The 55,565-nt window shown below is 70.2% G+C and carries 52 protein-coding genes and 1 riboswitch (2 of these 53 running past the window's edge); of the genes, 32 read left to right on the forward strand and 20 right to left on the reverse strand.

Going from position 1 to position 55,565, the window contains the following annotated elements:
• From Q9G87_RS44755 to cydB, 8 genes are all read left to right on the forward strand, one after another.
• On the forward strand, nucleotides 1–307 hold the final stretch of the coding sequence (locus Q9G87_RS44755; protein WP_305922723.1) for a PucR family transcriptional regulator. It extends 1,301 nt beyond the left edge of the window; the window shows 307 of its 1,608 coding nt (coding positions 1,302–1,608); its start codon lies off the left edge, out of view; its stop codon occupies nucleotides 305–307.
• Nucleotides 308–318: 11 nt separating this feature from the next.
• Nucleotides 319–528, forward strand: a complete 210-nt coding sequence (locus Q9G87_RS44760; protein WP_305922724.1) for an RNA-binding S4 domain-containing protein — start codon at nucleotides 319–321, stop codon at nucleotides 526–528.
• A 144-nt stretch (nucleotides 529–672) separates the two neighbouring features.
• Nucleotides 673–2,085 (forward strand): uracil-xanthine permease family protein, encoded by a 1,413-nt coding sequence (locus Q9G87_RS44765; protein WP_305922725.1) that lies wholly within the window; start codon nucleotides 673–675, stop codon nucleotides 2,083–2,085.
• Nucleotides 2,082–2,948: an FAD binding domain-containing protein gene (locus Q9G87_RS44770; protein ID WP_305922726.1), complete on the forward strand. Its 867-nt coding sequence runs from the start codon at nucleotides 2,082–2,084 to the stop codon at nucleotides 2,946–2,948. Before Q9G87_RS44765 ends, Q9G87_RS44770 begins: the two co-directional genes overlap by 4 nt.
• The gene (locus tag Q9G87_RS44775; RefSeq protein ID WP_305922727.1) at nucleotides 2,938–3,414 is read left to right on the forward strand and encodes a (2Fe-2S)-binding protein; all 477 of its coding nucleotides are present in this window, start codon (nucleotides 2,938–2,940) and stop codon (nucleotides 3,412–3,414) included. The genes Q9G87_RS44770 and Q9G87_RS44775 overlap by 11 nt, the downstream gene beginning before the upstream one ends.
• Nucleotides 3,411–5,765: an aerobic carbon-monoxide dehydrogenase large subunit gene (cutA, locus tag Q9G87_RS44780; protein ID WP_305922728.1), complete on the forward strand. Its 2,355-nt coding sequence runs from the start codon at nucleotides 3,411–3,413 to the stop codon at nucleotides 5,763–5,765. The genes Q9G87_RS44775 and cutA overlap by 4 nt, the downstream gene beginning before the upstream one ends.
• A 212-nt stretch (nucleotides 5,766–5,977) precedes the next feature.
• On the forward strand, nucleotides 5,978–7,324 hold the full coding sequence (locus tag Q9G87_RS44785) for a cytochrome ubiquinol oxidase subunit I (protein ID WP_305922820.1): 1,347 nt from the start codon (nucleotides 5,978–5,980) through the stop codon (nucleotides 7,322–7,324).
• 15 nt (nucleotides 7,325–7,339) lie between these two features.
• Complete coding sequence (gene cydB / locus Q9G87_RS44790) at nucleotides 7,340–8,221, forward strand: cytochrome d ubiquinol oxidase subunit II (protein WP_305922729.1); 882 nt, start codon at nucleotides 7,340–7,342, stop codon at nucleotides 8,219–8,221.
• On the opposite strand, the gene Q9G87_RS44795 is transcribed toward cydB, so the two are convergent.
• The 5 genes from Q9G87_RS44795 to Q9G87_RS44815 are packed head-to-tail and all read right to left on the reverse strand — an operon-like array spanning nucleotide 8,218 to nucleotide 12,747.
• Entirely contained in the window at nucleotides 8,218–8,949 is a 732-nt protein-coding gene (locus tag Q9G87_RS44795; protein WP_305922730.1) for an ABC transporter ATP-binding protein, read from the reverse strand. The two genes, cydB and Q9G87_RS44795, sit on opposite strands and share 4 nt — an antisense overlap.
• Nucleotides 8,942–9,673 carry an ABC transporter ATP-binding protein gene (locus Q9G87_RS44800; protein ID WP_305922731.1) on the reverse strand — a complete coding sequence of 244 codons (732 nt, stop codon included), beginning with the start codon at nucleotides 9,671–9,673 and terminating at the stop codon, nucleotides 8,942–8,944. The genes Q9G87_RS44795 and Q9G87_RS44800 overlap by 8 nt, the downstream gene beginning before the upstream one ends.
• Nucleotides 9,670–10,659: a branched-chain amino acid ABC transporter permease gene (locus Q9G87_RS44805; protein WP_305922732.1), complete on the reverse strand. Its 990-nt coding sequence runs from the start codon at nucleotides 10,657–10,659 to the stop codon at nucleotides 9,670–9,672. The genes Q9G87_RS44800 and Q9G87_RS44805 overlap by 4 nt, the downstream gene beginning before the upstream one ends.
• Nucleotides 10,643–11,524 (reverse strand): branched-chain amino acid ABC transporter permease, encoded by an 882-nt coding sequence (locus Q9G87_RS44810; RefSeq protein ID WP_305922733.1) that lies wholly within the window; start codon nucleotides 11,522–11,524, stop codon nucleotides 10,643–10,645. The genes Q9G87_RS44805 and Q9G87_RS44810 overlap by 17 nt, the downstream gene beginning before the upstream one ends.
• Nucleotides 11,518–12,747, reverse strand: coding sequence for an amino acid ABC transporter substrate-binding protein (locus Q9G87_RS44815; RefSeq protein ID WP_305922734.1), 1,230 nt, complete (start codon nucleotides 12,745–12,747; stop codon nucleotides 11,518–11,520). Before Q9G87_RS44815 ends, Q9G87_RS44810 begins: the two co-directional genes overlap by 7 nt.
• 97 nt (nucleotides 12,748–12,844) lie before the next feature.
• Here Q9G87_RS44815 and Q9G87_RS44820 point away from each other — a divergent pair, with 97 nt between their 5' ends.
• The 3 genes from Q9G87_RS44820 to Q9G87_RS44830 all read left to right on the forward strand — a co-directional run bounded on the left by Q9G87_RS44820 (nucleotide 12,845) and on the right by Q9G87_RS44830 (nucleotide 17,030).
• Nucleotides 12,845–13,870 (forward strand): LacI family DNA-binding transcriptional regulator, encoded by a 1,026-nt coding sequence (locus tag Q9G87_RS44820; RefSeq protein ID WP_305922735.1) that lies wholly within the window; start codon nucleotides 12,845–12,847, stop codon nucleotides 13,868–13,870.
• Between the two features lie 99 nt (nucleotides 13,871–13,969).
• Complete coding sequence (locus Q9G87_RS44825; RefSeq protein ID WP_305922736.1) at nucleotides 13,970–14,689, forward strand: LamG domain-containing protein; 720 nt, start codon at nucleotides 13,970–13,972, stop codon at nucleotides 14,687–14,689.
• Nucleotides 14,690–14,720: 31 nt separating this feature from the next.
• Nucleotides 14,721–17,030: a PQQ-dependent sugar dehydrogenase gene (locus tag Q9G87_RS44830; RefSeq protein ID WP_305922737.1), complete on the forward strand. Its 2,310-nt coding sequence runs from the start codon at nucleotides 14,721–14,723 to the stop codon at nucleotides 17,028–17,030.
• Nucleotides 17,031–17,063: 33 nt separating this feature from the next.
• Here Q9G87_RS44830 and Q9G87_RS44835 read toward each other — a convergent pair whose 3' ends face one another.
• Entirely contained in the window at nucleotides 17,064–17,489 is a 426-nt protein-coding gene (locus Q9G87_RS44835) for a hypothetical protein (RefSeq protein WP_305922738.1), read from the reverse strand.
• A gap of 702 nt (nucleotides 17,490–18,191) precedes the next feature.
• On the opposite strand from Q9G87_RS44835, the gene Q9G87_RS44840 reads away from it, so the two are divergent.
• The 3 genes from Q9G87_RS44840 to Q9G87_RS44850 all read left to right on the forward strand — a co-directional run bounded on the left by Q9G87_RS44840 (nucleotide 18,192) and on the right by Q9G87_RS44850 (nucleotide 22,551).
• Nucleotides 18,192–20,231, forward strand: coding sequence for a hypothetical protein (locus tag Q9G87_RS44840; RefSeq protein ID WP_305922739.1), 2,040 nt, complete (start codon nucleotides 18,192–18,194; stop codon nucleotides 20,229–20,231).
• On the forward strand, nucleotides 20,228–21,799 hold the full coding sequence (locus tag Q9G87_RS44845; protein ID WP_305922740.1) for an ABC transporter substrate-binding protein: 1,572 nt from the start codon (nucleotides 20,228–20,230) through the stop codon (nucleotides 21,797–21,799). The genes Q9G87_RS44840 and Q9G87_RS44845 overlap by 4 nt, the downstream gene beginning before the upstream one ends.
• A 152-nt stretch (nucleotides 21,800–21,951) precedes the next feature.
• Complete coding sequence (locus tag Q9G87_RS44850) at nucleotides 21,952–22,551, forward strand: dihydrofolate reductase family protein (RefSeq protein WP_305922741.1); 600 nt, start codon at nucleotides 21,952–21,954, stop codon at nucleotides 22,549–22,551.
• A gap of 15 nt (nucleotides 22,552–22,566) precedes the next feature.
• On the opposite strand, the gene Q9G87_RS44855 is transcribed toward Q9G87_RS44850, so the two are convergent.
• Nucleotides 22,567–23,583 carry a leucine-rich repeat domain-containing protein gene (locus tag Q9G87_RS44855; RefSeq protein WP_305922742.1) on the reverse strand — a complete coding sequence of 339 codons (1,017 nt, stop codon included), beginning with the start codon at nucleotides 23,581–23,583 and terminating at the stop codon, nucleotides 22,567–22,569.
• Nucleotides 23,584–23,717: 134 nt separating this feature from the next.
• Here Q9G87_RS44855 and Q9G87_RS44860 point away from each other — a divergent pair, with 134 nt between their 5' ends.
• The gene (locus tag Q9G87_RS44860) at nucleotides 23,718–24,440 is read left to right on the forward strand and encodes an SRPBCC family protein (RefSeq protein ID WP_305922743.1); all 723 of its coding nucleotides are present in this window, start codon (nucleotides 23,718–23,720) and stop codon (nucleotides 24,438–24,440) included.
• A 51-nt stretch (nucleotides 24,441–24,491) separates the two neighbouring features.
• Nucleotides 24,492–25,388: a hypothetical protein gene (locus tag Q9G87_RS44865; RefSeq protein ID WP_305922744.1), complete on the forward strand. Its 897-nt coding sequence runs from the start codon at nucleotides 24,492–24,494 to the stop codon at nucleotides 25,386–25,388.
• Here Q9G87_RS44865 and Q9G87_RS44870 read toward each other — a convergent pair.
• Entirely contained in the window at nucleotides 25,385–26,074 is a 690-nt protein-coding gene (locus Q9G87_RS44870; protein WP_371825922.1) for a thymidine kinase, read from the reverse strand. The genes Q9G87_RS44865 and Q9G87_RS44870 overlap by 4 nt on opposite strands.
• 27 nt (nucleotides 26,075–26,101) lie before the next feature.
• Between Q9G87_RS44870 and Q9G87_RS44875 the strand changes: the two genes are divergently transcribed.
• Genes Q9G87_RS44875 through Q9G87_RS44890 form a run of 4 tightly spaced genes read left to right on the forward strand, consistent with a single transcriptional unit; the run spans nucleotide 26,102 to nucleotide 30,896 of the window.
• Nucleotides 26,102–26,473 carry a hypothetical protein gene (locus Q9G87_RS44875; RefSeq protein ID WP_305922745.1) on the forward strand — a complete coding sequence of 124 codons (372 nt, stop codon included), beginning with the start codon at nucleotides 26,102–26,104 and terminating at the stop codon, nucleotides 26,471–26,473.
• Between the two features lie 6 nt (nucleotides 26,474–26,479).
• Nucleotides 26,480–28,480, forward strand: coding sequence for a hydantoinase/oxoprolinase family protein (locus tag Q9G87_RS44880; protein ID WP_305922746.1), 2,001 nt, complete (start codon nucleotides 26,480–26,482; stop codon nucleotides 28,478–28,480).
• Complete coding sequence (locus tag Q9G87_RS44885) at nucleotides 28,473–30,281, forward strand: hydantoinase B/oxoprolinase family protein (protein WP_305922747.1); 1,809 nt, start codon at nucleotides 28,473–28,475, stop codon at nucleotides 30,279–30,281. Before Q9G87_RS44880 ends, Q9G87_RS44885 begins: the two co-directional genes overlap by 8 nt.
• 45 nt (nucleotides 30,282–30,326) lie before the next feature.
• Complete coding sequence (locus Q9G87_RS44890) at nucleotides 30,327–30,896, forward strand: hypothetical protein (protein ID WP_305922748.1); 570 nt, start codon at nucleotides 30,327–30,329, stop codon at nucleotides 30,894–30,896.
• Nucleotides 30,897–31,109: 213 nt separating this feature from the next.
• Here Q9G87_RS44890 and Q9G87_RS44895 read toward each other — a convergent pair whose 3' ends face one another.
• A complete protein-coding gene (locus Q9G87_RS44895) occupies nucleotides 31,110–31,979 on the reverse strand; it encodes an NAD(P)-dependent oxidoreductase (RefSeq protein WP_305922749.1) in 870 nt (289 codons plus the stop codon).
• 122 nt (nucleotides 31,980–32,101) lie between these two features.
• Nucleotides 32,102–32,201, forward strand: a riboswitch (guanidine-I (ykkC/yxkD leader).
• Between the two features lie 51 nt (nucleotides 32,202–32,252).
• On the opposite strand from Q9G87_RS44895, the gene Q9G87_RS44900 reads away from it, so the two are divergent.
• Genes Q9G87_RS44900 through Q9G87_RS44920 form a run of 5 tightly spaced genes read left to right on the forward strand, consistent with a single transcriptional unit; the run spans nucleotide 32,253 to nucleotide 38,168 of the window.
• A complete protein-coding gene (locus Q9G87_RS44900; RefSeq protein WP_305922750.1) occupies nucleotides 32,253–33,392 on the forward strand; it encodes an agmatinase family protein in 1,140 nt (379 codons plus the stop codon).
• Nucleotides 33,389–34,369: an ABC transporter substrate-binding protein gene (locus Q9G87_RS44905; RefSeq protein WP_305922751.1), complete on the forward strand. Its 981-nt coding sequence runs from the start codon at nucleotides 33,389–33,391 to the stop codon at nucleotides 34,367–34,369. Before Q9G87_RS44900 ends, Q9G87_RS44905 begins: the two co-directional genes overlap by 4 nt.
• A gap of 53 nt (nucleotides 34,370–34,422) precedes the next feature.
• Nucleotides 34,423–35,352 (forward strand): ABC transporter permease, encoded by a 930-nt coding sequence (locus Q9G87_RS44910; RefSeq protein WP_305922752.1) that lies wholly within the window; start codon nucleotides 34,423–34,425, stop codon nucleotides 35,350–35,352.
• Nucleotides 35,349–36,104, forward strand: coding sequence for an ABC transporter ATP-binding protein (locus Q9G87_RS44915; protein WP_305922753.1), 756 nt, complete (start codon nucleotides 35,349–35,351; stop codon nucleotides 36,102–36,104). Before Q9G87_RS44910 ends, Q9G87_RS44915 begins: the two co-directional genes overlap by 4 nt.
• 57 nt (nucleotides 36,105–36,161) lie before the next feature.
• Nucleotides 36,162–38,168, forward strand: coding sequence for a PQQ-binding-like beta-propeller repeat protein (locus tag Q9G87_RS44920; RefSeq protein WP_305922754.1), 2,007 nt, complete (start codon nucleotides 36,162–36,164; stop codon nucleotides 38,166–38,168).
• Here the strand turns inward: Q9G87_RS44920 and Q9G87_RS44925 are convergent.
• Nucleotides 38,165–40,009, reverse strand: coding sequence for a ligand-binding sensor domain-containing protein (locus tag Q9G87_RS44925; protein WP_305922755.1), 1,845 nt, complete (start codon nucleotides 40,007–40,009; stop codon nucleotides 38,165–38,167). The genes Q9G87_RS44920 and Q9G87_RS44925 overlap by 4 nt on opposite strands.
• Before the next feature lie 184 nt (nucleotides 40,010–40,193).
• Between Q9G87_RS44925 and Q9G87_RS44930 the strand changes: the two genes are divergently transcribed.
• The gene (locus Q9G87_RS44930; protein WP_305922756.1) at nucleotides 40,194–40,862 is read left to right on the forward strand and encodes a histidine phosphatase family protein; all 669 of its coding nucleotides are present in this window, start codon (nucleotides 40,194–40,196) and stop codon (nucleotides 40,860–40,862) included.
• Here Q9G87_RS44930 and Q9G87_RS44935 read toward each other — a convergent pair.
• Nucleotides 40,849–41,379: a uridine kinase family protein gene (locus Q9G87_RS44935; RefSeq protein ID WP_305922757.1), complete on the reverse strand. Its 531-nt coding sequence runs from the start codon at nucleotides 41,377–41,379 to the stop codon at nucleotides 40,849–40,851. The genes Q9G87_RS44930 and Q9G87_RS44935 overlap by 14 nt on opposite strands.
• A 106-nt stretch (nucleotides 41,380–41,485) precedes the next feature.
• On the opposite strand from Q9G87_RS44935, the gene Q9G87_RS44940 reads away from it, so the two are divergent.
• Entirely contained in the window at nucleotides 41,486–42,643 is a 1,158-nt protein-coding gene (locus Q9G87_RS44940; RefSeq protein ID WP_305922758.1) for a CaiB/BaiF CoA transferase family protein, read from the forward strand.
• A 73-nt stretch (nucleotides 42,644–42,716) separates the two neighbouring features.
• A complete protein-coding gene (locus Q9G87_RS44945; RefSeq protein ID WP_305922759.1) occupies nucleotides 42,717–44,204 on the forward strand; it encodes a carboxyl transferase domain-containing protein in 1,488 nt (495 codons plus the stop codon).
• On the opposite strand, the gene Q9G87_RS44950 is transcribed toward Q9G87_RS44945, so the two are convergent.
• The 7 genes from Q9G87_RS44950 to Q9G87_RS44980 form a co-directional block, all read right to left on the reverse strand.
• A complete protein-coding gene (locus Q9G87_RS44950; RefSeq protein WP_305922760.1) occupies nucleotides 44,201–46,180 on the reverse strand; it encodes a hypothetical protein in 1,980 nt (659 codons plus the stop codon). The two genes, Q9G87_RS44945 and Q9G87_RS44950, sit on opposite strands and share 4 nt — an antisense overlap.
• Nucleotides 46,177–46,677 carry a sigma-70 family RNA polymerase sigma factor gene (locus tag Q9G87_RS44955; RefSeq protein WP_305922761.1) on the reverse strand — a complete coding sequence of 167 codons (501 nt, stop codon included), beginning with the start codon at nucleotides 46,675–46,677 and terminating at the stop codon, nucleotides 46,177–46,179. Before Q9G87_RS44955 ends, Q9G87_RS44950 begins: the two co-directional genes overlap by 4 nt.
• 33 nt (nucleotides 46,678–46,710) lie before the next feature.
• Nucleotides 46,711–47,106, reverse strand: a complete 396-nt coding sequence (locus tag Q9G87_RS44960; RefSeq protein WP_305922762.1) for a hypothetical protein — start codon at nucleotides 47,104–47,106, stop codon at nucleotides 46,711–46,713.
• A 67-nt stretch (nucleotides 47,107–47,173) separates the two neighbouring features.
• Entirely contained in the window at nucleotides 47,174–47,620 is a 447-nt protein-coding gene (locus Q9G87_RS44965; protein WP_305922763.1) for a hypothetical protein, read from the reverse strand.
• A gap of 26 nt (nucleotides 47,621–47,646) precedes the next feature.
• On the reverse strand, nucleotides 47,647–48,423 hold the full coding sequence (locus Q9G87_RS44970) for a carbon-nitrogen hydrolase family protein (RefSeq protein ID WP_305922764.1): 777 nt from the start codon (nucleotides 48,421–48,423) through the stop codon (nucleotides 47,647–47,649).
• Complete coding sequence (locus Q9G87_RS44975) at nucleotides 48,383–49,303, reverse strand: DUF418 domain-containing protein (RefSeq protein WP_305922765.1); 921 nt, start codon at nucleotides 49,301–49,303, stop codon at nucleotides 48,383–48,385. Before Q9G87_RS44975 ends, Q9G87_RS44970 begins: the two co-directional genes overlap by 41 nt.
• Nucleotides 49,300–51,012 carry an alpha/beta hydrolase gene (locus Q9G87_RS44980; RefSeq protein ID WP_305922766.1) on the reverse strand — a complete coding sequence of 571 codons (1,713 nt, stop codon included), beginning with the start codon at nucleotides 51,010–51,012 and terminating at the stop codon, nucleotides 49,300–49,302. Before Q9G87_RS44980 ends, Q9G87_RS44975 begins: the two co-directional genes overlap by 4 nt.
• Nucleotides 51,013–51,038: 26 nt before the next feature.
• Here Q9G87_RS44980 and Q9G87_RS44985 point away from each other — a divergent pair, with 26 nt between their 5' ends.
• A complete protein-coding gene (locus tag Q9G87_RS44985; RefSeq protein WP_305922767.1) occupies nucleotides 51,039–52,208 on the forward strand; it encodes a pyridoxal phosphate-dependent aminotransferase in 1,170 nt (389 codons plus the stop codon).
• Here the strand turns inward: Q9G87_RS44985 and Q9G87_RS44990 are convergent.
• Nucleotides 52,186–52,731, reverse strand: coding sequence for a TetR/AcrR family transcriptional regulator (locus Q9G87_RS44990; RefSeq protein ID WP_305922768.1), 546 nt, complete (start codon nucleotides 52,729–52,731; stop codon nucleotides 52,186–52,188). The genes Q9G87_RS44985 and Q9G87_RS44990 overlap by 23 nt on opposite strands.
• Before the next feature lie 89 nt (nucleotides 52,732–52,820).
• Here Q9G87_RS44990 and Q9G87_RS44995 point away from each other — a divergent pair, with 89 nt between their 5' ends.
• The 3 genes from Q9G87_RS44995 (at nucleotide 52,821) to Q9G87_RS45005 (ending at nucleotide 54,492) form a co-directional block, all read left to right on the forward strand.
• Nucleotides 52,821–53,831: an aldo/keto reductase gene (locus Q9G87_RS44995; protein WP_305922769.1), complete on the forward strand. Its 1,011-nt coding sequence runs from the start codon at nucleotides 52,821–52,823 to the stop codon at nucleotides 53,829–53,831.
• 77 nt (nucleotides 53,832–53,908) lie between these two features.
• Complete coding sequence (locus Q9G87_RS45000; protein ID WP_305922770.1) at nucleotides 53,909–54,112, forward strand: type II toxin-antitoxin system TacA family antitoxin; 204 nt, start codon at nucleotides 53,909–53,911, stop codon at nucleotides 54,110–54,112.
• The gene (locus Q9G87_RS45005; RefSeq protein ID WP_305922771.1) at nucleotides 54,109–54,492 is read left to right on the forward strand and encodes a type II toxin-antitoxin system death-on-curing family toxin; all 384 of its coding nucleotides are present in this window, start codon (nucleotides 54,109–54,111) and stop codon (nucleotides 54,490–54,492) included. Before Q9G87_RS45000 ends, Q9G87_RS45005 begins: the two co-directional genes overlap by 4 nt.
• A 5-nt stretch (nucleotides 54,493–54,497) precedes the next feature.
• Here Q9G87_RS45005 and Q9G87_RS45010 read toward each other — a convergent pair whose 3' ends face one another.
• Nucleotides 54,498–55,565 carry the 3' portion of an FUSC family protein gene (locus tag Q9G87_RS45010; RefSeq protein WP_305922772.1) on the reverse strand. Its footprint extends 18 nt past the window's final position, so the window shows 1,068 of its 1,086 coding nt (coding positions 19–1,086); its start codon lies beyond the right edge, outside the window; the stop codon is at nucleotides 54,498–54,500.

Consider the following 55,565-nt stretch of genomic DNA (forward strand, 5'->3'; position numbering starts at 1 on the left):
GGGCGTCTACCGGCTGCTGTCTCTGGTCAACGACACCGACGAGCTGCACGCGTTCGTCCGCGAGACGCTCGGGCCCCTGGCCTCCGACGACGACGCCGAGAACGCCGACCTGCGGCGCACCCTGCAGGTGCTGCTGGAGACGAACCTCAACGTGGCCGAGACGGCCAGGCGCCTGCACTTCCACTACAACACGCTGCGCTACCGGATCGGCAAGCTGGAGCGGCTGCTCGGCAACTTCACCGACGACCCGCACCTGCGGCTCAACCTGACCCTGGCCCTGCACGTGCTGCGGATGCGGGGCATCTAGGCTTGAGTCTCGTGGACCTGGACTTCGAACTGCAATCCGACTACATCCCGCTGTGCGACCTGCTGAAGTACTGCGGGATCACCGAGACCGGCGGCCTGGCCAAGCAGCTGATCGCCGAGGGCATGGTGCTCGTGGACGGAGAGGTTGAACTCCGCAAAACCGCCAAAATCAGGGCAGGTCAGGTCGTGAGTGGGGACGGATTCTCGATTCACGTCGCGTAGTTCTGGCATGTGCGCGAGGGTTTCACTGGTAGTCGGCGCAGATTTGGCAGATCATGCCCGTGTAGGAGCGTCCGGACGGGCCTAATGTGCCCGCAACGGAACGTGGCGCCGGCTCAGCGGAAACCAGCACAAAGGGGCCCTCTCATGGTGTGGGGTTGGACCAGACACGGTGACGGCAAACACCTGACGCCTGGAGAGGTGGTCAGACCCGACGAGCGCTTGAGCTGGCCCAGAATGGTGGGCTTCGGCGCGCAGCACGTGATCGCGATGTTCGGCGCGACCTTCGTCTTCCCGATCGTCATGGGTCTGGACCCCAACGTCGCCGTGATGATGTCGGGCGTCGCGACGATCCTGTTCCTGCTGATCGTGAAGGGGAAGGTGCCCAGCTACCTGGGCACCAGCGCGTCCTTCGTCGGCGGCGTGTTCGCCATCAGGGCGGCCGCGGGCGGCGACACCGCCGGCGCCGACGCGATCGTGACCGGCGCGATCCTGGTCGCCGGGCTCGTGCTGGCGCTGGCCGGGCTCGCCATCCACTTCCTCGGCGTGGAGATCATCCACAAGGTCTTCCCTCCCGTGGTCACCGGCGCGGTGGTGATGCTGATCGGGTTCGGGCTGGCGTTCGTGGTGGCGGACGTCTACTGGCCGCAGGACCATTGGATCGCGCTCATCACCATGATGATCACGTTCCTGGTGATCGTGGTGTTCAAGGGGTTCATCGGGCGGATCGGCGTGCTGATCGGGCTGGTCACCGGGTTCCTGCTGTCGTGGCTGCTGGACCGGGCGGCCGGGCCGGTCATCTCCGTGCTGCCCGGCCAGAACCTGCGGGACGCGGCCGACAACCCCTGCCCGGTCGAGGGCACGTACTGTGTGGCCACGGCCTTCCCGCACGACAGGGTGAACTTCGACCAGGTGGCCCAGGCCGAGTGGTTCGGGCTGCCGAACTTCCACGGCCCCGACTTCCGCTTCTCGGCCGTGCTGCTGGTGCTGCCCGCCGTCATCGCGCTCATCGCGGAGAACATCGGGCACGTCAAGGCCGTGGGTGAGATGACGGGCGCGGACGTGGACCCGTACGTCGGGCGGGCGGTGGTCGCCGACGGCGTGGCCACGGTGGTCACCAGCGCGGTCGGCGGCTCGCCGACGACGACGTACGCCGAGAACATCGGCGTCATGGCCGCCACGAGGGTCTACTCGACGGCCGCCTACTACATCGCCGGTGTCATCGCGATCTTCTTCGGGCTGGTCCCCAAGTTCGGCGCGCTGGTCGCGGCCACGCCGGGCGGCGTGCTCGGCGGCGTCACCGTCATCCTGTACGGGATGATCGGGCTGCTCGGCGCGAAGATCTGGATCGAGAACCGGGTGGACTTCGCCGACCCGGTCAACATGGTCCCCATCGGCGCGGGCATCATCCTGGCCATCGGGCCCGTCAGCCACTTCATCGCCGGGGAGTTCATCTTGGAGGGCATCGCCCTCGGCACCATCGTGGTGCTGGGCGGCTACCACCTGCTGCGGGCCATCGCCGGGCGGTCGCTCAAGCCGGCCGGGAGCGAGGCCGGGTGAAGCCGCCGCCGTTCGAGTACCACGCCCCGCGCGACCTCGGCACGGCATTGCGGACCCTCGCCGAGGTCCGGGGCAAGGTGCTGGCCGGAGGGCAGAGCCTGATCCCGATGCTCAACATGCGGCTGACCGCGCCCGAGCATCTCGTCGACATCAACCAGGTGGCGTCGCTGGGCGGCATCGAGCGCACGGAGGCGGGTGTGCGGGTCGGCGCGCTGGCCCGGCACTCGGAGGTGGAGCGGGCCGGCGCGCATCCGCTGCTCACGCGGGCGCTGAAGCTGGTCGCCCATCCGGTGATCCGGAACCGGGGGACCGTGGTCGGGAGCCTGGTGCACGCCGACCCGGCCGCGGAGTTGCCCGCCGTACTGGCGGTGCTGGGCGGCTCCGTACGGGTGGCTCGCTGGAACGGAGACACGCGGGCCGAGCGGGACGTGCCCGCCGAGGACTTCTTCGTCGGTCCCATGGAGTCGGCCGTCCAGCCGGGCGAGCTGGCCGTATCGGCATATTTCCCGGCATTGGGTCCGCGGACCGGGGTTGCTTTCGAGGAGGTGACCCGCAGGCACGGCGACTACGCCCTCGCCGGGGTCTGCGCCGTGGTCACGCTGGACGAGGACGCGTTCGTCACGGCAGCCAAGGTCGCGTGCATCGGAGTCGGGCCGGTGCCGACGGTCGTGGACGTGACAGAGCTGAGTGGGCCGTCTCCCGTCCAGGGGATCGACTGGGTCGTGGCCCAGCTCGTGCATGACGCGATCGAGCCCGAGAACGACATCCACGCATCGGCCGCCTACCGCAGGCATCTGGTGACGGTGCTCGCCCAGCGGGCGCTGCGCAACGCGGCCAGGGAGGCGGAGACCCGTGGAGCATGAGATCACGCTCGTCGTGAACGGCGCCCCCAGGCGGGTGAGCGTCCCCGCCCGCCGCCTGCTGTCCGACTGCCTGCGCCACGACCTCGGCCTGACCGGCACCCACGTGGGGTGCGAGCACGGCGTCTGCGGCTGCTGCACCGTGCTGCTCGACGGGCAGCCGGTGCGCTCGTGCCTGACGTTCGCCGTCACCGTGGACGGCCGCGAGATCACCACCGTCGAGGGGCTCGCCGGACCGGACGGGCTCTCACCCGTGCAGCGGGCCTTCGCCGAGTGCCACGGCCTGCAGTGCGGCTTCTGCACGCCGGGTTTCCTGTGTACGGTGACTGCCCTGCTCAAGGAGAACCCGGCACCGACGGAGGAGGAGGTGCTGGAGGGCGTCTCCGGCAACCTGTGCCGCTGCACCGGCTACCAGAACATCGTCAAGGCCGTCCACCGGGCCGCCGAGCTGCTGGCGGAGGAAGCATGACGACGAGGTTGTTCGGGGAGTCCGTAGCGCGCAGGGAGGACCCCAGGCTGCTCACCGGGCAGGGCCGCTACCTCGACGACCTGGGGCGTGACGCGCTCGCCGCGGCGTTCGTGCGCTCGCCGCACGCGCACGCCCGCATCCGCGACATCGACGTCGGGCCCGCGCTGGACGTGCCGGGGCTCGTCGCCGTCTACACCTGGGAGGACCTGCCCGAACGGGTGGGCCGGGCGCTGCCCCTCCTCATTCCGCATCCGGCGCTCACGCACGGGCGCACCGCGTACCCGCTGGCCAGGGAGGTCGTCAGGCACGTCGGCGAGCCGGTGGTGATGGTCGTGGCCGCCGACAGGTACGCCGCCGAGGACGCCTGCGCGCTCATCGAGGTCGACTACGAGCCCCTCAAACCGGTCGTCGGCCTGGAGGAGGCCGTCCAGGGCGCCCAGCTCGTGCACGAGGACGTGCCCGGCAACATCGGCGCCCACCTCGTCCAGGAGGTCGCCGCCGACGACGGGCGCGGCGCGCGGGAGGCCATCGAGACCGCGCCGCACACCCTGGCCTTCCGGCTCGACATCGAGCGCAGCGCCAGCATGCCGCTGGAAGGACGCGGCGTGTACGCCCGCTGGGACGGCGAGGACCTGCGCGTCTACTCCAGCACCCAGACCTCCACCAGCGTCCGCATGGCCGTCGCCGCCACGCTCGGCCTGCCCCTGCCGAAGGTCGAGGTGATCGCCCCCGACGTCGGCGGCGGGTTCGGCGTGAAGATCGTGCACCCGTGGCCCGAGGAGATCCTCGTGCCGTGGGCGGCCATGACGCTTGGCCGCGAGCTCAAATGGACCGAGGACCGCAGGGAGCACTTCATCTCCTCCGCGCACGAGCGCGGGCAGGTGCAGTACGTCCGCGTCGGGTTCGACGACGACGGCCGGGTGCTCGGGCTGGACGTGACGATCCTGCACGACCACGGCGCCTACACCCCTTACGGGATCATCGTGCCGATCGTCACCTCGACCCAGCTGCTCGGCCCTTACAAGCTCGGGGCGTACCGGGTCGAGTTCAGCGCCGTCTACACCAACACCGTGCAGGTGACCCCCTACCGGGGCGCGGGCCGCCCGCAGGGCGTGTTCTGCATGGAGCGCACCATGGACAAGATCGCCCGGTACCTGGGCAAGGACCGGACCGAGGTGCGCTCGGTCAACTTCATCCAGCCGGACGAGTTCCCGTACGACCAGCGGATGACCTTCCAGGACGGGCGGCCGCTGATCTACGACAGCGGGAACTATCCCGAAATGCTCCGCATGGTCAAGGAGCTGATCGGCTGGGACGACTTCGAGCGGGCGCCCGGCCGGGGCATCGGGATCGGCTGCTACGTCGAGGGGACCGGGGTCGGGCCGTACGAGGGCGGACACGTGCAGGTGACCTCCGATGGCCGCGTGCACGTGTCCACGGGACTCACCTCGCAGGGCCAGGGGCACGAGACGGTGTTCGCTCAAATCGCCGCCAGCGAGCTGGGCGTGCCCATCGAGCGGATCAGCGTGGTCACCGGCGACACGCGCCGGTTCGGGTACGCGGTCGGCACGTTCGCCTCCCGCGCGGCCGTCGTCAGCGGCAACGCCATTGCCCTGGCCTGCAGAAAGGTACGCGAGAAGGCGCTGCGCATCGCGGCCGACGCGCTCGAGGCCGACCCGTCGGACCTCCAGATCACCGACGGCGTGGTGCACGTGGCGGGCGCGCCCACCGCCTCCATCCCGCTGTCCACGGTCGCCGTGCTGGCCAACCCCCTGCGCTACGCCTTCGACGAGGAGGCCGCCAAGGCCACCCAGTTCTCCGGCACCGCCTCCCCGGACCGGCCACCGGTGGCCGAGGGCGAGGAGCCGGGGCTGGAGGGGCGGGACTACTACTCGCCGATCAGGTCCACGTTCGCGGCGGGCATGCACGCGGCCGTCGTCGAGACCGACCCGGACACGGCCGAGATCAGGATCGTCAGGTACGCGGTCGTGCACGACTGCGGGCGGCTCATCAACCCGATGATCGTGGAGGGGCAGATCCACGGGGGAGTGGCGCAGGGCGTCGGCGGCGCCCTCTACGAGCGCATGGTGTACGACGCGCACGGGCAGCTCGTCAACGCCTCCTTCATGGACTTCCTCATGCCGTACGCCACCGAGGTCCCCCGCGTCGAGACCGCCCACCTGGAGACGCCGTCGCCGCTCAACCCGCTCGGCATCAAGGGCGCCGGCGAGGCCGGGGTCATCCCGGTGTCCGCCGTCATCGCCTCGGCCCTCGAGGACGCCGAGGGCATCGAGATCGACCGCATGCCCATCTCCCCGTCGGAGCTCTTCGACCTGCGTACCGCCTTCTAGATGCCCTGACGGCGCGCGGGTCCGCCGGACGGGGTACGCGGGAATCAACCCGCCGGGGGACGCCCAGGCCCGCCTCCACCGGGCATTCTCGATACCCGGCAACCAGCACGCACACCGATGTGACCAAGGTCGCATCGCGTTGCTCTACAGCTTGTAGTACTACTTTAAGTAGATGAACTACAGCTTGTAGAGCTCAGGAGTCGACGGGGATGATGGACGCACTTGACCTGGCGCGGTGGCAGTTCGGGGTGACCACCGTTTACCACTTTCTGTTCGTGCCCCTGACCATCGGTCTGGGGATCTTCGTGGCCGGCCTGCAGACGGCCTGGCACCGTACGGGGAAAGAGCACTACCTGAAGCTCACGAAGTTCTTCGGGAAGTTGTTCCTGATCAACTTCGCCATGGGCGTGGTGACCGGCATCGTGCAGGAGTTCCAGTTCGGCATGAACTGGAGTGAATACTCCACGTTCGTCGGCGACGTCTTCGGGGCGCCGCTGGCGATGGAGGCGCTGCTGGCCTTCTTCATGGAGTCCACGTTCCTGGGGCTGTGGATCTTCGGGTGGGACAAGCTGCCGAAGAAGGTGCACCTGGCGTGCATCTGGGCGGCGGCCATCGGGTCCAACCTGTCGGCCTACTTCATCCTCGCGGCCAACGCCTGGATGAAGCACCCGGTCGGCTACGAGGTCGTGGACGGCAAGGCCAGGATGACGGACCTGTGGGCGGTGCTGACGAACTCCACGGCGCTGGCCCAGGTGCCGCACGTGATCGGGGCGGCGTTCATCGTGGCCGGCGGGTTCGTGCTGGCCGTGAGCGGCTACTGGCTGCTGAAGACGCGGGCCGCGATGTGGCGCAGCGCGGCACGGGCGGCGCTGGTGATGACCGCCATCGCGGGGGCGGTGGTCGCGGGCACCGGCGACATGTCGGCCAAGCTGATGTACGAGCAGCAGCCCATGAAGCTGGCCTCCGCCGAGGGCCTGGAGCGCGACACGGCGGGCGCGGCGTTCTCCGTCGCCCCCGGCATCGAGATCCCGAAGGTCCTGAGCTTCCTGGCCACCAACGACTTCGACGCCACCATCCAGGGCACCGAGGACCTGCAGCGCCGCTTCGAGCAGCAGTTCGGCCCCGGCGACTACCGGCCGAACCAGGCGATCGTGTTCTGGTCGTTCCGGGTGATGATCGTCTTCGGGCTGGCCACGGTGGGCCTGTCGGTGCTCGGATTGTGGCTGACCCGCCGCAAGCGCGGGTTCCCGCGGTGGTTGTCGCGGGCGTTCCTCCTGGCTCTGCCCCTGCCGCTGGCAGCGGTGATCGCCGGGTGGCTGCTGAGTGAGATCGGCCGCCAGCCGTGGACGGTCGCGGGCGAGTTGCTGACCGCCTCCAGCGTGTCGCCGGGGGTGACGCTTGCCGAGGTCGCCACGTCGCTGACGATCTTCACGCTGCTGTACGGGGTGCTCGCCGTGGCCGAGGCCGTGCTGCTGACCCGGCACGTACGCAAGGGCGTCGAGGAGCCGGAACCCATCATCGCCAAGGCCGAGCGGCGCGAGCCGTCGCTGATGTACTGAGGAGGGACACCCATCATGATCGATCTCTGGTTCGTCATCATCGCCTTCCTCTGGACGGGCTACTTCGTGCTGGAGGGCTTCGACTTCGGCGTCGGCCTGCTGGCGCCGCTCCTCAGCAGGAACGCCGCCGAGCAGCGGCAGAGCCTGCAGACCATCGGCCCGGTGTGGGACGGCAACGAGGTGTGGCTGATCACCGCGGTGGGCGCGATGTTCGCGGCGTTCCCCGCCTGGTACGCGGGCGTGTTCAGCGCCTTCTACCTGCAGGTCACGCTCATCCTGGTGGGTCTGATCGTGCGGGGCGTCGGTCTGGAGTGGCGGGGCAAGGTGAACGATCCCCGCTGGTGCGACCTGGGCATCATGGTCGGCAGCGGGCTGGCGGCGTTCCTGTGGGGCGCGGTCTTCGCCGACCTGCTGTTCGACAGCGCGCCCGCGGCCGTGCTCGGCGGCGCGTTCACGCTGGCGGTGTGCGCGCTGCACGGCGCCGTGTTCCTGACGCTCAAGACCACCGGTCCGGTACGCCGCCGCGCCCGTGCGGCGGCCCTGGCGGCGAGCGCCGTGGTGATCCCGGTGGCCGTGTTCGCGCTGTCCAATCTCGGCACGTTCCCCGCCCTGGCCGCCATGGCGGCGCTGGCCGCGGCGACGGCCCTGATCTGGCGGCGCAGGGAGGGCTGGGCGTTCGCGGCCACCGCCGCCGCGATCGTGCTGACCACGCTGGCGCTCTTCATGGAGCTGCGCGTGTCACCACTGCCCGGGCTGACGCTGGCCGAGGCCGCCTCCGGGCCGTACACGCTGACGATGCTGAGCTGGATCGGGCTGATCGCACTCCCGTTCGTGCTGGTCTACCAGGGGTGGACGTACTGGGTGTTCAGGAAGCGGGTTCAGGTGGCCCCCATCTAAGTGGCAGGCGCGCCGCCGAGGTAGAGCTTGCCGAGGCGGGGGTCGGCGGCCAGTTCACGCGCCGGGCCGGAGATGTGCACGCGGCCGAGGTCGAGCACGCAGCCGACGTCGGCCATCTCCAGGGCCCGGCGCGCGTTCTGCTCCACCAGCAGCACCGCGACGCCGGTCCGGCGCATGAGGTCGATCTGGTCGAAGACCACCTGCGTGTTGCGCGGGTCGAGCCCCATCGACGGCTCGTCCAGCAGCACCACCTTCGGCTCCAGCATGAGGGCGCGGGCGAACTCGACCTGCTTCTGCTGCCCGCCGGACAGCAGCCCAGCCATGCTCCCCCACCGCTCGGCCACCACGGGGAACAGCTCCTTGACGGTCTCGATGCGGGTGTTCAGCCGGGCCTGGTCGCGGACGGTGAACCCGCCGAGCCGCACGTTCTCGGCCACGGTCATCTCACGGAACACACTGTGGCCCTGCAGCACGTGGGCGAGGCCGAGGCCGAGCAGGCGTTGCGGCGAGAGCCCCGTCACGTCCTGGCCGGCCAGCAGCACGCGGCCGGACCGGGGCGCGAGCAGGCCGCTGGCGACCTTGAGCGCGGTGGACTTGCCGGCGCCGTTCGGGCCGACGAGGCAGACGACCTCGCCGGCGCGGATGGTGACGCTCAGGCCGCGCAACACGAGCGCGGCCCTGCCGTACCCGGCTTCGACGTCTTCCAGGGACAGCACGACTTCAGACACCGAGATACGCCTCCAGCACCTTCGGGTCGTCCCGCACCACGGACGGCGGGCCCGCGGCGATGGGCGCGCCCCGGTCGAAGACGATGACGTGGTCGCACATGCCCATCACCATGTCCATGTTGTGCTCGACGACCAGGAACGTGCGGCCCTCGGCGTTGAGGTCGCGCACGAGCGAGACGATCCGATCGATCAGCGCCGGGTTGACGCCGCCCGCCGGCTCGTCGAGCAGCACCAGCTCCGGCTCGGCCATGAGGGCGGCGGCCAGCTCCAGGAGCTTCTGCTGGCCGTAGGACAGGTCGCGGGCCTCGGCGTCCTCCAGGTGCTCGATGCCCATCCTGCGCAGCCAGTGCCGGGCCCGCTCGACCTCGCCCTTGTCGCGCAGGCCGGCCAGCAGCTCGCGCAGGCGGGTGCGGCGGACGGCGACCAGCATGTTCTCCAGCACCGTCAGGCGCGGGAAGACCCGGCAGAGCTGGAAGGTGCGGCCGATGCCGGCGTGCGCGATACGGTGCGGCGAGTGGCGGGTGATGTCGCGGTCGCGGTAGAGCACCCGGCCCGCGTCCGGCTTGATCATGCCGGTGATGAGGTTGAAGAACGTGGTCTTGCCCGAGCCGTTCGGCCCGATCAGGCCGTTGATCTTCCCTTCGAGCAGTTCCACGCTCGCGCCGTCCACGGCCAGCACGCCGCCGAACGACTTGCTCAGCCCCTCGGTCCGCAGCGAGCTCATGGCGCCACCCCCTGGAGTCGCTGCTCGGCCGTCTCGTCGGGAATGGACGGCCCGGCGCGCCTTCTGGTGAAGCGGGCGAGGATGCCGTCCGGCATGAACAGCACGACCAGCACGAGCACCAGGCCCGTCGCGGTCAGGTGGATCTGCGTCTCGCCCAGCGCGATCAGGAAATACTCCCCGGCCGGGGCCACGATGAGCGCCCCCAGCAGCGGGCCGAACAGGTGGCGCACGCCGCCGAGCAGGCTCATCAGCACCATGTACGAGCCGATGAGGATGGAGAAGACGAAGATCGGGTCGAGGCTGCCGAACCAGACCGCGTAGAGCCCGCCGGCCAGCGCCACGAACAGGGCGGACAGGGCGAACGCCGTCACCTTGTACGCCCCGGTCGGCACACCCAGCGACTCGGCCTTGTCCTCGTCCTCCCTGATGGCCCGCAGGCCCGCGCCGAAGCGGGAGCGGGAGACGTACCACCAGGAGGCCAGCGCGATCGCGAGCAGCACCAGGAACAGGTAGAAGAACACCATGTGCGTCTGGCCGCGGTGCAGGCCGGGGAAGGGCGTGGGGACCTGCAGGCCGGTGGAGCCGCCGGTGAGGGAGCGCCAGCCCTGGACGACGAGGTTCATCATCGACACCAGCGCGATGGACACGATCACGAAGGACGCGCCGCGCACCCGGACCGCCGCGATGCCGACGACCACGGCGAACACCGTGACCAGCAGCGCCGACGCCAGCAGCGCCACGACCCACGGGACACCTGCCCGGACGACGAGCAGGCCGGTGCCGTACGCGCCGAGGCCGAAGAACGCCGAGTGGCCGAGCGAGACGTAGCCGGTGAATCCGCCCAGGAGGTTCCAGGAGGTGGCCATGGCGGCGTACATGACGGTCAGCGCGCCCGCGTACACGAGGTAGTAGTTGGGCACCAGGAACGGATAGGCGATCGCCAGCGCGGCGACCAGCAGGGGGAGCCCTCTAGAAGCGATGCGCAAGCCGGCCTCCGAAGAACCCCTGGGGGCGCGCGAGCAGGGTCAGGAAGAGGAAGACGTAGAACATCATCGTGGCCCAGGTAGCGTCCACGGTCACCAGGACGAGGCCCTCGACCACGCCGAGCAGGACGGCCGCCAGCGCGGCGCCGATCACGCTGCCCAGGCCGCCGACGACGATGATGGCCATGAGCTTGCCGATCCACACCCAGTGCGAGGCGGGGAAGAACGGCGTGATCAAAGCCAGCACCGTGCCGCCGACGGCCGCGGTGGCCAGGCCCACGCCGAAGCCGTAGCCGGCCACGCGCTCGGTGTGGATGCCGACCAGCCTGGCCGCCTCCCGATGCTGGATCGTGGCCCGCAGCGACTGCCCGAACCGGCTCTTGACCAGCACCGCGAACAGCACGATGAGCGTGATCGCGGCGACCCAGAACGCGATGATCTTGTCGTACGGCAGGTGCACGCCGGCGATCGTCAGGGACCGGGTGGCGTAGTCCATGCTGACCGACTTGTACGAGCCGGTGTAGAACGTGCCGAGCAACCCCTCGATCGTCAGCGCGATGCCGAACGTCAGCAGCACCGACATCATCGCCAGGTTCTCCGGCGCCAGCCGCGCGATCAGCAGCCGCTGCACCGCCACGCCCAGCACGAAGAACAGCGGCACCGTCACCGGCAACGCCAGGAACGGGTCGAGGCCGAACACGGTGTGCACGGTGTAGGTCAGGTACGCGCCCAGGAACAGGAACGCCGGGTGCGCCACCATGACCACCCGCATCACGCCGAAGTACAGCGACAGGCCCGAGGCGAGCAGGGCGTAGAGCCCGCCCGTCAGCACGCCCAGGGCCAGTCCCTGCAGGAGCAGGCTCACCATTCCTTCTTCGGGTAGACGATGTCGGCGGTCTTGGCGCTCTCCGGCAGGACGATCTGGATCTTGCCGTCGACGTACTGCTGGATCATGTGCGCCTGCTCGGGCCTTCCCTGGTCGTCGAAGGACAGCGGGCCGACGACCGTGTCGAACGTGCCCTGCCTGATGTGGTCGGCCAGCTTGTTCTGGCACTCCGGGGTCGGGTCCACGCACTTGACCGCGCTCACGGCCGCCTCGACGATCTGGCCGACGGTGTAGCCGTTCGCTGCGTCCTCGTTGGCCTCGCCGCCGAACATCTCCTTGTAGCGCTTGACCATGTCCTGGTTGCCGGTGAACGTGGCGGTCGCCGACCAGCCGACGGGCGAGATGATGTGCTCGGCCGCCCCCTTCACCGCGGTGGGGAATTCGGCCAGCGTCGGGCCCGTCGAGAACGCCGCCAGCTTGGGCTGCACCTTCAGCTCCTGCAGCGCCCGCACCAGGCCCACCGAGTCCTCGAACTGCGTGCCGCCCACCACGATGTCCGGCTTGGCGGCCGCGATCTTAGCGGCGATGGGCGCGAAGTCCGTGGTCTCCGGCGGGTAGACCTCGTCCACCACCGTCTTGATCCCGGCCGCGGCCAGCTTGTCACGCAGCCCGTATGCGGTGCCCTGGGCGAACGGGTCGTCCAGGCTCGCGTACGCCGCCGTCTTCGGCTTCTGGTCGGCCGGCAACTTGAGTATGTAGTCGGCCAGGTAGTTGTAGTGATCGCTGGCGATCGCCGGAGCCGCGTAGAACAGCCGCTTGAAGCCCTGCTCGAAGACCTCCTTGGCGGCCCCGGCCGGCTCCACGAACACCATGTTGTACGACTCCGCCACCTTCGCCGCCGGGATGACCAGCCGCGACGAGAACGGCCCGAACACCAGGTTGACCTTGTCCTGGGTGATCAGTGACTCGTAGTCGGAGCTGACCCGGTTCGGGTCGGAGGCGTCGTCACGGAAGATCAGCTCGACCTTCCTGCCCAGCAGGCCGCCCTTGGCGTTCACCTGGTCGGCCCAGACCTGGTAACCCTCCTGGATGCCCTTGCCGGGCTCGGAGAAGTCACCGGTCAACGGGAGCGAGATGCCGATCTTCACCGGCCCCGTCTGCTGACCCGGCGTCTGGGCGCCGCCGGGCTCGTCGGTCTTGGCACAGGCGGTCATCCCTAACGCGCACATCGAGATGATCGCCAGGCTCTTGAGAACTCTTGCCATCGAGGGAACCCCCGTCTGGAGAGGTGCCGCGTAAGCGCTTTCGGAAGCGCTTTCGGTTACGATTACACGGGATTCAGCCCCGGACAAGGGGGTTCGTATGGCACATCGGCCGCCGCGCCTCGTGGACGTCGCCAAAGCCGCAGGAGTCTCGCTCGCCACCGCCTCGCGTGCCATGACCGGCAGCACGGGGGTCAGCCCTCAGGTCGCGGCCCACGTGCAGGCGGTCGCCTCCCAGGTGGGATACGTGCCCAACAGCCACGCGCGGGCGCTGGCAGGCGGGCAGGCGGCCATCATCGGGCTGATCGTGCACGACGTCGGGGACCCCTACTTCGGCGAGATCGCCAGGGGTGTGCTGCGCGAGACCGAGAGCCTCGGCTACCTGGCGCTGATCAGCCAGACCCAGCGCGACCCCGGCGCGGAGCTGGGCAGGATCCGGGCGCTGCGGGCCCACCGGGTGACGAAGATCGTGCTGGCGGGCTCCGGCTACATCGAGGCGGCCACGGAGGTCGACATCGCCGCCGAGGTGCGCTCGTACACGGCGGCGGGCGGCCGGGTGGCCGTGATCGGCCGGCATCACCTGCCGGTGGACGCGGTGTTGCCGGACAACGCGGGCGGCGGGGTGACGCTCATGCGGCACCTGCTCGACCTGGGCCATCGCCGGTTGGGCGTGCTGGGCGGCCCGGCCAACCTGACCACCGTGGCGGACCGGCTGGCGGGGCTGCGCACCGCGTTCGACGTGGCCGGGCTCGACTGGCGCTCGGTCCCGGTCGTGCACGGGGACTTCACCAGGGAGGGCGGCGCGGCGGCGACCGCGCAGCTCATGCGGGCGCGTCCCGACCTGACGGCGGTGGTGGCGTTGAACGATCCGATGGCGGTGGGCGCCCTGTCGTGGTTGCTGAACCACGGGCGCCGGGTGCCGGAGGAGATCTCGGTGGCCGGGTTCGACGATGCGCCGGTGGCGCGCGACGTCTACCCGGCGCTGACGACGATCAGGCTGCCCATGGTGGGGATGGGCAAGGAGGCCTTCGAGCTGGTGCTCAAGCCTCCTGCCTCGCGCCCACGCCGCCGCCGTACCCGTCACGAGCTGGTCATCCGCGCCTCCACCGCCCCGCCCCCGCCCTGACGTCACCCCCCTTGACAGACCTTTCCCCCGGGATACGATCCGCTCGAAGGTCACGTAAGCGCTTTCGGAAGCGCTTACGCCCGGCGAGAGGATGCCCGGATGTCAGCCCTTCGCACTCTCACCCTCGCGGCCGCACTCGCCCTGGCCGCCCCGGCACTCCCGTTGCCCGCCCACGCCGTCGCCGCCCAGGACTGCGCACTCGGACACGCCCGCGTGAAGGGCGTGGACGCGGGGCACAACTGGGCGCCCGTTACCCCCGCCAAGTGGCAGTTCCCCGGCGACCAGGTGATTCTCGCCGAGGCCGGGGTCGCCCGCCCAGGACCGCGCCGGCCCTTCGAGTACGCGGTGCTCAAGACCGGCCCCGAGTTCGCCTCGGCACGCATCGACGCGAAGGTCCGCCTGGACACGCCGACCAGCGTCAGCAACCGCGACGTGATCATCGTGTTCGGCTACCGGTCGGACACCGAGTTCTACTACGTGCACCTTTCTCAGGACAACACCATCTACCCGCACAACGGGATCTTCGTCGTCAACAACGCCGACCGCCTGCGCATCGACGACCAGTGGAACGGCCAGGTCGGCGCGCCGCCCGCGGTGACGGACACCGATTGGCACCGCGTCCGCGTCACGCACTGCACGGACACCGGCCGCATCTCGGTCTACGTGGACGGCGCAGAGACCCCGCTGATGACGGCCACCGACCGCACGTTCGCCTCCGGCCGGGTCGGCTTCGGCTCGTTCGACAACATCGGCAGGATGCGCGACCTGACCGTCAAGGGCACCCCGGCCCCTGACGGCACCGCACCCGTTGAGCAGTGAACCCGTGAATCGACACCCTTGGTGGTGAGGCATGCCCAGAACCCTCCGAGGCCTGATGGCCGTGCTGCTGGCGATCGCGTTATGCGCCTCGCCGGCCACCGCGCAGGCGGAGCCGACGCCCCTCGACGACCCCATCCCCGAGAAGCCCACCCCGTCGGGCCTCACGCTGACGCTCGAGGAGTTCGCCTCCTTCCCCAAGACCGACACGACCCCGGCGCCGACCGACCCGCGCCTGGTCCGCTGGGCCAGGATCAACTACCTGGGCGAGCTCCCCGACGGCTCGCGCCGCCTGTACGTCAACGACCTCAACGGCAAGCTCTACTTCCTGGACAAGAGCGGCGGCCGGCCGCGTGAGTACCTCGACGTCGGCGCCACGTTCGCCCCCGACTTCATCTCGGGACGCGGCCTCGGCAGCGGCTTCGGCTTCGCCGCTTTCCACCCGGAGTTCGGCAGGAACGGCACGTTCTACACCGTCCACACCGAGTGGGGTGACGCGCTCACCACCAAGACCCCCGACCTGCCGCCCCAGCCGGGCGTCCGGTTCCACGGCGTGATCACCGAGTGGACGGCCACGGACCCGAAGGCGGGCACCTTCTCCGGCACCCGCAGGGAGGTGCTGAGGCTCGGCTTCTCCGGCCAGATCCACGGCATCCAGCAGATCGACTTCAACCCGGCCGCCCGCCCCGGCGACAAGGACTACGGCCTGCTCTACATCGCCGCAGGCGACGGCGGACGCGGCGTCAGCAGCGACGACCCGCAGAACCTGGCCGTGCCGCACGGCAAGATCCTGCGCATCGACCCGTCCGGCACGAACGGCGCCAACGGCCGCTACGGCATCCCCGCCGGCAACCCGTTCGTGAGCCGGCCGGGAGCGCTCGGCGAGATCTACGCCTACGGCATGCGCGACCCGCACCGCTTCAGCTGGGACCCGCAGGCCGGCAACCGCCTGTTCCTGGGCCACATCGGCGAGCACGCGATCGAGGCGATCTACGACGTCGGCGCCGGGGACAACCTGGGCTGGAGCGAACGCGAAGGGTCGTTCCTGTTCAACAAGGCCGACCGCTGCCACCTCTACACGCTGCCGGACAACGACGCCGAGTTCGGCTACACGTACCCGGTGGCGGCCTACGACCACGACCCGCCGCCCGGCCACTCCTGCACGTCCGACAGCGGCCACGCGGTCGTCGGCGGTTTCGTCTACCGAGGGCTCAAGCTGCCGCTGCTGCACGGGAAATACCTGTTCGGTGACATCGTGGACGGCCAGGTGTTCTTCACGGTCGCCGCGCAGATGAGGGAGGAGACCGGCCGCCGGGCCACCATCTACAAGCCGCGGCTGGTGGACGCCGCCGGCAAGCAGGTCACCCTGCAGGACCTGGCCGGCCACTCCCGGGTGGACCTGCGTTTCGGCCGTGACGCCGCCGGCGAGCTGTATGTGTTGTCAAAGGCCAACGGCAAGATCTGGAAGGTCACGAAGGCCGGGTGGACGCCGCCCGACGTGCTGCCGAGCCTGCGAGACGACCTGGTGGCGGCGTACGACTTCGAGCATCCCGTGGCCGGTGACCCGGCCAAGGAGCGGGACCAGGGCCTGTCCGGCACCGACATCACGCTCGTCAACGGCGGCGCCGCCATGCGCGTGGCCGACCGCGCCTACCGGGGCAGCACGTACGCGCTGCAGACCCGCCAGGTCGAGCCGGCCACGGCAGGCAACGACGACTGGAAGGCCGGGATCTACGGCGAAAACGGGGTGCCGACCCTGCGGGCGTTCAACGCCGTCCAGGGCGTGACCATCATGGGCTGGTTCAAGATGCAGGGCACGGGTCCCGCGCCCAACTCCAACACCGCCGACCCGGCCGACTTCTTCAACGCGATCGGCCTGGCCGGGGTGCTGAGCGGCAACTCGCAGGGCCATGACGTCAGGGCGCTCCTGGAGCTGATCACCGTGAACGGCGAGCTGCGCGTGGTGGCGCTGGCCCGCCGCGTGGACGGCAGCAGCTCACAGACCTTCGCGGCCGGCCAGCCGTGGCAGGAGATCCTGCCACGGGACCAGTGGGTGTTCCTCACCGCGACGTTCGACTTCGACACCGCGACGATGAAGCTCTACCGGAACGGCCGCCCGCTCGACGGCTTCTCCACCGTCGCCGGCGACCCGTGGGGCGTCGAAGGAGACCCCGAGCCGGACGTCACCTCGGCGACCGACCCGCGAGGCATCAAGATCGGCGGCAGCTACCCGCAGAACACCCGGGAGCAGAACCCGTGCGACTGCCGCATGGACGGGCTGATGTTCCTGGACCGGGTGGCCTCCCCAGGGGAGGTCAGAGCCCAGTACGAGCTGATGCGCTGACGTCGTGGGCCGCGCCGGCCCGTCCGGCGCCGCTCACTTGGGTGCGGGTGTCTGCGAGACCCGGTGGTCGGTCAGGTGCAGGTCGCCGTTGAGTGTGGGCTTGATGACCTCCAGCACCTCGAGCGGGCCCAGGACGGTCCAGCGGGGGCCCACCAGATGGGGGTTGTACTCGGGCGCCCGGTCCATCCACTCGTCCTTGAGCTTCTCGGTCTTGAAGGTGTTGACGAAGAACTCGCCTTCCTTGGTCTTGCAGTACGCGGTACGGATTTCGTCGGCGTCGACCTGCATCTTCGGCTTGCAGCCCACCTTGGCGGAGAGTTGCTCGACCGTGAGGGGGGCGGCGTTGGCCTGCGCATTTCCCGCTGCTCCGTAGTCACTGTTCTTCCCGACGTACTGGGAACAGCCAGTGACCAGCCCGGCCAGCAGCGCGAAAGCGGCCAGACGTGGAAATGTCGTCATGTGCGGAGGTACGCAGGGCCTGCCACCGTGGTTCAGCAACCTGCCGCCTCGGTTCAGCGCAGGATCACGCAACCACCCCAACCGTGCAGGAGACCTTACGGGGGCGCACGCGTGGGAGCTCTCACCGGGGATTGCCGACTTCTTCTTCTTGAGGCATGCCTTGAAACTCCATCCCTCATACAGGCGGTGGGCCTGGATGTGGTTGATCTCTGTGATGGAGGTGATGTCGCTGCGCACATTTGCCCTTGTACTTGCCCACACGAATTATCAGCGTCCCCAGTTTGGTGTCCTTCTCCGCGTGTGTGTACACGCATCTGGCGCTCCCCGGGGCCGATGCGTTTCAGTAGGAGTCCGCGTCAGCGGGTGCCGTCCTCGGCGCGGTTACTCAGAGCTACCGGCCCGAGTCGTGCGCGCTCCAAGGCACTCTGACATCGCTGTAGCGTCGAGGCGACCAGCCGACACAGGTGGAAGCCGGGTCATGCGCCGGCCTGGACCGGACGCCAAAGGGATCGGCGGTCGATCGCCGAGCCGGGCATTTCGGAAATTGGCGCTTCGTCATGGCCCTTTTTGTCAAGCATGGCATGACGCCACGGCCGGAACTTCCTTGACCTGGAGCCATATGTTTGATCGCAGAAGCCGATCCTTTGCACTACTGTGTCTGCACCGGGAGTTGCGGCGATTCGCATCGGTGGATGGGGATGCATGGAGACAATCCATGGGCGGAATGGCCTTATCGACGAGCTTGTGCCCGGACTGGTCGGCCTCCGATTCGACGGCAGGCGCGCTGAGTTCACCTACCTTCGCCGCGCACCGTACATCGAGATCGCCGGTGAGCGCGGCGCTGGGAAGACCGCGGTTCTGAAGCGCCTGGAAGCCGGTTACAGCCAACGCCTGCCCCTGGTCTACGCGGACCTGGGAAAACCCGACTTCGGCAGACCGGGGCTCGGCGCCTATACGGTGGACCGCGTTCCGAACGCGTCCCCCGTCACGGACCTTCTCTATCTCCTGGCGCACGAACTGGGGGTGAAGGTCAAAGGCTTCAGCAAGCCAATGGAATTCCCCCGGCTGCTGCACGGACTACTGGCCATCACCGCCTGGGAGACGACCTCCCCTGCGGAGTTGGCGGCGGCCAGGGCCCGGCTCCATGGGATGGTCAGCCTGCCCAAGAAAGTGCCGGATCCCGCGGCGAAATTGCTGGCGAAGGTGGTCGGCTCCGTCACCGCCGGCCTGGGTGTTCCCGCCCCGCTGGACGACGTGGTCAAAGCACTCGTCGAGATCGCCGGGGAGGCGTTGTTCGCGCGCGGCGTCCGCCGGGACGCCCTCGGCTGGTGGGACCAGCAGACGGTCAGAGCCGGCGGCGACGGGCTGGACCAGCTGTGCACGCTGGCAATGAACTTCCGCGCTCGCGGGAGCGACCGTACCAAGGCCCAACAGCATCTGGCCGCGGCGCTGCTGGAGGATGCGGCCGCCTATTACGGATGGTGGCGCAACCAGAACCGGGATCCCCGCCCCCTGATGCTGCTCGACAACGCGCACACCGAGTTGGGCGAGGGCTTTCTCGACCTGTTGCTGCATGCCCAGAACGCGGCCGCCAAGAACGACCGGCCGGCGCGGATCGTCGTGCTCGCCGCCTCACTTCAGGATGCCGGCGACCGTCCTGACATCGGCTCAGCACTGCCCCTTTTGACGTGGCGGGAACGGCCGGATCCGGCGTCTCGGGACTGGCTCTTCCGGCTCAAGCTCGCCCGGCTGACGGTCAACGACATTCAGGCCATGTTGCCGGAATTCCAGCGAGATGACGGCCTCGCCAAGCTGATCGAGCGAGTCAGCGGAGGAAACGCCCGGATCGCCGACGCGTTCGTCCGTGCGGCCGCGCACGCCTCGTCCACAGACGGCGGGGTCAAGCTGGAGGGGCTGCTCGACGACGTTTCCCTCCGGGACGGCCGCTCGGCCACCACGGGCGCGCGCCTGCTCGAACAGCTGCTGCCGGACAGCCGCGCCCTGCGGCACCTGATCTTTTACGCGCCCGCCCTGGACGAGCCCGCCGCCGAGCATCTCAGCGGCCGCTTCCCGCCGGACGACGGCGACGGTCTGCCCATAGCGAAGGCCAAGAAATACCTGCGCGCCACTTTCTGGTCAGACCCGCGCTGGCCCGGCCTGAACGGTCCCTTCGTCCGGCATCGGGCCCTGCGCACCCTGCTCATCCACGAGCTGCGCACCCGCAAGGATGAGGAGACCTGGACCGCGTTGCACGACGAGCTGCGCTCCTTCTACGCCCCACAGGGGTTCGACAAGTCGGCGAGCAAAGCCGAATATCTGCACCACACGCTCGCTCTCGGCGATTCCGCGACCGTCATCCGGACCCTCCACCAGCTCTTCGACCAGCTGGACGCCGCCTCCTGGCTCAAGGCCGTGAACCTCATCTGCGCCGCCCCGCAGCCGCCCGCGGGAGCGACCGGCCGGTCCGAACCCGATGAGCCGTGCCTCGGCTGCCTGGGCACCGGAGAGGACGTGCATCACGTCATCGAGGTGCTCGTACGGGAATTGTGGCGGCAGTCAGCGCCGCTGTCGGTGCCCGACGAAGAGCGCATCGGCCGCATAGAACTGCAGCTCCTCCTTCTGGCCGGGCGCAGGAAGAGCCCGGCGCAGGCCGTCTTCGACGCCGCCCGCCGAACCTGGCCGGAACGGCTGCGCAACTGGAACCAGGCCCCCTATCTGACGATTCCGGCGGGAGACGAATGATGAAGCTGCACCCGTTCCGGCGGCTGGGCCTTTGGTGGCGGACTCTCATCCGGCGGCTGCGCCATTGGTGGCAGACTCTCGGCCGGTTGACCAGGCGGCTGATCGCCGTCATCGGCGCCCTGCTAGTGCTCACGGCCGTCGCGATTCCAGTCGGCCTGGTCATTCGGAACAGGTTCTACTGTGATCCCTATGACGTCCGGCGCGTGTCTGTGACCGAGGCTGAGCACGAACGGGAGGAATGTGTCGGCGTCAGCGGCGGGTACGCGTTCGAGCGGCGCTTCGATGGGATCGTGCAGGCGATGGCCAGGGAGAACGCGTTCGCCACAAAGGGCGGGTCCGGCAGCTATGTGACCATCGCCTTCCTCGGCCCGCTGACCCAGCCGGAGCCGCGGGTGGTGCACCAGCTCGAAGGCGCCGTGGCGGCCCAGCGCCGGGCCAACCGCGGCGAGGTCGCGGGCGTGACTCCCCTGATCAAACTGGTGCTGGCGAACACGGACAGCACGGAGAGCAACTGGCGGGAGACGACCGAAGACCTGCTCGCCATGGTCGACTCGGACGACCGGCTGGTCGCGGTGGCTGGGCTGGGGCGCAGCACCAGCTCCACCCTCGAGTCGCTGAAGCTACTGGCCACGAAGAACTTGGCCATGGTCGGTGATGCCGTCACCTCCGACGCCATCGACAGGACCAAGGTGCACGGCTTCGTCCGGGTGAATCCGCGCGTCAGCGAACAAGTCAGGCTGCTGGCCACGTACGTCGGCGACTCGGCCGAGAAAGCCGCCGGTGGGAAGGGATGGCGTACCGCGGCCCTCATTCATTCCGCCAAACCCGGTGACCTCTATGCCGACTCTCTGGCGGCCGAGTTCAAGAAGCACATGAAGAAACAGTGGGACGCCGGTGGCGACGTCGCTTACCCGTTCAGTGACCCGCCGGGGAATCAGTGGCAAATCATCATGAGCAATCTCTGTGCCCGCCCGCCCGACATGATTTTCTATGCCGGGCGAGGACGCGACCTGCATGCCTTCGTGAGATCGCTTAGTGAAAGCGCCAAATGTCTGGGGCCTGTCAAGATAGTCACCGGCTCCGACGCTGTACGGCTGAAGGCCGAGCAGTCCCCGCTGGGCACCTTCGACGCGGTGTCGCTGATATACGCGCCCTTGGCCGAGCCATTGCTTCTCGACTGCGCGGAGAATCAGTCGTACCAGCGGCTGCTGGAGGCGTATCAGAGCCTGGGGTTCGACAAGGAGCATCTCGGCACCGGCTGGGGGATCATGGCGCATGACGCGGTGCTCGCCGCCGCGCAGGCGGTGCGCTGGGCGGCCGGCGGCTCAGGGAAGGACCCCGTCACGCCCGGCGACGTGGCCGGGATTCTCCCCCTGTTCGCCCAGCCCAACACGGCAGTGTCCGGGGCGAGTGGGCCGGTTATGTTCGACTCCGCGGCCGGAAACCGGCTGGGGCTGCACCTTCCCGTCCTGCAGTTCCGCCAGGGCGGCACGCCTGACGTGCTGTCCGACCCACGCCAGGCCGAGGGACATCCGTGCCACAGCCCAGGCGAACTGCCACCGCGCTGACGCGCCTGTGAGAGGGCCATCCCGATGACTCGATCGGGAGCCCGCATCCTGAAAAAAGATTCCGGCCGACATGTAGAGAACAGACGGACGGCTCCGACCTCCCCGTGAAGGCGGCGCCAGACGAGCGCCGGAAACACACAGGAGGCAGTGAGATGAGCAAGGTCACTTGTGACATGGCGATGTCCCTCGACGGCTTCGTGGCTGGCCCGAAGCAGAGCCTGGACCAGCCGTTCGGCGACGGCGTGGGTGACCGCCTGCACCAATGGATGTTCGATGAGCCCGAGCAGCACGCCGCAGTGATCGAGGGCATCACCGCGGCCGGCGCCTTCATCATGGGCCGCAACATGTTCAGCCCTGGCCGCGGCGCCTGGGACCTGGACTGGAACGGCTGGTGGGGCGACGAGCCGCCGTACCACGCGCCGGTCTTCGTCCTCACTCACCACCCGCGCGAGCAGGTGACGATGAAGGGTGGCACGACGTTCATCTTCGTCACCGACGGGATCGAGGCGGCGATGGCCCAGGCGCGTGAGGTCGCAGGCGAGCGCGACGTGGCCGTCGCCGGCGGCGCCGAGACGGTGAACCAGTACCTGGCGGCAGGGCTCATCGACGAGCTGCGCTTGCACGTCGCGCCCGTGATCATCGGCAGAGGCGAGCGGCTGCTCCACAACGTCGGGGACATCACCCTCGAACCCCTCGGCGCCCCCTCGGGCACCCGCCTCGTCACCCACCTGACGTATCGGGTGATCCGATAGAAGGGCCGCCTCGGTTCAGCGCAGGATCACGCAGCCACGCGCGGTCAGCCTCCGCAAGACCTCGGGGTCTCCGTCGAGCTTGTTCCACCGCAGGTCGAGCTTCTCCAGCGCGGGCAGGTCGGCCAGGCACTCGGGCAGCTCGCGCAGTCGGTTGTTCCGCAGGTCCAGGTGGGTGAGCTGGGGCGGCATCGCGTCCGCCAGCTCGCGCAGGCGATTGTTGCGGAGATCCAGCACGCGCAGCTCGCCGAGCCGGTGGATCGAGGCGGGCAGCCGGGTCAGGGCGTTGCCCTGCAGGTGCAGCTCCCGAAGCCGGGCCAGGCCGCCGATGGTGCCGGGGAGTTCCTCCAGGCGGTTGTTGTAGAGCCGCAGCTCCACCAGCGAGGCCATGGACCCGATCGGATCCGGCAGGCGCGTGATGCGGTTGTCGGTCAGATTGAGGTAGGCGAGCCGGTCCAGCCGCCCGATCGACTCGGGCACGTGCGTGAACAGGTTGTCGCTGAGGTAGAGGTAGTCGGTGAGGGGCAGGTCGCCGAGCTCGGGCGGGATCTCGGTGAGCCGGTTGTGGCCCAGGTCGAGCATGCGGAGGCGGGTCAGGCCGCCGATGGCTGCGGGGATCTCGGTGAGCGCGTTCTCGGCCAGGTTGAGCGATTCCAGGCCGGCCAGTTTCCAGAGGGAGCCGGGCACCTCGGTCAGGCCGTTCCCGCCGGCCGCCAGGTGGCGCAGCGCCGGGGGCAGCCGGTCAGGCAGGGCGCCGATGCGGTTGCCGTACAGGAAGAGTGTCTCCAGGTGCGGCGGGCAGGCCGGGAAGGACGTCAGCTCGTTGCCGTCGAGGTGCAGCGCGCGTAGCGCGGTGAGCCGGGAGAGGTCAGGCAGGCGCCGCAGGCGGTTGCCGTCGAGCCGCAGTTCCTCCAGCGCGACCAGCCCCGCCACCCGGTCGGGCACCTCGGCGATCGCGTTCCAGGCCAGGTCGATCAGCCGGACGTCGTCCGGGACATGCGGGAAGACGGTCAGTTCGGCGTCGGGCGCGCGCATGGTGTCGATCATCCCAGACGAGCGGTACGGGGATCAAAGGGCCGCGGTCTTTCTACCGTCGGCTCCATCCGCACGTCGTTGGGCGGACCGTCTGGCAGGTGTTGCCCTTATCCGGGCTGGTCGTGGCTGCTTAGATGGACGGCATGAAGGTGGCGGGCAGCGCCGTGATCGGCGTTCAGCGGGATCAAGTGTGGGCGGCGCTCCAGGACCCGGCGGTGCTGGTGCGCACCATTCCGGGGTGCGAGCGCCTGGAGGAGTGCGGGCCGGACACCTACCGGATGACGGTCAACGCGGGGGTTGCGTCCGTCAAGGGCGTTTACCAGGGGGAGGTCGTGCTGGCGGATCCGCTGGCGCCCGAGAGCTTCACGCTCAAGGCGCGCGGGCAGGGTGCGCCGGGGACGGTGGACGCCACCGTCCAGGTACGGCTGAGCGAGATCGACGGCGGGACCCGGGTCGACTACGACGCGGACGCCGTGATCGGCGGGATGATCGGCGGGGTCGGGCAGCGCATGCTCGGCTCGGTGGCCAAGCGGACGGCGGGGGAGTTCTTCGCCGCCGTGGAGGAACATCTGTGCGCACCTGCGGCTCCCGGCCTGGCCCTCGAAGCGGACATGGCCGCTGTCCCGGCGAGCACCGTCCCGGCGGGTTCTGTGCCGGGTGTGCTGGCGGGCGAGCGCACTGGTGCGGCGGGTGAGGCCGGTGCCGCCGGGGCCGTTTACGAGCGGCCGCCCAAACGGCACACCGAGACGCGGCCGTGGGTGATGCTGGCGTCGTTCGGCATGGGGGCGGGCATCGCGCTCACGAGTGTCGCGATCGGCTGGGTTCTCGGCCGCGCCTCCCGCCGCTCCCGCCCCTGACGTCCAACGGGGCTCTAGAGGAAAAGGATCTCCAGGCGTAGCGTGGCGGGTATGCGGCAGGCACACGCGGAGGACGCACGGACAGAAGCCAGGCGAATCGTACGCAATCTACTCGGCGAGGAGCGCCCCACCGCCGAGACCCTGATCGGTGACGTGCGCCCCGTGCTCGGGGACGAGCGGACCGACCGCACGCTCGAACTCGCCCTCGGCGCCTCGCTCACCAGGCGTTCCGCCGAGCTGGCCGCCCTCGCCGCGCTGCTGGTGGGCACCCGCGAGCTGGGCGCGGACTGGTGGGCGCGGTCCAGGGGCGGCAAGCTGCCGCCACCGGACGAGGTGGTGCGCACGGCCGTCGCGATCGAGCCGTGGACCGACCTGACCGCGCTGGAAATGCTGGCCGCCTGGATCTCCGACGACGCCGCCGACCAGCTGTGGGGCCAGCCCGTCGCCCGGGTCGATCTCAACTCCTGGCAGGCCGAGGACCGGTTCGACCTTCCGCCAGGTGCCAAGCCAGGGCAGCGGCTGGTGGTGCACTTCGACGCCGGCGGGCGGCTCGACGCGGTCGTCACCCGGCGGGCCGACGAGGATCTCGGATCCAACCTCGACTTCCACTCCCTGCGGTACTCGCGGCCCGCCGAGGCGCAGTGGAGCTGGGGGGTGGCGGCCGGCCTCGGCCCGCACCGGCTGCCAGGGGAGAGCCCCGACCCTTACGCTCGCGAGGTGCCCGCCGCCGCCGTGGGCATCCTGCGTGCCTGGGCCCTGCGTCACGGCGCCTCGCGCGAGCAGCTCGGCGAGCGCTGGGAGACGGTCGGCGACGTGGTGGCCGCCATCGAGCGGGTGGACTGGATGTGGCGCAGCGGCGAATGGTTCGGGTGGTGGCGCGGCGCGTCGGCGCTCGTGGACGACTCGGCCTACCTGCCGTACCGGCTGGAGGAGCTGGCCGCCGGCTAGTTGGGTGAGCCCTCGCCCAGCAGCCCGGAGCGGTGGTGGCGGCGGCAGAGCACCTGGTAGCGGACGGGGGAGGCATCGGTGTCACCGATCACCACCTGCTCGCCGGTCCGCACCATCGCCCCGCCCACGACCCTGGCGTTCAGCAGCCCCGGCCGCCCGCACCAGCACAGCACCTCGACCTGCAGCCTGGACACCTCGTCGGCCAGCTCGAACAGCCGCTGCGCCGCCGGGAACATCACGGAGCGGAAGTCGGAGGCCAGCCCGAACGCGTACACGTCCACGCCGTGCTCGTCCACCAGGTCCGCCAGCTGCTCGATCTGCTCGACCGTGTAGAAGCACGCCTCGTCGCAGATCAGATAGTCGACCCGGGTGCGCACCCCCGTCACCAGCCGTACGAGGTCGAGCGAGTCGTCCACCTCGATGGCCTCCAGCCCGAGCCCGATCCTGCTGGTGACCTTCGGCCCGCCCGACCGGTCGTGCTTGGTCAGCACGAGGCCGCGCCGGCCTTGCCGCCCATGGTTGTAGTTCATCTGGAGGGCGAGCGTCGACTTCCCGCAATCCATGGGCCCGAAGTAGAACTTCAGTACAGCGTCCCTGGCAGCAGACGGTACGGCAGACAAGGCAGACGATTCGGTCACGGGGCGCCAGCTTAGCGGCTTGGCTTGTTCCATGACCTCGTGGGACATTTTCCCCCTGAGGTTTCAGGAGGAACTATGGTCACCGATAAACCACCGGCGCTCGACGCGATGATGAAGCAGGACGACCTCACGGCCGCCCAGGCGGATGCCACCCGATGGCGTTACGGCTTCCTCGTCGTCGTGGTGGGCATTGTCGCGGTCCTGGTGGCCTTCGGCGCCGCCGTGTTCGCCACGCGGGAGTTCGCCCCGTTGTTCGCTGGTGTGGCGGGAGTGATCGGTACCATAATCGGTGCATATTTCGGGGTGCAGGCGGGGCAGTCGGGAAAGGCGAGGGTCGAAGCTGAACTCGCCAGATCTCAGGAGATGGTGATCCGGCTGGCGGCGTACGTCGGCACGGAAAACGCGCCCCGAGTCATCGACGAAGTGCTCGGCCGACGCCGAAGCTGAGGAGCCATGCGTAGCGTCCGTATCGGAGTGGACACCGGAGGCACATTCACCGACGTAGTCGCGGTGGACGAGCAGACCGGTGAGATCCTCACCACGAAGACCCCCTCGACCCCCGCCAACCCTGCGGACGGATTCCTCGCGGGCATCGCCAAGCTGGGCGAGCTCGACGTCGGCTCGATCGTGCACGGCACCACGGTGGCCACGAACCAGCTGCTCGAGGACCGGATCGCGAACCTCGGGTTCATCACGACCGAGGGCTTCGAGTTCATCCTGGAGATCGCCAGGCAGAGCGTGCCCGACGGTTACGGCAACTCCTACTTCTGGGTCAAGCCGCCCAGGATCGTTCCCGTGCACCTGGTGAAGACCGTCGGCGGGCGGCTCGACCACCTGGGCAACGAGGTGTGGCCGTTCTCGGAGGAGCAGGCCGTCGAGGTGGCCCGCTGGTTCCGCGCCAAGAACATCACCGCGATCGGCGTGTGCTTCCTGCACTCCTACGCCAACCCCGAGCACGAGCGCCGCATGCGCGAAGTGCTCTGGCGCGAGCACCCGGAGGCGGTGATCTCGTTGTCGAGTGACGTGCTGCGCGAATACCGCGAGTACGAGCGCTCGGTGACCACCCTCGTCGACGCGGCCGTCAAGCCCGCCATGCGCGGCTACATCGCCAGCCTCTCCACCCGCCTGGGCCAGCCGTTCTCCGTCATGAAGTCCAACGGCGGCATCCTGTCGGCGCGCGAGGTCGTCAACCAGCCGATCACCACCGTCCTGTCCGGGCCGGCGGCGGGCGCGCTGGGCGCGGCGCTCATCGCCGCCACGGCCGGGCACAGGTCGGTGATCACGCTGGACGGCGGCGGCACCTCGACCGACGTGGCGGTGGTGATCGACGGTGAGCCGTCCATCACCACGGAAGGCGCCATCGGCCGTTACCCGTGCAAGATCCCGATGATCGACATCGTCACGGTGGGCGCGGGCGGCGGCTCGATCGCCTGGATCTCGCCCGAGGGCACGCTCAAGGTCGGCCCCAGGTCCGCAGGCGCCGACCCGGGACCGCTCTGCTATGGCAAGGGCGGGACGGAGGTGACGGTCACCGACGCGCACGTGTTCCTCGGCCGCATCCCGCCGCACCTGCTCGGCGGCGAGATCCCGCTGAACGCCGACGCCGCTCGCACCGGTATCGAGGGCCTGGCCGACAAGCTCGGGCTCAGCCCGGAGCGCACCGCGACCGGGATTCTGGAGATCAGCGCGTTCAACCAGAGCAACGCGATCCGGCAGCTCACCGTCAAGCGGGGTCTGGACGTGCGGGACTTCCCGCTGGTGACGTTCGGCGGGTCCGGGCCGCTGCTGGCGTGCCGGCTGATCGACATCCTGGGCCTGCCCTCGGTCGTCATCCCGCGCGACCCTGGGAACGTTTCAGCGTTCGGGCTCCTCACGGTGGACGTCAAGAACGACTACGTTCGCACGTACGTCACCCGCGACCTCTCCCTCGGCAAGGCCGCCGAGATCTTCCACGACCTGGAGCATCAGGCGGGCGAGGCGCTGGACCGCGAGGGCTTCGACGACCCGGTCTACGTCCGCAGCGCCGACCTGCGCTACTACGGCCAGGGCTACGAGGTCCGTGTCCCCGCCCCGGCCGGCGAGATCGACGGCGACTGGCACGCCCAAGTGATCGACCGCTTCCACCAGGCCCACGAGAAGCTCTATGGGTACGCCTACCGCGACGACCCCCGCCACGGCGTCGAATGGGTGAACCTGCGCGTCTCCGGCGTCGGCCCCATCACCCGCCCGACCCTGCGCCCGCTGGACAAGCCCGGCCCAGGCGCCACCGCCGTCCGTCCCGTGCACTTCGACGAGACCCGCGACACCCCGATCCACCAGCGGGCCGCGCTCGGCGCCGGCGCCAAGGTGTCGGGCCCCGCCGTGATCGAGGAGTACGGCTCGACGATCCCCGTCCACCCCGGCTTCACCGCCATGGTGGACACGTACGGAAACGTGGAGATAAAGCGTGACTGACCCCATCCTCATCGAGATCGTCGAGGGCACGCTGGCCTCCGTCGAGAAGGAGGTCGAGACCGCCATCGCGCGGACGGCGCGCTCGCCGATGATCCGCGACGCGCACGACTTCCGCGCCGGCATCCACGACGTGCGCCTGCGCAAGCTGACCGGCCGCTCCTACAGCGCGCTCGTCCAGCCGATCGTGCGTGACTTCCCGATCGAGACGATGAAGCCCGGCGACGTCTACTTCCACAACGACGTCTACCTCTCAGAAGGCGGTATCGGCCACCTGCCCGACCTGTGCGTGACCGTGCCGGTCTTCCACGAGGGCGAGGTCGTGGCGTTCGTGCAGGCCTTCGGCCACCACGACGACATCGGCGGCGCCGTGCCGGGCTCGATGCCCTCGCACGCCCGCTCGGTGTTCGAGGAGGGGCTGATGGTCCCGCCGATCAAGCTGTGGGACGAGGGCGTGCCGAACGAGGCCGCGCTGCGCATCATGACCCGCAACTCGCGCATGCCCGACTCGCTCGCCGGCGACCTGGACGCCGAGTGCTCGGCCTGCCTGATGGGCGCCCGCCGCCTGGCCGAGCTGTTCGAGCGGTACGGCAGGCAGGCCATCGAGGAGTGCTTCGACGCGATCATCTCCAAGACCACGGAGACGTTCCGCAGGGAGCTGCTGTCGAAGATCCCCGAGGGGACGTACGTGTGGGAGGACTACGCCGAGCACGACGGCGTGGACGAGCCCCGCCTGCACGCCCAGCGCATCACGCTGACCGTCGACCACGCGGTGGACTCGCCGCTGACGATCGATTTCACCGGCACGTCCCCGCAGGCCAAGGGCCCGATCAACCACGCCGGGGACTACGCCGACGGCGTGTTCCTGAAGAAGTGGCTGGCGCCCGTGCTGCGCAACCTCGCCGACACGCCGGAGCGGATGGCGGAGCTGGACGTCAACGAGGGCGTGGTGCCGCTCATCACGATGATCTTCCCGGAGAAGGGCACCCTCCTCACCCCGATCTTCCCCGCTCCCACGAACGCCCGCACGTTCGTCATCCTGCGCCTGCTCGGCGTGCTCGCCGGCGTCCTGGCGAAGGCCACGGGCGGGCGGATGCCGGCCGACCAGGAGACGATCCGGTACACAGGCGTGTACGGGACGGGCGTGGACGGGCAGCCGTACCTGATGCGGGAGGTGCTCGGCGGCGGCTCAGGCGGGCGCTGGTACGCCGACGGCGAGGACACCATCCACGTGGTGCCCGACTCGCGCAACATCCCGGTCGAGTTCGCCGAGGCGCGCTGGCCGTTCCGGGTGGAGCGGCTGGCGCTGGCCTGCGATTCCGGCGGGCCCGGCATGTTCAGGGGTGGGCTGGGCTACGACAAGCACATCAGGATGCTGCGGGACGCGTCGTACATGTCCATCGCGGATCGGTCCATCCTGTCCTGCTGGGGCGTCAACGGCGGCCTCGCCGGGCGGCCGTTCCGGGTGGAGATCGGCGGCAAGGAGATGGAGGGCCTGGTCGACGACTACCCGGTCCAGGCCGGGGAGGTCATCCGCATCCGGACCACCGGGGGTGGGGGCTGGGGGTCGCCGTACGACCGGGATCCGCGGGCGGTGGCGGCCGACGTCCGGGACGGCAAGGTGTCCATCGCCGGCGCTCTCGGTGACTACGGGGTTGTGCTGGACGGGGACCGCATCGACGAACAGGGCACGGCCGAACTCCGCGCCACCCTCCGGCCGCCGGCGGACCGGTTCTTCGACCGGGGGCCTGGCTACGCCAAGCTCTCGGGTGGGCGGAGTCTCGCAGAGGTAGACGAGTTGTGAGGAGTTAATCACGCTTCGTGATGACCGGAGCTAGCATGATCCCCCGTGAACCCCCCGTTCTCTGCTTACGTCGATGAGTCCATGCGGATTCCGCATGGGCTCTACCTGATGGCGGCCGTGCTCGTCTCCCCGAATGAGGCGGCGACGCACCGCGCGGCGCTCCGGGCGCTCCTATTGCGTCGGCAGCGGACGCTGCACTGGCGCGATGAGAACGACAAGCGTCGGACCTGCATCATCGAGGCGGTCGCGCTGTTGCGTCCATCGGCGCTGGTCATCGTGGGCGCTGGGCTCGACGTCAAGCGACAGGAACGGGCGCGTCGGAAGTGCATGGAGCACCTACTCTGGGAGCTTGGGCGCAGGCCGGTGGTGGACGTGTTCTTCGAGTCTCGCGATCCTGCCATGGACACGGCCGACAAGAAGCTGATCGACGTGCTCCGCGTCCGCAACGCGATCGCTCCTCGGCTTCGGGCTTTGTGGGTGCCCGCCGTCGAGGAGCCCCTCGCCTGGCTGCCAGACATCGTGGCGGGCGCGGCTTCGCTGGCCGCGTGTGGCGAGATGGATTTTTGGGAGATGCTGGGTGGCGGCGTCGCATTGAAGCCGATCGCGCTGGACTGAGCCCAGACAGCGCAAAGCCCGGGCTCCTGTCGTCCGGCAGTCCACCCGGGCTCACTTCCACTCCCATCAGCGATGGGCGGCAACCTCAATGTACCCGAGCGCCCACGGAAAGTCACCTGGAATGCGCAGGCCCGGGCTCCTGTCCTCCGGCAGTCCACCCGGGCTCACTTCCCATCCTCCCCGCAGGAAGGCGGCGTGCTGCGACTTTATCGCTCACCCCTTGTCGAAGCTCGCGAAATAGGTAGCCGCCATGTCCTCGTCCCCATGCCCCTGGGCCTCCGCCCGCCGGAAGCGTTCCCCGGCCGCCTCCACCACGTTCAGCCGAACCCCGGCCGCCTCCCCGGCTCGCGTGATCAGCAGCGTGTCCTTCTCCGCGTTGGACACCGTGAAGCTGGGAGTGAAGTCGCCCTCCATGATGGCCTTGGACTTGGCCTGGAAGTAGGCGTTGTCCAGCGGCCCGCCGCTGATCACCTGCCGGACCAGGTCGGGATCGAGCCCCAGGCCCTTGGCGAGGGCGAGGGACTCGGCGATGACGGCGGTCAGGGAGATGGCGTAACTCACCGCGGCGAGCTTCAGCTTGGAGGCCGTGCCGTCGGCACCGGACTCGCCGAGCCAGAGCGTGCGCTGGCCGACCGCGGCGAAGACCGGCTCCAGCGCCTGCTGGGCGGACTGCGGCCCCGCGGCCAGGATGATCAGCTTGCCCTGCTCGGCCGGCTGCTTCGTGCCCTGGACCGGCGCGTCCACGAACGTCAGCCCGTGCTCGCCCGCCAGCGCCGCCAGCCCGCCGATCGCGTCGATCCCGACCGTGCTCATCTGCGCCCACACCTGCCCGGGTCGCAGCCCGGGCGCGGCGGCGGTCATCGCGGCGCGTACCGCGTCGCCGTCGCTCAGCATCGTGACGATCACGTCCGCGCCCTCGACCGCCTCGGCCGGAGACCCGGCCACCACCGCGCCGTAGGCTTCCAAGGGCTCGGCCTTGTCTCGAGTGCGGTTCCACGCCGTGACCCGCAGGCCGGATTTGACGAGGTTGCGGGCCATGGGAGCGCCCATGAGGCCGGTTCCGAGAAATGCGACAGAGGTCATGGGATCACCCTACGAAGAGCGGGGAAGCGGCCCGCGCCCGGGGGACCGGTAAGCCGACTGGAACAAGGTCTTAACGGCGGGGAAACACCGCAGGAGTGCACTGAGGGGGACTCACCGAGAGCGTGAGGCGCACCTAGGGTTCCGCCGGTTCCACGGGTCTGGTCCGAGAGGTGCAGGCGGCCTGTGCCGGCCGCTCCACGGCGGGATAAAAGCCCGGGAGGTCAGCCAACGCCTGGCTGCCTTCCGGCCGGGCGACGATCATTCGGAGCTCGAATGCACTGGCACCCCCGCAAACTCCACGACGACTACGGACCCGAGGCGCGCTTCGCCGTCGAACGCGAGGCCGAGCTGCCCACCACCGCCTGGGACCGCGAGGTGGCCCGCGCCCTGGAGCTGGGCCTGCAGGGCGCCGACTCCATCGTGGACCGGCGCATCCCCACCTTCTCGCGCGGTGAGCTGCCGCACTTCGCGGGCATCAACACCTTCCTCAAGGCCCCGTACGTCGAGGACGTGCGCACCTGCGGCGACTACGACGTGGCCGTGCTCGGCGCGCCGTTCGACGGCGGGACCACATATCGCCCCGGCACCCGGTTCGGGCCGCAGGGCATCCGCCGCATCTCGGCGCTGTACGGGCCGTACAGCTTCGAGCTCGGCGTGGACCTGCGCGAGTCGATCACGATGGCCGACCTCGGCGACATCTTCACGATCCCGGGCAACATCGAGAAGACCTTCGACCAGATCTCCAAGGCCGTCTCCCACGTGTACGCCAGCGGCGCCTTCCCTGTCGTCCTGGGTGGCGACCACTCGATCGGCTACCCGACGGTACGCGGCGTCGCCGAGCACCTGTCCGGAAATCTCGGGATCATTCACTTCGACCGGCACGTCGACACCCAGGAGACCGACCTCGACGAGCGCATGCACACGACGCCGTGGTTCCACGCCACCGACCTCCCCAACGTGCCCCCGCAGAACCTCGTCCAGATCGGCATCGGCGGCTGGCAGGCCCCCAGGCCCGGCGTGAAGGTCGGCCGCGAGCGTGGCACCACCATCATGACGGTCACCGACTGCGTCGAGATGGGCATCGAGGCGGCCGCGGAAAGGGCGCTGGAGGTGGCCTGGCGCGGGGCCGAGGCCGTGTGGTTGTCGTTCGACGTGGACTGCCTGGACGCGGCGTTCGTGCCGGGGACCGGGTGGCCGGAGCCTGGCGGGTTCCTGCCGCGGGAGGTGCTCAAGTTCATCCAGATCATCGCCGACGCGGCGCCGCTGGCCGGGATCGAGGTGGTCGAGTGCAGCCCGCCGTACGACAACGCCGACATCACCTCGCTGATCGCCACCCGCGTCATCTGCGACACGCTCGGCTGCCTGGTCCGCTCCGGTCACCTGCCGTCCAAGAAGAAGGAGGCCGCGTCATGATCCGCCGGCTCCTGACCGCCGCACTGCTCGTCGTCTGCGCCGCCTGCGGCGGAGGCCAGCCCGCCGCGCCCACGGGCTCTGCCGGGAAGGCCGTCACCCTGGGTTTCTCCGCCTGGCCCGGCTGGTTTCCCTGGCAGGTCGCCCAGGAGAAGGGGCTGTTCGCCAAGCACGGGGTCACCGTCGAGCTGAAGTACTTCGACAGCTACACCGACAGCCTCACCGCTCTTGCCACCGGCAACATCGACGCCAACGGCCAGACGCTGAACGACACGCTCGCCTCCGTCTCCGGCGGGGCCAAGCAGACCGTCGTGCTGGTGAACGACAACTCCACCGGCAACGACCAGATCATCGCCAAGCCGGGCATCACGTCGGTGGCGCAGCTCAAGGGCAGGACGGTCGCCGCCGAGCAAGGGACCGTGGACCATTACCTGCTGCTGCTCGCCCTGCGCAAGGCCGGGCTCAAGCAGAGTGACATCACGTTCAAGCCGCTGCCCACGGATGCGGCGGCGGCCGCGTTCAAGGCGGGGCAGGTGGACGCGGTCGGGGTGTTCGCGCCGTTCACGACGACCGCGCTGGAGCTGCCCGGCGCCACCGCCATCGCCACGTCCAAGGACTTTCCCGGGGCGATTCCGGACCATCTGGTGGTGTCGCGTTCTCTTGCCGCCGACCGGCCCGAGGTCGTGCAGGGGCTGGTGAAGACCTGGTTCGACACGCTGGCCTGGATTGAGGCGAACAAGGCGGAGGCTCGTACGATCATGGCCAAGCGGGCGGGGGTGAGCGAGCAGGCCTACGCCGAGTACGACGCCGGGACCACGATCTTCTCGCTGGCCGACAATCTGGAGGCGTTCAGCTCGGGGAGCCTGGAGAAGCAGGCCAAGGAGATCGGCGCCTTCCTGACCGAGTCGGGCCTCGCTGACACGGCCCCGCCGCTGGACGGCCTGCTGGATGCGCGCTTCGTCCAGGGAGTGTCACCATGAGCGGTCCGCCGGCCCATGCGGCATCCGTGCAAGGTGCCGGGTCATCGGGATCGATGTCCGCGCCACCGGACGCGCGCCCTTCACCAGAAGAGGCCGCTGCGCCCGGTGCCGGACCGGCGAGCGAGCGGCGGCCGGGAGACCGCGCCACCTGGCCGCCGCTCCCCAAACGCCCCTCCCGCGCCACCGCCTCGCCGCTGCCCCGCCTGGTGCGCTGGCGGCGGGGGGCTGCTCTGTCCGGGCGGGCGCGGTGGGGGCTGCGGGCCGTGGCGGTGCTCGTGCCGCTGGCCCTCTGGTGGGCCGTCAGCTCCATGGGCGTCGTCGACCCGACCTTCCTGCCCTCGCCCGCCGCCGTGGCCCAGGCGTTCGCCGAGATGGCGGCCGGCGGACAGCTGCTGTCGGACGCCGCCGCAAGCCTGGGCAGGGTGGGTGCCGGCTTCGGGCTCGCGGTGGCGATCTCGGTGCCGCTGGGCATGGCCATGGGCACCTCCCAGGTCGCGCTGGCGCTGCTGGAGCCGGTGGTCGGGTTGCTGCGATACCTGCCGGCTTCCGCGTTCATCCCACTCCTGATCATCTGGTTGGGCCTGGGTGAGCCGTCCAAGATCGCGATCCTGGTCATCGGGGTGGTGTTCTTCAACACGCTCATGACGGCCGACGCGGTCCGTGCCGTGCCGGCCGAGCTGCGCAGGGCCGCCGCCACGCTCGGCGCGACCGGCGGCGAGGTGCTGCGCAAGGTCGTCTGGCCGTACGCGCTGCCCGGCATGCTCGACGCGATGCGCGTCAACGCGGCGGCCGCCTGGAACTTCGTGGTCGTCGCGGAGCTGATCGCCGCCGAGTCCGGGCTCGGCTACCGGATCATCCGCGCCCAGCGCTTTCTCCAGACGGACCGCATCTTCGCGGTGCTCGTGGTGATCGGTGTCATCGGCCTCGCCATCGACGTCGGGTTGAGGCTGGCCAGGGCCAGGGTGGGGAGGTGGGCGGCATGACGCTCGTGCTGCGCGAGGTCGTCAAGGAGTACGCCGGCCGCCGTGTCCTCGACGGCATCGGCCTGGAGGTGGGACGCGGCGATTTCGTCTGCATCGTGGGCGCCAGCGGTTCGGGCAAGTCCACGCTGCTCGGCATGATCGCCGGCCTGGAGCCGGTCACCGGCGGCGCGATCGAGCTGGACGGCGTTCCCGTGAGCGGGCCGGGTCCCGAGCGTGGGCTGGTGTTCCAGTCCGGGGCGCTGTTCCCGTTCCTCACAGTGGCCGAGAACGTCGGATTCGGCCTGCGGCTGCTGCCCCTGCCGGCCGCCGAGCGCGAGCGGCGCGTCCAGTGGTACCTGTCGGAGGTCGGGCTGACAGCCCTCGCGCACGCGTTGCCCAGGCAACTGTCGGGCGGCCAGCGGCAGCGCGTGGCGATCGCCCGGGCGCTGGCCTGCGAGCCGTCCATCCTGCTGCTCGACGAGCCGTTCGGCGCCCTCGACGTGCAGACCAAGGAGGACATGCAGGTTTTCCTGCACCAGGTGTGGCGGGACACCGGCGCGACCGTCCTCATGGTCACCCACGACGTCGAGGAGGCCGTGCTGCTGGGGAGGCGCGTGATCGTGCTCACCTCCGACCCGGGGCGGGTGGCGGCCGAGTTGCCCGTGCCGCTGCCGGATCGCCGGGAGATCCGGCTCAAGCGAACTCCGGATTTCCTCGACCTTCGCGCCACGGTCGAGGACCTCATCAGAGGACGAGTGCCAATGCTGGATTAGTTCCTGTGCCGTAATTAGGTATTGACGCGAAACCAAGCGGCTTTCTAGGTTTCGGTCATGACCTTAATCAAGCGCATGCTGGCCTGCGGCATGGTGGGCCTCCTCGCCGTGCTCGGCGCCGCCGCTCCGGCGGCCGCATCGGCGCCCCACGTGGAGGATCTCGGCGTCCCCTTGGAGGACGTGCTGCTGATCGGCGGCGTGGTGGCTCCCGGACCCGGCGGCCGGACCGTGCTGTGGGGCGCCTCCTCGGGCGCCCCCGCCCACCTCAACGCCGTCGACCCCGCCACCGGCGCCGAGGTGGCCAGGCACGACCTGCCCGGCGCCGCCGGCTCCTGGGCCGTGGACGCCGCTCCGGACGGCGGCGTCTACGTCGGCACGTACGGCGACGGCCGCCTCTACCGCTGGACGGACCAGGGCGGCGTCCAGGACCTCGGCAGGCCCCTGCCCTCCGAGAACTTCATCTGGACCGTGGCCGCGGGCGAGGGCGCCACCGTCTACGGCGGCACGTCGCCGGGCGGCCGCCTGTTCGCCTACGACCCCGCGACCGGCGTGCGCGACTACGGCAGGCTCTCGCCCACCCACGCCTACGTCCGCAGCGTCTCCTACGCCGGCGGGAAGATCTACGCGGGCACCGAGGCCCCCGCCGCCGTCTTCGAGATCGACGCCGCCTCGGGCGCGACCCGGCAGCTCCCTATGCCCGACGGCCTCGACCCGGCGGGCAAGTGGGCCTACGACGTCAACGTCGCGGCGGGCTTCCTCTACGTCCGCTTCGGCGGCGCGAGCCCCGGACCGCTGCACGTCTGGGACATCGCCGCCGGCCGGTGGAGCGACACGCTCGACGCCGCGCACGGCCTGGACGTCTCGCCCCCCGACGAGCAGGGTGCGGTCTACCTGGTCAAGGGCGGTGAGCTGGTCCGCTACGATCCCCGGACCAAGGCCGCGACGGGGACCGGGGTGCCCATCACGGGCCGGGTGGCCAACACACGCGGCATCGGCTGGGCCGAGCTGGGCCTGCCGGACTATCCGGGCAAGAGCATCGTCGGCCTGCTCTGGCGCGGCCTGATGTTCCGCTACAACCCGCAGACCGGCGCGAAGTCGTTCGTGCAGACGGGTGTCAAGGGCGAGCCCATTGACGTGACCGCGCTGGCGGAGGGCCCCGACGGCCGCATGTACGCCGGCGGCTTCCTCAACGGCGGCTTCGCCGCCCTGGACCCGGTGACGGGCAAGAGGGAAGAATTTCACACGTTCTCGCAGAGTGAGGACATGACCGCGCACGACGGCAAGCTCTACATCGGCGCCTATCCCGAGGCCAGGGTGTACGCCTACGACCCGGCGCTGCCGTGGAACAGCACCGAGTACTCGCCGAGCCCCGAGCCCGGCCCGGCGGCGAACCCGGCCCGGCTCTTCGACCTCGCCGCGGACCAGCAGATCAGGCCCCGGGCGCTGGTGTCGGCGGGCCACTACCTCGCCGCGGGCACCATGCCCGACCTCGGCCACCTCGGCGGCGTGCTGGCCATCTGGGATCCGCAGACCGGGGCGCTCAAGCACGCGCAGCGCAACGTGGTCAAGGACCAGAGCATCGTCTCGCTCGCCTACCGCGACGGCGTGCTCTACGGCGGCACCTCCATTTACAGCGGCCAGTCGGCCACACCGCCGACCCAGCCGGAGGCCAAGCTGTTCGCGTGGTCGGTGAAGGAGAACCGGCTGCTGTGGGAGATCGTCCCTGCCCCGGGCAAGCCCGCCATCCCGGCGCTGACGTTCGACGATCGGGGGCGGTTGTGGGGGATCGCCGGTGGCGAGGTGTTCGCGGTCAGCACGGCCGCCCGCAAGGTGGTCGAACGCGTCACGCTGTCGGGCAGCAAGAGCTCGAGCGGGCAGCTCGCCTTCAACCGGCGCGATCAGGTCCTGTACGGCGCGCACGCCGGCCAGTACGTCTTCTCCCTCGACCCACGGACCGGGCGGCACGCCGTGCTGCGGCAGGGACCTGTGCACCAGCTCGCGGTGCACAGGTCCGGGGACGTCTACTTCGCCGAGGGGTCGCGCCTGTTCCGGCTGACCCGTTAGCAGATGCGGTAGGTGTAGAAGTTCTCGTTGCGTGACAGGTAGAGATGGCCGTCAGGGCCGAGGGTGAGGTTGGTGATCGGGCGGGCGATGCGCGCGAACGCCATCGTCCCCGGATCGAACCGGTACACCTTGCCCTGCACCTTGCCCCACAGGAAGCCCTTGTGGAAGAAGAGGTGGGTGTCCAGCCAGACCTGCGTGGCGCCGGCCCAATTGTAGGTCTGGTGCTGGACGGACCTGACGGTCCGCCCGGTGGCCGGGTCCAGCTCGAACAGAGTGTCCGGGGTCAGCCCCCACAGCCGCCCCGCGTCGTCGAAGACGATCGAGCCGAGCGCCAGGTCGCCGGCGACGGGGGTGGACTGCCACTTGAGCGAGTCCGTGGCGATGTCGTACGCGAACGCCACGGCCTCGCCCGCCGGCGTGCTGGTGCCGCCGAAGGCCGAGGTGGCGCCATAGATGATCCCGTCGCGGTAGGCCAGCCCGATGATGCTGTGGCCGGGGATGATGTTCCGCCTGATGACCGAGCGGCCGGTGGCGGGGTCGAGCAGGCCGAGCGCGCCGCCGTGGGTGCCGGCCTTGGGCACCGTGCCGAACGCCAGCCAGTCGCCCGCGGAGATCATCGCGAAGGGCCGGTCCTGCTCCTGGCCGCCGAGGTCGAGCAGGAGCCTGGGCGCGGTTCCGTCGAACTCGTAGATCCGCGCTCCGGGGTAGACGCCGAGGTAGAGCTTGCCCTTGTGGGTGACGATGCCCTCGCTCTGACCGACCTTCGGCCAGTTCTCGGCCTCGCCGGTGGCGGGGTCGTAGGCGGTCAGGCCGCCGGTGAAGAAGCCGCCCGCGTAGACGCGGCCGTCGGGGCCCGCGCCGAGCGAGCGGATGCTGACGGGCTGGGCGGTCAGCGTGCCGTCGAGCAGCCGGCCCCGGCCGGTCTTGCGGTCGAAGTGCCAGATGCGGCCGGTGGAGCTGGTGCCGACGAGCACGTGCCCGAGCCAGCCGAGCGGGCGGGCGGCACCGTCGCCGTACTCGGTGAAGCCCAGCTTGGTGATCTTCTCGGTCTCGAGGTCGTATTTCACCAGCTCGTCGTTCTGGAACAGGTAGAGGTCGTGGCCGTGCCTGCCGCCGCCGAGGGTGAGGCTGTCGACGTCCGTCACGACGTCCTTCCACTCGCGTGCGTCCAGGTCGTACACGCCCATGGGGTTGGCGCCCGTGGAGGTGACGAAGCGGACGAGCAGGTGACGCCCGGCCACGTCCACGTCGTAGGCGTAGCCGGTGCCCTCGATGGGCGGGTCGATCATGCGCTCGACCGTGCCGCCGGGGGAGAGGACCGCGACCTTCATGCTGCTTGCGCCGATCCCGGCGTACACGGTTCCGTCCTCGCCCACGGCCAGGTCCCTGACGTGCTGCTCGCCGGGGACCGGGCTGCCCAGGTTGGTGTACTGGCCGGTGGCGGTGTCGTAGCGGAAGAGCTTGCCTGTGGGCGCGGTTCCGCCGTAGACGGTGGAGCCGTCGGGGCCTGCCGCGACGGTCCAGATGAACGTCTCGGTCGCGATGGGGATACCAAGCTCGCTGACCTGGTCGGTGGATGGGGTATAGCGGAAGAGGCGGCCGCCCATGGCCCCAGTCGTGGCGTTGTAGCTGCCCACGTACACCGAATGGTCCGGGGCGACGGTGACGGCCCAGGCGCCGAGGGCGAGCGGGAGCGGCCGCTCGCCGATCAGGCGGCCGTCGCGGGCATCCCTGATCCCGAGTATCGCCGGGCCGGAGGCGCTGGAGGTGACGGAGTAGACGCGCGGGCCCTGCGGGTGGTCGGCGTCCAGGGCGGTGCCGGCGGTGGTGATCTCCGTCATAAGCGTGCCGAGGGTCTGGAAACCGCATCCGGTGGGTGGAGCCGACGTAGATTCGGCCTGGGCCGGAGCTGAGAGGGATAACACGATGAGGAGTACTACAGCGAAGATGCGCATGAATGGCCTCCAATAGCTGATAACGGCCTTGACCGTAATTCGCCCAGCGAGTCCGTGGCAAGATGGCGGGATGAGGCTGGGAATGATCATGGCGGTGCGACACGGGCAGAGCCAGGCCAACCTCGCCTATCAGGAGGCCGGCGATCGGCCGCTGTTCTACGAGCCGGGCGACCATGAGGTCACGCTGACCGAGCTGGGCAGGGCGCAGGCCGCCGCGCTGGGGCGGTTACTGGCGGCCATGCCCGCCGCCGAGGCCCCCGAGCTGGTGTGGTGCTCCCCCTACCTGCGGGCGCTCGACACGTGGAAGATCGCGCAGCACGCGTGGGGCGTGGACCCGCTGCCTGTCACCGTGGACGAGCGGCTCAGGGACCAGGAGGCGGGGGCGTTCGCGCACTACAACCTGGCCGCGATCAGGGAGCGGTTCCCGCAGGAGCTGGCGCGGTGGGAGGCGGAGGGCGCCTACGCCTTCCGCCCGCCCGGCGGCGAGTCCCTGGCGGACGTCGTCGTCCGGCTGAGGGACTTCATGAAGGACCTGGACGGGCGGCGGGTCCTGATCGTCGCCCACGACTCCGTGGTGCTGGGGTTGCGCCACGTCATCGCAGGCCGCCCGGACGCCGGCCTGGCGGAGGTCCTGGAGTTCGCGCCGGTGCTGAACGCGTCCGTGTCCGTCTGGCGGAGCGGCGGCGGCCAATTCGAGCTCGTCCGGTTCAACGACGTCGCCCACCTCACGTCCGGATGATGAGATCGGCACGCTCGCGGGTGCGGTCCGCCGCGAACCACGCCTTCTCCGCCGCGAACCACTCCTGCCACCGCGGCTCCAGCTCGGGCCCGTCCCGCTCCAGCACGCGGGCGAAGCGAACCGGCTCGGCGGCCTCCACCCAGATGGTGAACGCCAGCAGATGAGCCGCCGAGGCGCGGGCCGTGCCGACGCCCTCGATGACGAGGACCGGTGCCAAGGGGACGGTCACCTGCTCGGCGTATTCGCCGCGTACCCAGTCGTACCTGCGGAAACTGCCGGGCCGCCCGCTCTGGAGCGGGCGCAGCACCTGCTCCTCCAAAGCGTGGAACCAGCGGCCCGGCCCCTCCTCCCACGGCACCGGGAAGTCGTCGCTGTGGATCACCTGGCACCCGAGTGCCGTCCCCAGCCGTTTCGCGAACGTGGTCTTGCCCGCCCCCGCGGGCCCGTCCACGGCCACCAGGCGGACCGGACCGCAGGAGGGCCGCAGGCTCCTGATGCGGTCGGCCAGCGAATTCACCGACCCAGGTTAGATGACGGGGGACATGTAACTGAGAGAATGTTCTTTCGCCCCGACCGCAGGCGGCACGTACGCAAGCAGCCCGGACGCAAGCAGGAGGTTGACCGTGCTCGGACCCCTCGGCGACATCGTCGTGCTCGACCTGTCCAGGGCCCTGGCCGGACCGCACGCGGCGCAGATGCTCGGTGACCTGGGCGCAACGGTGATCAAGGTGGAGCATCCGGACGGGGGTGACGAGTCGCGCGGCTGGGGGCCGCCGTTCGTCGGCCCGGACCACGATATTTCGACGTATTTTCTGGCGGCCAACCGCAACAAGCAGTCCATCGCCGTCGACATGAAGTCCCCCGAGGGCAAACGGCTCATCGAGCGCCTCGTCCGCCAGAGCGACGTCCTCGTGGAGAACTTCCGCACCGGCGTGCTCGACCGCCTCGGCTTCTCCGTCGAGCGGCTGCACGAGATCAACCCGCGCCTGGTCATCCTGTCGATCACCGGCTTCGGCCACGACGGCCCGGAGGGCGGCCGCCCCGGCTACGACCAGATCGCCCAGGGCGAGGCCGGCCTGATGTCGCTGACCGGCCCCTCGCCCGACGAGCCCTACCGCGTCGGCGCCTCCATTTCCGACCTGCTCGCCGGCATCCACGGCGCCTACGGCGTGGCCGGCGCGCTCTACGAGCGCGAGCGCACCGGCAAGGGCCGCGTCGTGCGCACCTCGCTGCTGGCCGCCGTCACCGGCGTGCACGCCTACCACGGCACCGCCTGGACGGTGGGCGGCCAGGTGCCCGCCGCCAGCGGCAACCACCACGTCTCCATCACCCCGTACGGCTCCTTCCGCTGCGCCGACGGCATGCTGCAGATCGCCGCCGCCAACGAGGGCCAGTGGCGCAAGGTCGCCACCCTGCTCGGCATCGACCCGGAAACGCCGCGCTACGCCACGAACAAGGACCGGCGCGCCCACCGCAAGGAGCTGATCGCCGACATGGAGAAGGCTCTGGCCGCCCACGACCGCGGCCACTGGCTGGCCAAGCTGGGCGCGGCCGGCGTGCCGGCCGGTGCGATCAGATCGCTCGACGAGGTCTACACCTGGGAGCAGACCCGCTCGCAGGGCTTGGTCGTCGAGGTCGAGCACCCCGTGCTCGGCCGCATCGAGCTGCCGGGGCCGCCGCTGCGCTTCGACGGGCTGACCGGGGTGGAGCACACCGCGCCGCCCATGCTCGGTCAGGACGGCGACGCGGTGCTGGCCTGGCTGGAGGAACGTGAAGGATGATTCGCGATCGGTGGCACCGTCTGATGCGCTCGCGCGTCAACATTGCAACGTCGGCAGACATTAGGGAGCGATAGTGAGCCGTCCGGACGCGCGCACTCTGATCGAAACGGTCCTCGACCGGGGATCGTGGAAGTCGTGGGACGCGCCGCCCGCCGATCCGGCCGAGCCCGGCTCCTCCTACGCCGACGAGCTGGCCGCGGCCCGCGCCAAGTCCGGCTACGACGAGGCGGTGGTCACCGGTGAAGGGCTGCTCGAGGGCCGCAGGGTGGCGGTCGTGGCGTGCGAGTTCTCGTTCATGGCCGGCTCGATCGGGGTGGCGGCGGCCGAGCGGTTCGTGTCGGCGGTCGAGCGGGCCACCCGCGAGCGGCTGCCGCTGCTGGCCGCGCCGGCCTCCGGGGGCACCCGCATGCAGGAGGGCGCGCTCGCGTTCGTCCAGATGGTGAAGATCACGGTGGCGCTCCAGGCGCACCGGCTCGCCGGGCTGCCCTACCTGGTGTATTTGCGGCATCCGACGACCGGCGGAGTGTTCGCGTCGTGGGGGTCGCTCGGGCACGTCGCCGCCGCCGAGCCGGAGGCGTTGATCGGGTTCCTGGGGCCGCGGGTCTTCGAGGCGCTGCACGGCTATCCCTTCCCCGAGGGCGTGCAGGTCGCTGAAAACCTGCGCCGCAAGGGCCTGCTCGACGCCGTGGTCTCGGCCGCTGACCTGCGGGCGATCGCGATCAGGGCGCTGGCCGTGCTGGCCGCCGACCGCTCCGCCATCGAGGCGGGACCGGCCCCGGAGGAGGACCTGCGGCCGGTGGAGGCGTGGGAGGCGATCACCCGCTCACGCCGCGACGACCGGCCGGGCGTGCGTACGCTGCTCAAGCTCGCCGCCACCGACGTGACCCCGCTCAGCGGCACGGGGGAGGGGGAGAACGAGCCGGGGCTGCTGCTGGCGCTGGCCAAGTTCGGCAGCGCGCCGGCCGTGGTGCTCGGCCAGGACCGCCGGGTCCAGCGGGCCAACTCGCCGCTCGGCCCGGCGGGGCTCCGGGTGGCCAGGCGCGGCATGCGGCTGGCCGCCGAGCTGGGCCTGCCGCTGATCACCGTGATCGACACGGCCGGAGCCGACCTGTCGAAGGCGGCCGAGGAGGGCGGGCTGGCCGCCGAGATCGCCCGCTGCCTGGCCGAGCTCGTCATGCTCGACGCGCCGACCGTCTGCCTGCTGCTCGGCGAGGGCGCCGGCGGCGCGGCGCTGGCCCTGCTGCCCGCCGACCGGGTGCTCTGCGCGCAACACGCCTGGTTGTCGCCGCTGCCGCCGGAGGGCGCCTCGGCGATCCTCTACCGTTCGGTCGACTTCGCTCCCGAGATCGCCCAGGCGCAGCGCATCCGCGCCACCGACCTGCGGCACGACGGCATCGTGGACCGGGTCATCCCGGAGCTGCCGGACGCCGCGTACGAGCCGCGGCAGTTCTGCGAGCGGGTGGGACGGGCGCTGGAGCACGAGATCGCGGGATTGCTGGCGGTGAGCCCGGCGGACCGTCTCGCGGCCCGCCAGGCCCGCTACCGCAACCTCGGCCTCTAGGACGGCGGCCAGCGCGGCTTGTAGGTCCACACCACCCGGCCGGCGGCGTCGTACCCGGTGAACCGCAGGCCCGGCCAGATGATCCCGGGCTTGCCCGCCTTCTCGGGCACCGGCCCTACGAACATCAGCACACCCTGCCCCCAAGGATCGGGCATGGTGTCGGCGGTCGCGGTGTCGCCGCCCTTCAGCTTGACCTCGACGCGGGCCGTGCCGGGGAGCGTGAAGCCGTACCAGTCGGTCTTGTGCTGCGCCCACTCCAGCGGCCGCTCGGCCGCGATCATGTCGCTCAGCTTCCCGCCGGGGATGGGCTCGAACGTGCCCGGCAGCTGTTGGTTCCCCTTCCAGAACCTGGTGCAGTTGTCCGGAAAGAGCACGGCCGTGATGGTCCCGCGGGGCAGCGCGTGGGCACGGCCCTGAGACCGATCCGCCTCCCAGCAGTCGTGCCGGGTGTGCGAGACCTGCTCGAGCTGCCTGCCCTTCACCTTGAAGGCGAAGGCGGCGACGTCGGTGCCGTAGGGATACCTGACGTACCAGACGCGGGCGGGAGCGCCCGGGGCGGACACGAACGCACCGCGGATGCGCCGCCCGTCCTTGAGCACCGCGTCGCCTGCCTCCCACTCCGGCGGCGCCGCGCCGTAGGAGATGGTCGTGCCCGGCGCGGGGAGGAAGGTGTTCGCAGAGCTGTGGCTGAAGCCGCTGGCGGCGTCCAAATCCGCGCGGCCGCAGCCGTTCTCCTTACGCCCGTCGTAGCCGACTCCGCCGGAGACGCAGAGCATGTGGGCGTCCGCCGACTTGACGAACCACAGGCGGACGGGGCCATGGCCGAAGTCCTCCGTGCCGGGAAGGGTGATCGTGTCGCCGACCTGCTTGCCGACGTCCGGCTCGGGTCCCGCGGCCGGGTTCGAGTCCTTGCGCCAGATCTCCTTGCCGGTGGGGTCGTAGGCGGTGAGGCGGTGGCCCGCCGCCACGCCGTCCTGCGGTGCCGTGGCGAACAGCACGATGCCCAGGCTCCACGGATCGGACCTCGTCGCCACGGTGGTCGCCCCGCCTCCAGCGGCCGCTATCCGAACCTGGGCGATGTCCTTCCTGGCTACGCCCAAGGCCTGATCCCCGAAGAGGAAAAAGGACACCGGCGCGTCCTTCAGCACGTCTTCGGGCTCGAGTCTGGTCGATCCGATGACCACGCCGTGGCGCATCCAGACCAGCATCCGGCCGTTCTCCGTCTTGTACGGGCCGACAGAGAGGCCGGCGCCCAGTTCGATGGTCTTTCCCACCTGCTCGTCGCCCTTGACCAGGCTTCGGCGCAGCATGGAGCGCGGCATCTCGCGGTCGGGGCGTCCGGGCTCGGAGAACACGACCTTCGACACGGGGTCAGTGGCGGCGTACGTGACCGTCCAGATCAGGAACGGCGCCTCTCGCGGGCGCAGCAGCGTGCCGGGGATCTTCCGCCCGCTCTCGGTCACCGCGCCGACCGCCTCGACGCCCGGGCGGGCCACGCCGTAGTCCATGACGCGGCTCGCGCCGTCCCTGGCCGTGCTGCCTTCATACCAGCCGTTCCAGGTGGTGATGCGGGTGTCCCTCATGCCGCCGCAGGACCCGTACGGCTCCGCGCCCGCGTGCTCGGCGATGTGGCACAGCTCAGGCTGGCCCATCACGCCGCCGGCGAACCAGAGCCGCAGTTTCCCTCCTGCGGGGTCGTCGAGGGTCACCGATTCGCCGGCCGGTGTCCTACCCTCCATGAGCCGCCGGTAGATCTCGTCGGGGTCGTTGGCCGCGGAGTTCCTGCCGAGTCCACCGTTGAGGAGGATGGGCACGAACACCGCCAGCAGCGCCACCGGCAGCGCGGCTAGTGCCCACCGCGCCCGCGAGCGCCGCGGCCGCCGATCGAGCACCCGCTGCCAGGCGTCCGGGCTGGCCTCGTAGGTCTGGGCCCGCGCCTCGAACGCGGCGCGCAGGCGCTCTTCCAGCTCGCTCATCGCGCGTCCTCCTCCTTCAGCGCCTTGCCGAGGGCGGCCAGGGCCCTGCTGGCGTGCGTCTTCACCGATCCGGGCGACACGCCCATGGCGTCGGCGATCTCGCGTTCGGACAGGTCCAGCCAGTAGCGCAGGACCAGGGCCTCGCGCTGGCGGCGCGGCAGGCGGTCGACGGCGGCGAGCAGCTCGCGGTGCTCCTCGGCGACGAGCACGGCGTGCTCGCTGCTGCGCGCCGGCTCAGGGGGGTCGGGGCGGCGTAACCGGACGAGCCTGAGGTGCCGCAGCCGGTTGCGGGTCAGGTTGCAGACGGTCGCGCGCAGGTAGGCCAGGGCGGCCCCGTCGTCGCGCAACCGCCTGGTGTGCAGCCGGGCGAACGCCTCCTGGGCGATGTCCTCAGGGTCGTCGGCGCCGAGCAGGCCCGCCAGGCGTACCAGACTTTGGTACTGGGCGGCGAACAACTCGGCGAACGACGGCTGCGCCATGGTTGCTGTGTCGATCACACTTCAGAGACACACCAGGCGTGTGTTCGTTGACTAAGGAACCGGGATGCGTTCGACCCGGATGGAGAAGACCTCTTCGCGGGGCACCACGACCTCGTAGGCGCCGTGGTCCACCATCCAGTAGCCCAGCGCCTCCGCCTTCATCCCGCTGTGCCCGGTGTAGGCGATGTGCAGCCCGTCCTCGTCCTCGTCCAGCACGATGCACGGCTCCCCGCCGAACGCCCCCACCGTGCGGATCAGCACCAGCCACTCCACCTCGGACCTGGCCACGGTGCGCCGCCAGTAGCCGGCCGCCGGCTCGAAGCCCTCCAGCTCGGCCTCGCTGAACAACACCACCTGGTCGTTGTCGGGGCCGAGCGCGGCAGGCAGGGTCAGCTCGCCGTAGCGGGCCACGAAGCCGGAGGCGACCGGCGCGATCTCCTCGCTCATGCGCCCTCCTTCGTCGGGCGCATGAGCGAGACTCGGCTGTGTCTACTGGTTCGCTCGCTTCGCTCGCTCATGCGGCGGGCCGCCAGGTCAGCCCGTCGTAGTCGGCGAAGCGCCGCTCACTGTCCGGGGTGAGGTGGACGATCTCCGCACCGGCCGGGATCGGCATCGGCACGGTGTGGAACTGCGGCACCACGTGGTCGGGGGAGGTCGTGAACCCGTTGCCGGCGAACGGCGGCGCGTCGCTCCAGTCGCCACCCATGTGGGGCCCGTACGGCACCGCGTAGGTGTCGACATCGCGGGCATACCACCGCATCACATATAGCTCGGGCACCTCGGCGAACAACTCCGATCCGTCGAACGACAGGTCGAGCCCCCAGTAGAGCGCCTCGGGTGTGGTCAGCCTGACGCAGTCCTGCACCCGATAGACGTAGCCGGAGATCACCGTGCGCTTGCCCGACAGGTAGGGCACGAGCAGACGCGGCGGGATGACCTTCTGCATCTGCGTTCCGCTCACGGTACTACTTTACGATCGGTTGACCCCTACAAAACCCGGTGTTCCAAGCACGGGAGCGTGGCCCGGGCCGTGGCGGTCCATTCCGGGTCTACCCGCACCACCTGCACGCCGGGCGCGGTGCCGAGGTCGGCGCGGACCACGCCCAGCGGGTCCACCAGCATGCTGCGGCCCACGCCGTAGCCGTCGGACGACTCGGCCGGGTTGGGCGCCTGGCCTACGGCCGCGGTCCACGTCGTGTTCTCCAAGGCCCGGGCCCTGACGAGGGTCACCCAGTGGTCCTCCTTCAGCGGCCCGGAACCCCAGGCCGCGATCACCGCGAACAGCTCCGCGCCCTTGTCGACCAGCGCCCTGGCCAGCTCGGGGAAACGGATGTCGTAGCAGGTGATCAGCCCCACCCTGAGCCCGGCCAGCTCCACGACGACCGGCTCGGCGCCGGGCGCGACCAGGTCCGACTCCTTCGCGCCGAACGAGTCGAACAGGTGGATCTTCCGGTACGCCGCCTTAATCGTCCCCTGGGGGTCGAGGGCCACCGCCGTGTTGTGCACACGTCCCTCGCCCGGCGAGAACACGCCGGCGATCACCGCCGTGCCGTGCTCGCGTGCCGCCTCGGCCAGGCCCGACACGAACGGCCCGTCCAGCGGCTCGGCCAGGCTCGTGATGCGCCGTCCGTAGCGGGTGAGCGTGGCCTCGGGGAAGATGGCCAGGTCGGCCCCTTCGGCTCGGGAGAGCGCCTCCCTGACCCTCTTGAGGTTCGTCGACGGGTCAGGTGACACCGGGATCTGGCAGAGGGCGATTGTGGTCACGGCCCGACTCTAGCTTGTTGGGCACCAGCCGGAACCGGGTGAGGCACCGCCAGACCCACTCGAGCGGACCGTACCTGAACCGCGCCAGCCACCACCGGCTGAGCACCACCTGCACGGCCACGGTCACCAGCGCCACGGCCACCACCGCCCAGCGGGTCGGGTCGGCCTCCCGCACCGGCCCGGTCAGGACGATCACCGCGGTGCCCGTGACGTAGTTCGTCAGCGCCATCTTCCCCAGGGGCTCCAGCACCGCCGACAACCACGGCCGCAATGCCAGCAGCAGCCCCAGCGAGTACGCAGCCGCCCCGGCCAGCGCGGCCATGCTGTAGGCGAGCCACTCGTTGGTGAGGGCCCACGCGGAGGTCAGCAACGCGGTGGCCACTGCCGCCGCCGCGAACCCCGGCAGCAGCAGCCACCTGGGTGGCCGCAGCTCCCACAGGGCCATGCCGACGAGGAACAGTCCGGGGATCAGCAGCGGCCCCCCGCCCACCAGCAACGCCCACGTGATCGTCGCCAGCCCCAGCAGCAGCACCGGCGCCCCTGGCGCCAGGAACGTGGCGGGCAGCAGCACCACCGCCCCGTAGAAGGCGTAGTCGGTGAGCACCTCGCCCTCGTAGAACGTGTGCTGGATCAGCCCGATGCAGAACAACCAGAACAGCCGGCTCAGCAGCGCCCACCGGTTGTTGCCGCGCAGGAAGAGCATGAAGCTGATGCCGAACAGCAACGAGAAGATCGGGTAGAACCGGCTCTGGAGGAACGCCTCGATGGTCCAGTCGAGGGTGTTCGGCGGCTCATGCGGGGTGTGCTGCCAGGTGTTGACCAGCATGATGCCGCCCACCGCGAAGCCGCGGAGGGCGTCGAGCTCTCGGATGCGCGTCATAGGACCCAGGTGAACCACCATACGAGGAATCCGCCGCTGATGACGGTCGCGGCGATCTGCGGCCATCGGCGATCGCGGAGCAAGACCGCCGCGGTCAGCACGGCAGAGGCGACCGCGATCCACGTGTACATGCCGACCACGCCGGGGACGCCGACGGCCAGAGCCGTCTCGTTCCTGACCGCCTGGTCGTACACGGACTGCGCCACCAGCCCGGCGAACGCCACGCCCGCCAGCCCGCCGAACGCCGCCACCGACCGGCCCCTCAGCGCGCCCGTCACCAGCTGGACCAGTGCCGCGAGCGCGAACAACCCGAACGGCGCGGCCAGCCACGGCGACCGGGAGATCTGGTAGGGGGCGCCGGTCACGTGCAGGTCGCCAGGCCGGTCGGCGTCGTCCAGGCAGGGCGCGGCGGTGTTGGAGACCGGATCGGCCACGAAGTCGACGATCTTCCTTCGGGCGCATGCACTGGTGAGGAAGACGGCGTGCGCGGCGCCGGGGATCTCGGCGAAGCGGCCGGCGGGGAGCGCCTCGGCGGCGGGTCTGCTGGTCCTGGGCGGGGTGGTGGGGTCGTACCGGCCGCCGAGCACGAGCACCGGGCCCTTGGGGGCGCTGTTGACCGGCGTGGACTTGGGGAGCCGCCACGCGTCGCACACCGCTCTGTCGGCGTTCACGGTGAACAGCCGGGACTTGGCGGTGAAGGCGTTGAACGGGACCTCGTCCTGGCACTGCACCGCGTGATACAGCCCGAACGCGTGCGAGGTCAGCCCTTCGCCCACGGCGTCCGCCAGCGGCCGCAGCAGCTCGTCGTGCCCGCCGGCCAGCGCCGGGACCAGCGCCGGCGCCACCGCGGCGACGTCAGCCTCGTGCAGCGCCTCCGCCATGATGGTGGCCACGTCGTCGCCGGTCATCCGCGCCGTGAACCCCCTGCCGAGCACTGGGTCGGTGACCGGCACCCGCGCCGGTGCGGCGTTCAGCCTGGCGGTCATGGCCGCGGACTCGTCCCGGACGCCGAGCAGGGTCATCGTGTCCGCGAGGTTGCGTTCGGCGTCGTCGTACCAGGCGACGCGCTCCGGCAGGAACGAGTCCAGCACCACGGTGCGGGTGCCCTCCGGGTCGGCCGCGGCCACGTCCAGCATGACCCTCGTCGAGTAGCTGACGCCGAACAGGTTCCACGACGCGTAGCCGAGCTCCCGACGTAACGCGACGACGTCGGCCACCATCTCCTTCGTGTTGTATCCCCGCAGGTCGATGCTCTGTTCGCGGAGCCGGTCGCGGCACTTGACGGCGGCCGCGCCCACGTCCGTGGGAGGCGTGCGCAGCTGCCCGAGCAGCGCCGCGGCCGTCTCGGGGCAGCCCAGCACGGGCTCGGAGTGCGGGCCGCCGCGCTGCTCGATCGTCACCACGTCACGGTCCGGGAACATCGCGCTCAGGAAACCGGTGAGCTGGATCGACGCCGATCCCGGGCCGCCGCTCATGTACACGACCGGGTCCGGTTTGCGCCCCTTCGCGGTCGAAGAGCGCACGGCGTAGCCGACCTTGATCCTCCTGTCCGGGGCGTCCCTGCGCTCGGGGACGACGAGGAACCCGCAGGTGGTGCGAGGCGGCATGACGACCGGGCAGCCGCCTGGCCGGGGCGCGGCGGACGGTGGGGTGAAGGTCATGACGGCAGGCACGGACAGGGCGAGGGCGAGCACGACCCGAGTGATCACGGAAGGAAGACTAATAGTCTGGCGTTGTGACGGAACCTCTTGTGGCCAGGATGCGCGCCTTCGGGACGACGATTTTCGCCGAGATGAGCGCGCTCGCCGTTCAGACCGGGTCGATCAACCTCGGTCAGGGCTTCCCCGACACCGACGGGCCGGCGGCGATGCTCGATCGCGCGGTCCAGGCGATCACGTCGGGCGCCAACCAATATCCTCCGGGGCCCGGGATGCCCGAGCTGCGCCGTGCCGTCTCCGAGCACCGGGCCGAGCATTACGGGCTGTCCTACGATCCGGCCGGCGAGATCCTCGTCACCGTGGGCGCCACCGAGGCCATCGCGGCGAGCGTGCTGGCACTGTGCGAGCCGGGCGACGAGGTGATCGCGTTCGAGCCCTACTACGACTCCTACGCCGCCTCGATCGCGCTGGCCCAGGCCCGGCTGGTGGGCGTCACGCTGCGGCCGGTCGCGGGCCGCTTCACGTTCGACCCCGACGAGCTGCGTGCCGCGGTCACGCCGCGCACCCGCGCCATCCTGGTCAACTCGCCGCACAACCCCACGGGGACCGTGTTCACCCGCGCCGAGCTGACCGTCATCGCCGAGCTCTGCCAGGAGCGGGATCTGGTGGCGATCACCGACGAGGTCTACGAGCACCTGACGTTCGACGGAGTCGAGCACATTCCGCTGGCCACCCTGCCCGGCATGCGGGAGCGCACCGTGATGATCTCCTCGGCGGGCAAGACGTTCTCGGTGACCGGCTGGAAGACCGGGTGGGTGTGCGCGCCGGCGCCGCTGGTCACGGCGGTGCAGACGGTCAAGCAGTTCCTCACGTTCACCGCGAGCGCGCCGTGGCAGCTGGCGGTCGCGTACGGGCTGCGGCAGGAGCTGGAATGGGTGGCCGCGCTGCGCGCCGGGCTCCAGGACAAGCGCGACCGGCTCATGGAGGGGCTGGCGGCGGCCGGGTTCGAGGTGCTCAAGCCGGCGGGCACCTATTTCGTGCAGACCGACATCAGGCCGCTCGGATTCACCGACGGGCTGGACCTGACGAGGAGGCTGCCGGAGCTGGCCGGGGTGGTGGCCATCCCCACCCAGGTCTTCTACGACCACGCCGAGCGGGGCCGGCACTTCGTCAGGTTCGCCTTCTGCAAGAAGGAGGAGGTCATCGACGAGGCGGTGACCAGACTCAAGCGCCTGTCGGGGGCCTGAGCCCGTCGAAGACGACGGCGAGGGTGCGGGTGCGCAGGCCCTCGTCCCAGTTGTTGTGCTGGGCCGCCAGGCAGGTGGCGCTGAGCAGGGCCAGCAACTCGGCCATGCCGACGTCGCCCCGCACCGCCCCGGCCCGCTGCGCACGCGTCAGGAGCGCCTCGATGGCTCCCCTGATGTCGGGCGCGCCTGCCTTCGCGTCGATGCCGGCGACGGCCAGTGCGTCCACGAGGACCTTCTTGACCGTCGAGTCCTCCACGATCTTGGTGAAGAACGCGAAGAACGCCGCACCGGCGTCTTGTGCCGCGGCCAGCTCATCGGCCAGGCCTGCCAGCCGTTGCTGCCGGTCCATCACGATGGCCTGGTAGAGGGCCTCCTTCGTGGGGAACTGGCGGTAGATCGTACCGACCCCCACGCCCGCGACCTCGGCGATCTCGCGCATCGACGCCGACAGTCCGTCTCTGGCCAGCACCTCTTCCGCGGCGTCGAGCACGCGTGCGCGGTTGCGCTGGGCGTCGGCGCGCATGGGGCTCCCTTCGTTTCCCGTTGACAACCGGAACGAGTGTTCCGTATGGTCCAAGTGGAACAAGCATTCCGAATTCTAGGGGATTCCCGATGGATTACCTGAACGTGGGCCGTTCCGGCCTGCGCGTCTCCAGGGCATGCCTGGGCACGATGAACTTCGGCACCGAGCACGGCCTGGCCGCCAGCGACGAAGCCGAGGCTGGCCGGATCATCGGCGCCTTCATCGACGCGGGCGGCACCTTCATCGACACCGCCGACCTCTACCACCGGGGCGAGACAGAGGAGATCGTCGGCCGAGCGCTCAAGGGGCGGCGCGAGTGGGTCGTGCTGGCCACGAAAGGCGCCATGCCCGTCGGCACGGAAGGGCGCGGCCTGTCGCGGCGGCACCTCACCAGGGCGCTCGACGCCAGCCTGCGCCGGCTGGGCACCGACTACATCGACCTCTACCAGTGCCACCAGTGGGATCCGGCGACGCCGATCGAGGAGACCATGGCAACCCTCGACGGATTCGTCCGCGCGGGGAAGGTCCGTTACCTCGGCTGCTCCAACTTCACCGCGACGCAGATCGTCGAGTCGCAGTGGGCCGCCGCCCGCGTGGGCGGCGCCCCGTTCGTGAGCCTCCAGCCACAGTACTCGCTGATCCAGCGTGTGATCGAGGCGGAGATCCTGCCCGTGTGCGCGCGGCACGGGATCGGCACGGTCGTGTACGGGACGCTCGGCGGCGGCGTGCTGACCGGCCGCTACCGGCCCGGCGAGACCCCGGACCCGGACAGCAGGATGGGCCGGCTGCTGGGGATGGCGGGCGCGGACCGGTGGGCCCGTTCGCTGCTGAACGACCGCAACCTGGCCATCGCCGAGGGGCTGGTCAAGGTCGCGGCCGAGGTCGGCGCGGCACCGGCCGAGGTGGCGCTGGCCTGGGTGGCGGGGCGACCCGGGGTGACCTCGGTCCTGATCGGGCCGCGGTCGGTGAGGCAGTTGCGGGAGAACCTGGCGGCGTTCGAGCTGGTGTTGCCGGAGGAGGCGGTGGCCAGGCTGGACGACATCTCCCTGCGCGACCTGGACCCGATGGACGGCACGCTGTTCCATCTTGTTCCGCGGTGAGTCAACGTATCGTCACGTAGGGTAATCTGCCATGCGCGGTATCAAGGTGATACCTCCTCGCACCTATGATGCGGAGTATGGCTATGACCCTTCGCTTGAGTGACGAGCAGACCGACGCCCTCCGCAAGCGCGCGGAGGTGGAGGGGCGGAGCATGCAGCAGGTCGCTCTACGCGCGATCGACGACTACCTCCAGCGCGTGTCGGACGACGAAATGACTGACGCGTTGGCGGCGAAGGGCGCGCAGCGCTTCGCCGATCTGTTGCGGAGGCTAGGCGAGTGACCCGCTATGTCACCCTGGAGCAGGGGCTGCGCGTTGCGCGCGCCGCTGTCGGCGGCCCCATCGAGGTGCGCGATCTCGGCCTGCTCGAGGCGGCCCTCCTCAGGCCGCAGACATCCCTCTTCGGACGGGACGCCTATCCTGACCTGTTCGAGAAGGGCGCCGCCCTCCTCCACTCGGTGGTCGCCAACCACCCCTTCGTCGACGGCAACAAGCGGGCGGACTGGCTGCTGACCTATGTCTTCCTCGCCAAGAACGGCGTCGAGCTCGACCCGGCCGACGATGACGTCGCCTATGACCTCGTCATCGCCGTCGCCTCCGGCAAGCTCACCGAAGTCGACGAGATCGCCGACGTCCTGCGCACCTTCACCCAGCCGTCCTGACGGCCTCACTCCTGGTCGGGCTTGTCGAGCGGCGTCAGCGCCGCCGTGGCCTCCTCGTGCTCCATCCCGGTCGCCTGCAGCAGATCCACGACCACGGACCGCAGCTGCGCGATGATCACATGGGCCGAGAAGCCCAGCTGCTCGGGCCGCTCCCGTGCCGCCACCGCCAGCAGCGCCTGCTGCGCCAGCGTCGGCTCCCGCCCCGCCCCCAGCTCCAGCTGCAGCAGCAGGGCCGCCTCCGACACCTCACGCATCGCCTCGGCCAGCGTTGCCGGTGGCGGGCTCGCCTCTCCGAGCGAGGACAGCGTGCGCCTGCTGAGCACCCGGGCGTTGCGCAGGGCCAGATCGACGGGCATGGCGGCGGTCTCGTACCGGGCCAGGCGGGCCCGCCGATGCCAGTGCAGCGGTGAGATCATGGTGATCTCCTTGCTGGTCTCCAGCGCCTGCTCGAACTCCTCCACCGCCGCCTGCGTGCCGCGCGCCTCCTCCAGCGCCTCCGCCGCCAGGTCCACGTCCCGCTTCTCGATGGCCTCCGCGGCCCGCTCCAGCACTGTGGACAGCGCGTCGAGCACCCCGGACAGATGCTTGGCCGCGATCGCGAACGGGCTCGCGGGCAGCAGCGCGACGGCCGCGATGCCGATGAGGCCGCCGGTCAGCGCGTCGAGCATGCGGTCCAGCCCGCCCACGCCCGCGCCGGGCACCAGGGTGACCACCAGCACCGCCGACGACCCGGCCTGGGCCACGAACAGCGCCCCGCTGTCCAGCAGCCCCGCGATGGTCATTGCCAGCGCCACCACCAGCGCGATCTGCCACGCCCCCGAGCCGATCCAGGACACGAGCAGGTCGCCCACGCCGACGCCAAGGCTGACGCCCACGACCAGCTCGACGACCCGCCGCAGCCGCTGCCCCAGACCGATGCCCACGCAGATCAGCACGGAGATGGGCGCGAAGAACGGCGCCGGGTGGCCGAGCAGGTCCCTGGCGATGACCCAGGCCAGCGCGGCGCCGACCGCGCACTGCGCGATGGACGGCACGATGAGGCCGAACGTGCCCAGTCGGTCCTTCACGTGATC

Source organism: Nonomuraea turcica, assembly GCF_030718205.1.
Classification (GTDB): Bacteria; Actinomycetota; Actinomycetes; order Streptosporangiales; family Streptosporangiaceae; genus Nonomuraea.

What these genes read in the sequence shown, in the direction of transcription:
- cydB (WP_305922729.1), top strand. Translation starts at nt 7,340, where the DNA reads ATGATCGATCTCTGGTTCGTCATCATCGCCTTCCTCTGGACGGGCTAC.
- Q9G87_RS44960 (WP_305922762.1), bottom strand. Translation starts at nt 47,106, where the DNA reads ATGAGCGAGGAGATCGCGCCGGTCGCCTCCGGCTTCGTGGCCCGCTAC.
- Q9G87_RS44990 (WP_305922768.1), bottom strand. Translation starts at nt 52,731, where the DNA reads ATGCGCGCCGACGCCCAGCGCAACCGCGCACGCGTGCTCGACGCCGCG.
- Q9G87_RS44910 (WP_305922752.1), top strand. Translation starts at nt 34,423, where the DNA reads ATGTCCGCGCCACCGGACGCGCGCCCTTCACCAGAAGAGGCCGCTGCG.
- Q9G87_RS44840 (WP_305922739.1), top strand. Translation starts at nt 18,192, where the DNA reads ATGGAGACAATCCATGGGCGGAATGGCCTTATCGACGAGCTTGTGCCC.
- Q9G87_RS44765 (WP_305922725.1), top strand. Translation starts at nt 673, where the DNA reads ATGGTGTGGGGTTGGACCAGACACGGTGACGGCAAACACCTGACGCCT.
- Q9G87_RS44845 (WP_305922740.1), top strand. Translation starts at nt 20,228, where the DNA reads ATGATGAAGCTGCACCCGTTCCGGCGGCTGGGCCTTTGGTGGCGGACT.
- Q9G87_RS44820 (WP_305922735.1), top strand. Translation starts at nt 12,845, where the DNA reads ATGGCACATCGGCCGCCGCGCCTCGTGGACGTCGCCAAAGCCGCAGGA.
- Q9G87_RS44880 (WP_305922746.1), top strand. Translation starts at nt 26,480, where the DNA reads ATGCGTAGCGTCCGTATCGGAGTGGACACCGGAGGCACATTCACCGAC.
- Q9G87_RS44995 (WP_305922769.1), top strand. Translation starts at nt 52,821, where the DNA reads ATGGATTACCTGAACGTGGGCCGTTCCGGCCTGCGCGTCTCCAGGGCA.
- Q9G87_RS45000 (WP_305922770.1), top strand. Translation starts at nt 53,909, where the DNA reads ATGGCTATGACCCTTCGCTTGAGTGACGAGCAGACCGACGCCCTCCGC.
- Q9G87_RS44930 (WP_305922756.1), top strand. Translation starts at nt 40,194, where the DNA reads ATGAGGCTGGGAATGATCATGGCGGTGCGACACGGGCAGAGCCAGGCC.
- Q9G87_RS44905 (WP_305922751.1), top strand. Translation starts at nt 33,389, where the DNA reads ATGATCCGCCGGCTCCTGACCGCCGCACTGCTCGTCGTCTGCGCCGCC.
- Q9G87_RS44925 (WP_305922755.1), bottom strand. Translation starts at nt 40,009, where the DNA reads ATGACGGAGATCACCACCGCCGGCACCGCCCTGGACGCCGACCACCCG.
- Q9G87_RS44800 (WP_305922731.1), bottom strand. Translation starts at nt 9,673, where the DNA reads ATGAGCTCGCTGCGGACCGAGGGGCTGAGCAAGTCGTTCGGCGGCGTG.
- Q9G87_RS44915 (WP_305922753.1), top strand. Translation starts at nt 35,349, where the DNA reads ATGACGCTCGTGCTGCGCGAGGTCGTCAAGGAGTACGCCGGCCGCCGT.
- cutA (WP_305922728.1), top strand. Translation starts at nt 3,411, where the DNA reads ATGACGACGAGGTTGTTCGGGGAGTCCGTAGCGCGCAGGGAGGACCCC.
- Q9G87_RS44875 (WP_305922745.1), top strand. Translation starts at nt 26,102, where the DNA reads ATGGTCACCGATAAACCACCGGCGCTCGACGCGATGATGAAGCAGGAC.
- Q9G87_RS44895 (WP_305922749.1), bottom strand. Translation starts at nt 31,979, where the DNA reads ATGACCTCTGTCGCATTTCTCGGAACCGGCCTCATGGGCGCTCCCATG.
- Q9G87_RS44975 (WP_305922765.1), bottom strand. Translation starts at nt 49,303, where the DNA reads ATGACGCGCATCCGAGAGCTCGACGCCCTCCGCGGCTTCGCGGTGGGC.
- Q9G87_RS44920 (WP_305922754.1), top strand. Translation starts at nt 36,162, where the DNA reads ATGACCTTAATCAAGCGCATGCTGGCCTGCGGCATGGTGGGCCTCCTC.
- Q9G87_RS44815 (WP_305922734.1), bottom strand. Translation starts at nt 12,747, where the DNA reads ATGGCAAGAGTTCTCAAGAGCCTGGCGATCATCTCGATGTGCGCGTTA.
- Q9G87_RS44825 (WP_305922736.1), top strand. Translation starts at nt 13,970, where the DNA reads ATGTCAGCCCTTCGCACTCTCACCCTCGCGGCCGCACTCGCCCTGGCC.
- Q9G87_RS44850 (WP_305922741.1), top strand. Translation starts at nt 21,952, where the DNA reads ATGAGCAAGGTCACTTGTGACATGGCGATGTCCCTCGACGGCTTCGTG.
- Q9G87_RS44870 (WP_371825922.1), bottom strand. Translation starts at nt 26,074, where the DNA reads ATGTCCCACGAGGTCATGGAACAAGCCAAGCCGCTAAGCTGGCGCCCC.
- Q9G87_RS44860 (WP_305922743.1), top strand. Translation starts at nt 23,718, where the DNA reads ATGGACGGCATGAAGGTGGCGGGCAGCGCCGTGATCGGCGTTCAGCGG.
- Q9G87_RS44830 (WP_305922737.1), top strand. Translation starts at nt 14,721, where the DNA reads ATGCCCAGAACCCTCCGAGGCCTGATGGCCGTGCTGCTGGCGATCGCG.
- Q9G87_RS44785 (WP_305922820.1), top strand. Translation starts at nt 5,978, where the DNA reads ATGGACGCACTTGACCTGGCGCGGTGGCAGTTCGGGGTGACCACCGTT.
- Q9G87_RS44810 (WP_305922733.1), bottom strand. Translation starts at nt 11,524, where the DNA reads ATGGTGAGCCTGCTCCTGCAGGGACTGGCCCTGGGCGTGCTGACGGGC.
- Q9G87_RS44900 (WP_305922750.1), top strand. Translation starts at nt 32,253, where the DNA reads ATGCACTGGCACCCCCGCAAACTCCACGACGACTACGGACCCGAGGCG.
- Q9G87_RS44855 (WP_305922742.1), bottom strand. Translation starts at nt 23,583, where the DNA reads ATGCGCGCGCCCGACGCCGAACTGACCGTCTTCCCGCATGTCCCGGAC.
- Q9G87_RS44835 (WP_305922738.1), bottom strand. Translation starts at nt 17,489, where the DNA reads ATGACGACATTTCCACGTCTGGCCGCTTTCGCGCTGCTGGCCGGGCTG.
- Q9G87_RS44865 (WP_305922744.1), top strand. Translation starts at nt 24,492, where the DNA reads ATGCGGCAGGCACACGCGGAGGACGCACGGACAGAAGCCAGGCGAATC.
- Q9G87_RS44950 (WP_305922760.1), bottom strand. Translation starts at nt 46,180, where the DNA reads ATGAGCGAGCTGGAAGAGCGCCTGCGCGCCGCGTTCGAGGCGCGGGCC.